The 45,154-nt window shown below is 65.8% G+C and carries 38 protein-coding genes (1 of these 38 cut by a window edge); 16 read left to right on the forward strand and 22 right to left on the reverse strand.

Features of this window, described 5'->3' with window-relative positions; genetic code table 11:
• Both AB5S05_RS04635 and AB5S05_RS04640 read left to right on the forward strand, forming a co-directional pair.
• A protein-coding gene (locus AB5S05_RS04635; RefSeq protein ID WP_369286292.1) for a peptidase U32 family protein crosses the window boundary here: on the forward strand, window positions 1-722 show its final stretch. It extends 1,285 nt beyond the left edge of the window; 722 of the gene's 2,007 nt are visible here — the last part of the coding sequence; the start codon falls outside the window, past its left edge; the stop codon is at window positions 720-722.
• Window positions 723-988: 266 nt separating this feature from the next.
• On the forward strand, window positions 989-1,486 hold the full coding sequence (locus AB5S05_RS04640; protein WP_369286293.1) for a hypothetical protein: 498 nt from the start codon (window positions 989-991) through the stop codon (window positions 1,484-1,486).
• A gap of 222 nt (window positions 1,487-1,708) precedes the next feature.
• Here AB5S05_RS04640 and AB5S05_RS04645 read toward each other — a convergent pair whose 3' ends face one another.
• From AB5S05_RS04645 to AB5S05_RS04655, 3 genes are all read right to left on the reverse strand, one after another.
• Window positions 1,709-2,605, reverse strand: coding sequence for a hypothetical protein (locus tag AB5S05_RS04645; protein WP_369286294.1), 897 nt, complete (start codon window positions 2,603-2,605; stop codon window positions 1,709-1,711).
• A gap of 573 nt (window positions 2,606-3,178) precedes the next feature.
• On the reverse strand, window positions 3,179-4,423 hold the full coding sequence (locus AB5S05_RS04650) for an AAA family ATPase (protein WP_369286295.1): 1,245 nt from the start codon (window positions 4,421-4,423) through the stop codon (window positions 3,179-3,181).
• Between the two features lie 11 nt (window positions 4,424-4,434).
• Window positions 4,435-5,049, reverse strand: coding sequence for a hypothetical protein (locus tag AB5S05_RS04655; protein WP_369286296.1), 615 nt, complete (start codon window positions 5,047-5,049; stop codon window positions 4,435-4,437).
• A 693-nt stretch (window positions 5,050-5,742) separates the two neighbouring features.
• Here AB5S05_RS04655 and AB5S05_RS04660 point away from each other — a divergent pair.
• On the forward strand, window positions 5,743-6,135 hold the full coding sequence (locus AB5S05_RS04660; protein ID WP_369286297.1) for a GFA family protein: 393 nt from the start codon (window positions 5,743-5,745) through the stop codon (window positions 6,133-6,135).
• A 129-nt stretch (window positions 6,136-6,264) separates the two neighbouring features.
• On the opposite strand, the gene AB5S05_RS04665 is transcribed toward AB5S05_RS04660, so the two are convergent.
• Both AB5S05_RS04665 and AB5S05_RS04670 read right to left on the reverse strand, forming a co-directional pair.
• Window positions 6,265-7,305 carry a sterol desaturase family protein gene (locus AB5S05_RS04665; RefSeq protein WP_369286298.1) on the reverse strand — a complete coding sequence of 347 codons (1,041 nt, stop codon included), beginning with the start codon at window positions 7,303-7,305 and terminating at the stop codon, window positions 6,265-6,267.
• 161 nt (window positions 7,306-7,466) lie between these two features.
• A complete protein-coding gene (locus AB5S05_RS04670) occupies window positions 7,467-7,868 on the reverse strand; it encodes a hypothetical protein (protein ID WP_369286299.1) in 402 nt (133 codons plus the stop codon).
• 201 nt (window positions 7,869-8,069) lie between these two features.
• Between AB5S05_RS04670 and AB5S05_RS04675 the strand changes: the two genes are divergently transcribed.
• Both AB5S05_RS04675 and AB5S05_RS04680 read left to right on the forward strand, forming a co-directional pair.
• Entirely contained in the window at window positions 8,070-8,384 is a 315-nt protein-coding gene (locus tag AB5S05_RS04675; protein ID WP_369286300.1) for a thermonuclease family protein, read from the forward strand.
• Window positions 8,385-8,446: 62 nt separating this feature from the next.
• Entirely contained in the window at window positions 8,447-9,376 is a 930-nt protein-coding gene (locus tag AB5S05_RS04680; protein ID WP_369286302.1) for a malate dehydrogenase, read from the forward strand.
• 277 nt (window positions 9,377-9,653) lie between these two features.
• Here AB5S05_RS04680 and AB5S05_RS04685 read toward each other — a convergent pair whose 3' ends face one another.
• Window positions 9,654-10,406: a DUF47 domain-containing protein gene (locus AB5S05_RS04685; protein WP_369286303.1), complete on the reverse strand. Its 753-nt coding sequence runs from the start codon at window positions 10,404-10,406 to the stop codon at window positions 9,654-9,656.
• A gap of 19 nt (window positions 10,407-10,425) precedes the next feature.
• Window positions 10,426-11,466: an inorganic phosphate transporter gene (locus AB5S05_RS04690; RefSeq protein ID WP_369286304.1), complete on the reverse strand. Its 1,041-nt coding sequence runs from the start codon at window positions 11,464-11,466 to the stop codon at window positions 10,426-10,428.
• 192 nt (window positions 11,467-11,658) lie between these two features.
• Between AB5S05_RS04690 and AB5S05_RS04695 the strand changes: the two genes are divergently transcribed.
• Window positions 11,659-13,623, forward strand: coding sequence for a UvrD-helicase domain-containing protein (locus AB5S05_RS04695; RefSeq protein WP_369286305.1), 1,965 nt, complete (start codon window positions 11,659-11,661; stop codon window positions 13,621-13,623).
• A gap of 45 nt (window positions 13,624-13,668) precedes the next feature.
• Here AB5S05_RS04695 and AB5S05_RS04700 read toward each other — a convergent pair whose 3' ends face one another.
• Window positions 13,669-14,802 carry an aminotransferase class V-fold PLP-dependent enzyme gene (locus AB5S05_RS04700; RefSeq protein WP_369286306.1) on the reverse strand — a complete coding sequence of 378 codons (1,134 nt, stop codon included), beginning with the start codon at window positions 14,800-14,802 and terminating at the stop codon, window positions 13,669-13,671.
• Window positions 14,803-14,987: 185 nt separating this feature from the next.
• Here AB5S05_RS04700 and AB5S05_RS04705 point away from each other — a divergent pair, with 185 nt between their 5' ends.
• Both AB5S05_RS04705 and AB5S05_RS04710 read left to right on the forward strand, forming a co-directional pair.
• Window positions 14,988-15,863 carry a helix-turn-helix domain-containing protein gene (locus AB5S05_RS04705; RefSeq protein ID WP_369286307.1) on the forward strand — a complete coding sequence of 292 codons (876 nt, stop codon included), beginning with the start codon at window positions 14,988-14,990 and terminating at the stop codon, window positions 15,861-15,863.
• 98 nt (window positions 15,864-15,961) lie between these two features.
• Window positions 15,962-18,601 (forward strand): DEAD/DEAH box helicase, encoded by a 2,640-nt coding sequence (locus tag AB5S05_RS04710; protein WP_369286308.1) that lies wholly within the window; start codon window positions 15,962-15,964, stop codon window positions 18,599-18,601.
• A 33-nt stretch (window positions 18,602-18,634) separates the two neighbouring features.
• Here AB5S05_RS04710 and AB5S05_RS04715 read toward each other — a convergent pair whose 3' ends face one another.
• The 4 genes from AB5S05_RS04715 to AB5S05_RS04730 all read right to left on the reverse strand — a co-directional run bounded on the left by AB5S05_RS04715 (window position 18,635) and on the right by AB5S05_RS04730 (window position 23,086).
• Window positions 18,635-19,135 carry a phosphate-starvation-inducible protein PsiE gene (locus tag AB5S05_RS04715; protein ID WP_369286309.1) on the reverse strand — a complete coding sequence of 167 codons (501 nt, stop codon included), beginning with the start codon at window positions 19,133-19,135 and terminating at the stop codon, window positions 18,635-18,637.
• A 182-nt stretch (window positions 19,136-19,317) separates the two neighbouring features.
• Entirely contained in the window at window positions 19,318-19,785 is a 468-nt protein-coding gene (locus AB5S05_RS04720; protein WP_369286310.1) for an aminoacyl-tRNA deacylase, read from the reverse strand.
• Window positions 19,786-20,000: 215 nt separating this feature from the next.
• On the reverse strand, window positions 20,001-21,581 hold the full coding sequence (locus AB5S05_RS04725) for a response regulator (RefSeq protein WP_369286311.1): 1,581 nt from the start codon (window positions 21,579-21,581) through the stop codon (window positions 20,001-20,003).
• A complete protein-coding gene (locus AB5S05_RS04730; RefSeq protein WP_369286312.1) occupies window positions 21,578-23,086 on the reverse strand; it encodes a sensor histidine kinase in 1,509 nt (502 codons plus the stop codon). Before AB5S05_RS04730 ends, AB5S05_RS04725 begins: the two co-directional genes overlap by 4 nt.
• 529 nt (window positions 23,087-23,615) lie before the next feature.
• Between AB5S05_RS04730 and AB5S05_RS04735 the strand changes: the two genes are divergently transcribed.
• Window positions 23,616-23,879, forward strand: a complete 264-nt coding sequence (locus AB5S05_RS04735; RefSeq protein ID WP_369286313.1) for a YebG family protein — start codon at window positions 23,616-23,618, stop codon at window positions 23,877-23,879.
• Window positions 23,880-23,902: 23 nt separating this feature from the next.
• Here AB5S05_RS04735 and AB5S05_RS04740 read toward each other — a convergent pair whose 3' ends face one another.
• From AB5S05_RS04740 to AB5S05_RS04750, 3 genes are all read right to left on the reverse strand, one after another.
• Window positions 23,903-24,610, reverse strand: a complete 708-nt coding sequence (locus tag AB5S05_RS04740; RefSeq protein ID WP_369286314.1) for a hypothetical protein — start codon at window positions 24,608-24,610, stop codon at window positions 23,903-23,905.
• A gap of 93 nt (window positions 24,611-24,703) precedes the next feature.
• Window positions 24,704-25,324, reverse strand: a complete 621-nt coding sequence (locus tag AB5S05_RS04745) for a DUF1326 domain-containing protein (protein ID WP_369286315.1) — start codon at window positions 25,322-25,324, stop codon at window positions 24,704-24,706.
• Window positions 25,325-25,554: 230 nt separating this feature from the next.
• Complete coding sequence (locus AB5S05_RS04750; RefSeq protein WP_369286317.1) at window positions 25,555-25,851, reverse strand: ArsR/SmtB family transcription factor; 297 nt, start codon at window positions 25,849-25,851, stop codon at window positions 25,555-25,557.
• A gap of 106 nt (window positions 25,852-25,957) precedes the next feature.
• Between AB5S05_RS04750 and soxC the strand changes: the two genes are divergently transcribed.
• Both soxC and AB5S05_RS04760 read left to right on the forward strand, forming a co-directional pair.
• On the forward strand, window positions 25,958-27,241 hold the full coding sequence (gene soxC, locus AB5S05_RS04755; RefSeq protein WP_369286318.1) for a sulfite dehydrogenase: 1,284 nt from the start codon (window positions 25,958-25,960) through the stop codon (window positions 27,239-27,241).
• Entirely contained in the window at window positions 27,234-27,791 is a 558-nt protein-coding gene (locus AB5S05_RS04760) for a c-type cytochrome (RefSeq protein WP_369286319.1), read from the forward strand. Before soxC ends, AB5S05_RS04760 begins: the two co-directional genes overlap by 8 nt.
• A 49-nt stretch (window positions 27,792-27,840) precedes the next feature.
• On the opposite strand, the gene AB5S05_RS04765 is transcribed toward AB5S05_RS04760, so the two are convergent.
• The 4 genes from AB5S05_RS04765 to AB5S05_RS04780 all read right to left on the reverse strand — a co-directional run bounded on the left by AB5S05_RS04765 (window position 27,841) and on the right by AB5S05_RS04780 (window position 32,142).
• Window positions 27,841-28,950, reverse strand: coding sequence for a dihydrolipoamide acetyltransferase family protein (locus AB5S05_RS04765; protein WP_369286320.1), 1,110 nt, complete (start codon window positions 28,948-28,950; stop codon window positions 27,841-27,843).
• Window positions 28,951-28,977: 27 nt separating this feature from the next.
• Window positions 28,978-29,964, reverse strand: coding sequence for an alpha-ketoacid dehydrogenase subunit beta (locus AB5S05_RS04770; RefSeq protein ID WP_369286321.1), 987 nt, complete (start codon window positions 29,962-29,964; stop codon window positions 28,978-28,980).
• Entirely contained in the window at window positions 29,957-31,054 is a 1,098-nt protein-coding gene (pdhA, locus tag AB5S05_RS04775; protein ID WP_369286322.1) for a pyruvate dehydrogenase (acetyl-transferring) E1 component subunit alpha, read from the reverse strand. The genes AB5S05_RS04770 and pdhA overlap by 8 nt, the downstream gene beginning before the upstream one ends.
• A gap of 68 nt (window positions 31,055-31,122) precedes the next feature.
• Window positions 31,123-32,142: a Leu/Phe/Val dehydrogenase gene (locus AB5S05_RS04780; protein ID WP_369286323.1), complete on the reverse strand. Its 1,020-nt coding sequence runs from the start codon at window positions 32,140-32,142 to the stop codon at window positions 31,123-31,125.
• A gap of 256 nt (window positions 32,143-32,398) precedes the next feature.
• On the opposite strand from AB5S05_RS04780, the gene AB5S05_RS04785 reads away from it, so the two are divergent.
• Window positions 32,399-33,202, forward strand: coding sequence for a SirB1 family protein (locus tag AB5S05_RS04785; protein ID WP_369286324.1), 804 nt, complete (start codon window positions 32,399-32,401; stop codon window positions 33,200-33,202).
• 12 nt (window positions 33,203-33,214) lie between these two features.
• Here AB5S05_RS04785 and AB5S05_RS04790 read toward each other — a convergent pair whose 3' ends face one another.
• The 3 genes from AB5S05_RS04790 to AB5S05_RS04800 form a co-directional block, all read right to left on the reverse strand.
• Window positions 33,215-35,749 carry a LuxR C-terminal-related transcriptional regulator gene (locus tag AB5S05_RS04790; RefSeq protein WP_369286325.1) on the reverse strand — a complete coding sequence of 845 codons (2,535 nt, stop codon included), beginning with the start codon at window positions 35,747-35,749 and terminating at the stop codon, window positions 33,215-33,217.
• Window positions 35,750-35,902: 153 nt separating this feature from the next.
• A complete protein-coding gene (locus AB5S05_RS04795) occupies window positions 35,903-37,273 on the reverse strand; it encodes a DUF1329 domain-containing protein (RefSeq protein WP_369286326.1) in 1,371 nt (456 codons plus the stop codon).
• Window positions 37,274-37,301: 28 nt separating this feature from the next.
• On the reverse strand, window positions 37,302-39,068 hold the full coding sequence (locus AB5S05_RS04800; RefSeq protein WP_369286327.1) for a DUF1302 domain-containing protein: 1,767 nt from the start codon (window positions 39,066-39,068) through the stop codon (window positions 37,302-37,304).
• Window positions 39,069-39,649: 581 nt separating this feature from the next.
• Between AB5S05_RS04800 and gcvH the strand changes: the two genes are divergently transcribed.
• The 4 genes from gcvH to AB5S05_RS04820 form a co-directional block, all read left to right on the forward strand.
• A complete protein-coding gene (gene gcvH / locus AB5S05_RS04805) occupies window positions 39,650-40,033 on the forward strand; it encodes a glycine cleavage system protein GcvH (protein ID WP_369286329.1) in 384 nt (127 codons plus the stop codon).
• Window positions 40,034-40,043: 10 nt separating this feature from the next.
• The gene (gcvP, locus tag AB5S05_RS04810; RefSeq protein WP_369286330.1) at window positions 40,044-42,896 is read left to right on the forward strand and encodes an aminomethyl-transferring glycine dehydrogenase; all 2,853 of its coding nucleotides are present in this window, start codon (window positions 40,044-40,046) and stop codon (window positions 42,894-42,896) included.
• 232 nt (window positions 42,897-43,128) lie between these two features.
• Window positions 43,129-44,502 carry an alanine/glycine:cation symporter family protein gene (locus AB5S05_RS04815; protein ID WP_500179782.1) on the forward strand — a complete coding sequence of 458 codons (1,374 nt, stop codon included), beginning with the start codon at window positions 43,129-43,131 and terminating at the stop codon, window positions 44,500-44,502.
• Window positions 44,503-44,560: 58 nt separating this feature from the next.
• The coding region (locus tag AB5S05_RS04820) for a PLP-dependent aminotransferase family protein (protein WP_500179784.1) at window positions 44,561-45,154 on the forward strand (594 nt) is incomplete at its 3' end.

Raw genomic sequence — 45,154 nt, forward strand, 5'->3', positions numbered from 1 at the left:
AACAGCAACTCGCGCTGAGCGTCACCAGCGCCGACGGCTGCAGCGCCTCGGTCGCCCTGCCCGGCCCCTTCGGCCCGGCAAAGGACGCCGAACAGGCACTCGGCCAGCTGCGCGACACCCTGAGCAAGCTGGGCACCACCATCTACTACGCCACGGACGTGCAAATCGACGCACCTCAGGCCCTGTTCGTGCCCAACTCGCAACTCAAGGCCCTGCGCCGCGAGGCGATCGAGGCGTTGAGCGCCGCGCGCCTCGCCGCCCACCCGCGCGGCGGACGCAAGGCGGTGAGCGTGCCGCCGCCGGTCTACCCCGAGTCGCACCTGACCTTCCTCGCCAACGTCTACAACGCCAAGGCCCGCGCCTTCTACCAGCGCTACGGCGTGCAGCTGATCGACGCGGCCTACGAGGCCCACGAGGAAGCCGGCGAGGTGCCGGTGATGATCACCAAGCACTGCCTGCGCTTCTCCTTTAACCTGTGCCCCAAGCAGGCCAAGGGCGTCACCGGCGTACGCACCAAGGTCGCCGACATGCAGCTGATCCACCAGGACGAGGTGCTGACCCTGAAGTTCGACTGCAAGCCCTGCGAGATGCACATCATCGGCAAGATGAAGGGCCACATCCTCAACCTGCCGCAACCGGGCAGCGCCGCCGCCACGGTCGGCTACATCAGCCCGGACGACCTGGTGAAGACCATCAAGCGCAAGCCGAGCGGCCAGCACTGATCGCCTGATTCTCGCGGGGACAGCGGGAAACGCACGGGCCATGCCGGTTGGCGCCGGCGGAGCTGGATCAATCGCAAGAGCGGGTGGACAGGTAAAGGTTGTCCACCCTACCTAGCTCATGCGTTCGCGGCGGGTGGATGGCCACCCCGTGGAAAGCTGCAGCGCGTTTTCCACTCCTGGTCACCCAGGCTATCTCGCCGAATATAATGTCCGTCCGCTTATCCCTGGCCATGCAGATGGCTGCACCGCACAAGGAACTCGCCTCCATGGCCTCCCCAGATAAACAGCAAAAACGCGCCCAGCGGGCCAAAGCCAAGGCCAAGCAGAACCGTTCGGGCAAGCCCAAGGCCAATGTCGTACACCCGGTGCTGGCCAATCCGCTGATCGACGAGCCGTTCGACGATGTGGAAATCGACCTGAGCACCTTCGACTTCAAAGACATCGAAGAGAACGGTTTCGACCCGGCGGACTTCGACGACCTGTTCCAGGCGATGAAGGTCGGCGAAGACATCAGCCTGCTGGCAATGTGCGTGGTGTTCCTGCAATACCCGGTGTTGGAGCTGGTGGTCGCCGAGGAAGCGGAAGACGCGGCGATCGACTTCATGATGGGCCTGCTGATCACCTACCGGGGGATCTACCACGGTGAAGACGAAGACACGGCAGTGGAATGGATCGGCGGCGACGCCTTCCAGAATGCCTACAACGAAGCCTCGATAATCCTGCAGAAGAAGAACGCGCGCGGCACCCCAGGCGCCCGCGCTTAAAAGCGGAAAAGAGACAGGCCAGGATTCAGGAAATGGCGATCCGTCCCCCCGATTGTGATTGGTCTCGAGTCCTTAATAGTCTCGAAAAATGGCGACAGCAGCTGTCACAGAGAGTCCGCTTTCGGCCGACTCTGTGGTCTGTCCCGAAGTTGGTGGACAGGCCAGCGCATCCCTCGCCTAGGAGGAGACGTAGTTTCTAGAGCGTCAATGTGTGTCCCGGGTTTAATGTGAGGTAGCGAAAATCTGAAACCAGTCTTCCGCCCAGGTCAGTTGGCCTTGCAGGAAGGTCGATTTGTCTTGGGATTTTGAAATTTGAGCAGGGTTCCATGGGTTGTTGCGCCAAGCCTTCTGACTTTCACCAGCCGGCGATTTGGGGAAGGAGTAGTACAGGGTCGTAAGTGATGAGTTCCCGTCGGCTTCGTGAAAACCCATGCCTATCGCGAAGCTAGGAACGGGGAGCCCAAGATTTGTAAGGCGGCTAGCGGCCAGTTTGTAGATAGGTTGTTGCCACGGGCTACCCACATAACTGGCCCAATAACAGGATTGCTGAGCCGTTGGGCTATCGTAACGAACCTTATGGGCATAGTCGGCGGATTGCTTGCAGGCAGGGTATTGGCCAAAGCCTCCGTGATCTCGTGCCGTTTGCAAACGAATCATTAGTAAGTTCGTCAGTGTGTCGTGATTTCGTTGCGACAGGATCAGAAAATGATCCTCTCCGCGTGCCGAGGGCTGCTTCACATAACCCAATGTCTCCCAGGGGCCGTCGGGGAGCAGAACGACTTTATTCTCCAGCTCGACATAGTTCCTGAAGGTTCGGTCGCTATAGCGGTCCACGGGTGTGGTTACGCTCGTATTCTGAGTGAAAGGCCCACCCCCTCCGACGGTGAATCTGTCGGACTCACGAGCACCTTGGAAACTGATGGGTGCCAAGCTGGTTAAGGCTTTGAGCTTGTTGATAACGCCCAAATATTCGGAGGAGTCCTGTGTGAGCGCGAAGAAGAAGCTGTCTGCGTGGCGCAAGCAGTTCTGGCACGGCGAGGGGTACTGGCTGTACAACTCGATGGGGATGGATTGCGCCACGCCTTCGATGTCCGGGCCGTAATAGCCAGAAAGAATCACTTTGCGTAAGTCGACTCCGGGGCGACTGACTATCTTCCAGCGAACTGGGTCCCGGGACATCAAAGTTATGACTAGGGGAGCGCCGGTGCGATTTAGATAAACCGTGACTGTCCTGAATGGATCTCTGTGAGCGTTATACTCTTGTATGCATGTCATTCTCCCTTGTTCGCTCGCAACCCTAAGGCATTGCTCCCATGAATTCTTGTCGGCTTTGTCTTTGAATTGCGCGCCCCCGTACACCCCTATCACGTGAAGTTCCGTGTCGGCGGGTAAAGCGCTACTGAAGAGGGACAGCGGGGTGTCGAAAGTAGGATCCAGCGGCGGGAAAAATGTGGGGGAGCCCATTTGGCTCGACGCTGTCTGAGTCGCTTGACTCGGGGCCCCCGGTTGACCTGGTTGAGCGCCCTGACTCGGTTGAACGGATTGAGGCGTGTATTGTGCTGGGCTTGTGCCTGCGCCCGGTTGACGCCAGGGGGCTGCAATCGCCAACAGGACTGTCAACAGTAGTGTGAGTACCAAGGTCCAGCGCCAAGCCGGCGAGTCGTTCCATAAGCGGCCAGAACCAGGCATCTATCACTTACCGCTGATTTTGGGCGAAGCCACTCGCGCGGAAATTCGCTGTTCATCATCGACGTAGAGAGCAATGATCGAGTGCCCGGCTTTTTTCGCCTCTATTAGTGAGTCGGCCAATTGCTCCTCGATAGCTCTGATCAGATCTCTGGATGAACCAAGCTTTCTCAATTTCTGAAAACGCGCCATCAGCTTCAAAATGATCTCGGGATCTATCCCGCCCTCGGCAATGCGAAGGCCGTAGCCATGAATCATGGCTTCAATTTCCAAAGCGGTTACCCGGGCTATATCGAGCCCTTTAAATGGCTGGAAAACGAATATTCGATCGATCCGATTGAGTACTTCAGGGGCGAAATCCGCTTCGCGGAGCGTATTGACTGCGGCTTCACGCATGGCATCAGGATCTTGCGCATGTTGTGCGGAAAGTTCCTGCAGACGCTGGGTGCCGGCATTGCTGGTCAGAATAAAGATCGCCGAGCAGGTTGATATCTGCGTACTGTCCGAGCGTTCGGTAATGAAGCCATCGTTCCAGGCAGTGAGGAACGCCTTAAGCACATCCGGGTGGGCTTTTTCGATCTCATCCAGTAATACCACGGCATGAGGCGAGTCCTGCAGGCCGGCAGTGAGCTTGCCGTAGGTATCGGAGCCAACATAACCCTTATTCATGCCCAGCAGTTGCGAGAGCGAATGGCTGCCAGCAGCGAACTGGCTCATGTCAAAGTGCAAGAGTGGGCGTTCCAGCTCCTTTGCCAGAACTTTGGCCAAGTAAGTTTTTCCGGTGCCGGGCGGTCCGGCGAACAAAAACACGCCTACAGGTTTTCCTCGTTGAGAGAGTGCCAAGCGTCGGCGTATTTGCGCGGCAATATCATCGCAAACTTCATTCTGACCAATAACTCGCTGCTTCAAGGCGTCCGCCAAGCTCTTGGCATTGATGAAGGTGGCAACGTCAAGATGCGTCATTCCATCTTCGATGGCTTGCTTGTTGGTGAGTCTGTCCAGAATATCCATAAGTGTTCTCGTCTGCAGAAAACGGGGAAGAGCATCGCAAACGTGTAACCAACCAAAGAGTAGGAGCAGCCAGCCAAACAGAGCGGCAGCGGCAATGTACCAGCCCAGGTCTCTAATCGTTGTGAGTGCGGTGGCGATAAGACCTGACTTAGGCCAGTGGTCTTCGGCGAACTGAAACAACATGATGAATACCATCAGCGCAAACAGCAGGGGCATGTAACGAGTGATGGTGCTCAACATTGCGTGTGTTCTCAGAGGCTAGAGCGAACGAGAAGCATTTCTCCGGGCTGCATCACTGGCAGGGAGATTGCGCCAGTACCACTCTTGAGACCGAGGGTGATACCACCACCACCGTCGTGTACACCGACTATCTGGACTGAACCAGTGCCGTCGACAGGGATGGAAATACGCTTAGGGGCATTCAGTAACGAAACTTCAACCTGATAACCGGCCGAGGCTACCCGCACAATATCGCCGTCCTGTGAAGCGAAGTCCCACAGATCAACCCAGACTAAGTCGACTTTTTGAGGATCGCTCTCCTGTGTGGACATGTTGTTTTCCAGGGCGCGGCGTTGTTGCGGGTCGAGTTGCATTTGGTCCAGCGCGGCTTTGGTTTCATGCCTGGCGACGGGTGCCAGCTTTATCGGCGGGGCCGCTGCGAACTGTTTGGTCAACTCGGCTTTGGCGTTTTCGGAAAGACGATCACTGACCGTCGTGCTCCAGAACGCTTTCATGAGCGAGCCGGTGGCGAAAATGATGGCCAAAGAAACTAGAGCTAACGTTGTCTTGGAGTACTTACGACGAGGATTGGGTATTTTCTTGGCGTACTGGGCCTGAGGGAGTGGCTGTGGTTCCAAGTGCTTCATGCAGGAGGCCTTCATTCCATAAAGTTGCAATGCTAGAGCCATTTCTCAGGAGGCGATGCTCAGCGTTCCTAATGTACTCGAAACTAATCTCGCCTCAAAGTGAGCGCTGCGATTTTCTGTAGTCCCTGAAGGAATTACTGTAGTTACGGTTGTGCGCAATGAGCGCTTATCTGCTGCGTTGGCTTTCGGCCACGTGCACTGATCATCCCAGCGGCTGCATAGTTCGGCGCTTGGGAATGAACCGCCCCGATTTTCCTGGGGATCTCGAAGCTTCAAAAGGAGGCAAGCTCAGGCAAGGTTTGTTCAGTCCGCTTTTGGCCGACTTCTGCCGTTCCTGACAGACCGCCGCCGGCCCTTGGCAGTCGTATGGCTTGCTATCGTCGCAACCACCAATGTTGGCCGCGATGAATTCAAGCCGGCGCAACACTTGGGAAAACCTGCTCTACGCCAGCCATCGACGCGACGCCCAAGCGGTGCACAATGGCTCCGCGGCGGTCCAGTGGCTGACGTCTCGCGGACACCCGCGTGATGGATCTCGGCTCCTGCCTACAGGCTTTCGGTTCGCGCCGTCGAGGGTTTTCTTTCTCGACACCGCAGGGCCTGGCGCGGAAAAGTCCGGCGCATCGTTCACCGGAGCCTGACGGGAGAGTTTGGTAAACATTCCGAACATTTGAATGCTAGAGGAGATGCAGCATGGACCGATTCACCGGCGGATGCCTGTGCGGCAGCGTCCGCATTGTGGCGTCGGGACGCCCCTACCGGGTCGGCCTTTGTCATTGCCTCGACTGCCGCAAACATCATGGGGCGCTGTTTCACGCTTCTGCGATATTCCCTGAGGAGGCGGTGACGATTGATGGCGAAACCGGCGACTACGCCGGACGGTTTTTCTGCCCGCGCTGCGGCTCGTCCGTCTTCTCACGCACCGCAGACGAGATCGAAGTGAACCTGGGGTCCCTGGATGCCCCGAACCAACTGAGGCCAACCTACGAGAGCTGGATCGTCCGCCGCGAGTCCTGGTTGCCGCCGTTTCCGCTGGCCAGACGATACGAGCACGATCGTGACGCCTCGAGTCGCTTTGAGGAGTAGCGGGGCGAGGCTGCGAAGGCACCGTGACGGTGCAATTTGAGCGAGATATCGAACCAGATGCTCGGGGACGAGGCCGGCGGGCGCGCCGCCTGGCGCTGGGCCAGGGACTGATGGGCCAGGCCGCACCGGTCAGCCGGGGGGCTGGGAGGTTTCAGAGGCGACAGGCAGTTCGCGCCGCGGACGGCGCGCCGGCAACAGCTTGCGAGCGGTGTCGACGAAAGGCGTGACGATCAGGCTGTAGATGCTCAGGTAGCGCTCGTGGTCCCGCGTGCCGAAGCTGATGGCTTCGGGCGTCGAGCGGGTGACATAGAGCGTGCCGAACAGCCAGTCCCAGAGTGACAGGTTGGTGGCGAAGTTCTTGTTGAAGTGCCGGGGCGCATCGCTGTGGTGGATCTGATGCTGAGCCGGGCTGTTCAGTACGTGCTCGATCACCGGGCCGAACGACAGCCACACATGGCTGTGGCGCAGGTTTGCCGCCAGCGCATTGCAGATGAACACCAGGTAGGTCACGCCGAACAGGGTATAGCGGTCGATCTTGCCGCCACAGGCGTACCAGAAGACACCTATGTAGGCGCCTAGACAGAGGGTGGTGGCCAATTTGCCGACGATCTTCTCCACGAAGTGCACACGGCTGGCCGTCGCCGGCACCAGCACCGGGGCCGAGTGGTGGACCTTGTGGAACGCCCACAGCCAGCGGGAATGAAAGGCCCTGTGGGTCCAGTAATGGGCGAAATCACTGACCAGAAACACCCCCAGCCCGTACAGCAGGGAGAGCGAAAGGGTCTCGCCCACTTGCGGGCGTGCGCCCCATAGCTTGGTGAAAAAGGCGATGTAATCGGCCGAGCGCAGCACATAGGGATCGACCAGACCGACGATAGGCAGCACCAGTGCGACCTTGAGGATGCCGCGCACGAAGTAGTAACGGTAATCGAGCAGCGCCGAACGATGGAACATCACCCGGCTGCCGCCGATGAATTGCCAGAACGAGGACGCATCAGTCAGTCCGCGGTGCTTCCTGAAGCGGAACAGACCATAGGCGACTGCGCAGGAAATGCAGAGAAACAGCAGGCCGAAGCGGCCATTCAGGTCGAAAATGCCGGAAAACTGTGCAATGAGCGGCTCGACCAGCCATCCGCTCAGCTGGTCCTGAAGATACGAGAAAACACCCACGCTGCAGGCCTGCCTCGGTCAAGGGGCGGGCATTGTAAACGTGAATCTCTATCAGTTGTATCAGCAAATCTAGCCCAGCCGCTCGACGGTAGCGCCCAGCCCACCCAGTGGCTCGAATCACCCTGGGAGGTCAGGACTGCCGCCGCGTCCGCCGGACTGTCTCAGATATCCCGGAGCAGGTCATGCGCATCCAGCAGCCGGTAGGCGATCTCCGGATGCTTCTCCAGGCCACGGCGGATCGCCGCCGGAATCGCCTGGCGGGTCTTGCGGCACAGGCCGGGCAGTTCATCGATGTGGATGGCGATGCCGCGCATGCTGCGCACTTCGTTGTGCCCCGGGGCGATGTCCAGGCGGATCCCCAGTTGCTCGTGCATCCGCCGCTGCAGGCGCTCGAGGTCGGCCAGGCTCTCGATGCTTTCCAGCCGCTCGAGCAGGCGCTTCTCCTCGCTGCGGGTCAGTAGCAGGATGCGCGGATCGCCGCCGGGGCCGTCCAGCAGCTGCTCGCGCCCGCAATTGCAGGCACCAGGCGGACAGGGTTGGCGGATCGGGGCTGAAGGCGTCATAGCTGCGATCATAGCCAGCCGCGGCGGCCCTTGCCCATAGGCCAAGGGCGATAGGGTCGCGTCCGCGTTGATGCGCTCGAGCGCTACGGCCCGTTTCAGCCGGCTTGGCGCCGCCACTAGCTGGCGTCATGGGCGCTGAGCGGCCGGCCGATCGCCTAGCTGCTGGGCTTCGACGACGCCAACTGGTTCTCCCGCGCCTCCATGCCTGGACCGGCGCCACGCCCGAGCAGATTCGCGCGGCGACGTTGCATCGATCGATACGACAGGTACGGGCGCACTGTCGGGCATGCCTATGTAGACGGCGTACCTGCCGACCGAGAAACGGTCGTCCGGGGTAGCGCTTGGGCGTATCGCCAATACAACAGCGATCAGTACCTGATTGACGTGGAGCAGCCGACCAAGGCCAACCGGCTCGGCCTATGGGGGTTAGCAGAGGCCGAAGTAATGCCGCCACGGGAATGGCGAAAGGCAGGTAATACAACTACCGGTCACCTGCGGATGGCCTTTCTGCATTAGCGGGCAATACTTTTCTGTATACGCGGGCGTGTTGCTGGTAGCGCGCCGCAGGGAGGTGTGAGGTGAAAAAGCTATCAATTGTGGGTGCCGGTATGGTGGGTGAGGCGGCGGCTCAGATCATCGCCCGGGAAGAGCTCTGTCGTGAGTTGATGTTGATCGATGTGCAGGGTGAACTGGCCCAGGGCAAGGCGCTGGATGTCTGGCAGGCGGCCGTTGAGTCGGGTTCTGATACTAGGGTTTTAGGCGGGTGCAATGCCGAATTGCTGCAGGATTCTGACCTGGTGGTGATTACGGCGGGGGTGCCGCGCAAGCCTGGTCAGTCGCGCCAGGATGTATTGAGCACCAATCTGCCAATTCTCGATGGCATCATGCGGGATATCAATCGTCATGCTCCGGCGGCGACGGTGTTGGTGGTGTCGAACCCGGTCGACGTGCTGACCTATCGGGCTTGGAGTCTCAGTGGCCGGGGACGCGACAGGGTGTTCGGCCAGGCGGGGGTGCTGGATACGGCGCGCATGAAGTGTTTCATTGCCGAGGAGACTGGGTTATCTGCTCGGGATATCACGGCGCTGGTGCTGGGAGGGCATGGCGATAGCATGGTGCCGCTGATGCGATACTGTACGGTCGGTTCGGTGCCGCTGTCTCACTTCCTGTCCAGTGAGCAGATAGAGCGAATTGTGCAGCGCACACGTCAGGGTGGCGGCGAGATTCTGGGTTTGAAGAAGCTGGGCAGCGCCTGCGATGCGCCAGGCGTGGCCATTGCAAAGATGGTGGACGCTATCGCCAATGGGCGAAACCGCATTTTGCCGGCGGTCGCGATTCTCGAAGGCGAGTACGGGCGCACAGGCATTGCCATGGGTGTGCCCTGTGTGCTGGCGGAGGAGGGGCTTGTGCGGGTGATCGAGTTGCCTCTGGATGCGCAGGAACAGGCGATGTTCGACCACTCAGCAGATCAGGTGGTGCGTGATATTGCTGAAATGAATGCGATGTGAGCGAGGGTATCCGGGGTCTTTTGGGCCGCAAGGGGCAGTGGCGCTCGGGGTTATGGTGTGACCTGGTGCCAGGCAGTGGCGCCATGATCTTTCATGGGTCTGATCACAAATAAAAAAGGAAACCCAAAGGGGGCACCCATGAGCAGGGCGACCGAACCCTGGAAAACCCGGACAAAGCTGAGAGCAGGCACGACGTCACGGACCGCCCCGCCGCCCCAGTGACAACACCGTACCTCCCTGAACGATATCGGTCGATATCAAGGACCGCCCCTGGCGATCAGGCGATCTTGGCCACGATGTCATGCAGCACCTCTCCGGCGCGGGCCACGCGGTCGGCCGCGTTGGACATGTGCCGATAGACCTCGCGCCGCTTGAGGATCTCGACCACGAAGCCCACCGCCGAGCCCACAGCCGCCACTTCGCTGCGGGTCAGCTCCTGCATCAGCACCTCCAGCGAATCCGCGGTCTGGCGCTGCTCCGCGGTCAGGGTGGCCACGTAGTGCTGCGCGTCGAACAGCTCAGAGAGCGCCGCGCGGTAGGTGTGCTCGGCGACGCGCTCCATCTTGCGCGCCGCTTCCGCATCGGCCTCTGCCAGCAGGGGCTTCTTCGCCAACCGGGCGTAACCACTCTGCAACGACAACACGCCTTCATGCAGCAGCTCGGCCATGGCCCGCGTGTGCTCGTCCGGGCTCAGGCTCAGGCCACGCATTTCGCGCACCGTGGTCCTAGCGTAGTTGATGATCTCGTCGATGGCGGCAATGGAGCGATAGATGTCCTCGCGATCGAACGGGGTGATGAAGGTCTGGTGCAGCAGATTCATGTTGGCGACCCGCAGCCCGTCGCCCTGGCGCTCCAGTTCGATCACCCGGTCGGCGTGTACATCTTCGCCCGTGCGCATGTAGGCCAGCAACTGCGCCATACCCTCGACCACCAGGTCGCACTGCTGGTTGAGCAGCCCGTGGAAGTCCGGCGTGGGCGGCGCCAGGCCCTGCCACCAGCGGCGCCATAGGGGAACAGGTGGCTCTTTCATGAATGATGCGCTCCAGTGCTCAGTGCAGGTGGGTGAAGGTGAGCAGCAACCAGGTCAGTAGGGCACCCAGCAGCGCGGCACCCGGCAGGGTGACCACCCAGGTCAAGGCGATCTCCCTGGCTTTCATCCAGTGTACGGCGCGGGGGCGCTCGGAGGCCCCCAGCCCCATGATCGATGAGCTCACCACGTGGGTGGTCGACACCGGCCCGCCGACCAGCGAGGCGCCGAAGATCACCGCGGACGACGCCAGTTGCGCATCCAGCCCATGCAGGGGACGCAGCTTGTAGATGCCGTAACCCACGGTGCCGACGATGCGCCAGCCGCCCAGCAGGGTGCCCAGGGTGATGCTGGTGGCGCTGGCCAGGATGACCCACAGCGGCACGCTGAAGGTCGGCAAGAGACCGCCAAGCACCAACACCAGGGTAATGATCCCCATGCCTTTCTGTGCATCGTTAGTGCCGTGAGAGAACGCCAGCAATGCAGCCGTCCACCACTGTCCATGCCGCAGCTTGCGGTTGATCGAGGGATGCGCCGCCCGCAACAACCCTTTCATCAGCCGATGCAGGACGAAGCCGATGGAGAAACCGGCCAGGGGGGACAGCAGCAGGGACAGCAACACCTTGGTCACGCCGGTGAGTTCACCGTCCACCAGCTGCGTCAGCCCCCACACCACGTCGTCCGGTCCGCTGCTGACCAGCACGGCGCCGACCAGCCCGCCGACCAACGCATGGGATGAGGACGAAGGCATGGCCAGCCGCCAGGTCAGCAGATTCCAGGCCACCGCGGCGACGATGCCGCACAGCACCAATGCCATGCCGAGTTGCTCGGGCACGCTCTCCAGGCTGACGAAACCGCCAATGGTATCGGCCACCGCGGTACCGGCCAGCAGCGGGCCGAGGAAGGTGAACACGCCCACCAGCAGCAACGCCTGCACCGGCGTCATGGCCTGCGAGGCGACCAGAGTGGCAATCATGTTGGAGGCGTCGTGAAAACCGTTGGTGAGGTCGAACACCAGCACCATGGCGACCGTCACGATGAGCAACACCCAGGTGATCTGCATGCCTGTTTCCCGCGGCCGTGGCGGCAAAACATGGCATATCCCCGGCGGCGCTGTCCATCGATCCGAGCGAGACGCCCAGCGGCCGGCTGACTGCCCGCCCCGACGCCACAGGCACTTCGCCAGCAACTCCCCTCCCCTTTAAAAACCACTTATCATTCAACGATATATCCAACCCCTGAGGTCAATGGTCGAATGCCGAGTGCCGTCGAGCGCTACAAACGCCTGTTCTCCGAAGCGTTGCAACGGTACTTCCCACGGACCAGCGCCTACCTGCGCGCCGAGCGCGAGGCCGCCGCGCGGCTGAGCCAGCCCAGACCGCGCGCACAGAAAACCACGCGCAAGACCGCCAAGTCCGGCAAGGGCGCCAGCAAGAAACCGGCAAAGGCACGCGCCAAGCCGCGCCCCAAGACCGACCCTGGGATCTACGGCCCGGCCCTGCTGGCGGTCGACGCCCAGCAGGTCGCCGCCATGCGCGAGCGCGTCACCCAGGCGGTAGCGGCCGGGGTGGTCGGTGCGCCGTCGGAGGAGCAGTGGGCGATGATCCTCGGCCGCCAGCCGCTGACCCGGATCTTCGCCGGCGCCGGTTCGGGCAAGTCCACCACCCTGGTGCTGCGGGTGGTGTTCATGCTCTGCCACCTGGGCATCGAGCCGGGGCGGTTGACCGTGATTTCCTTCACCAACGCCTCCTGCGCCGAGCTGCGCGAGCAGCTGAGTCGGGTACTGGGCTTCTGGCAGTTCCCCTTCGACCCGGCCCAGGCGAGCCAGTGCGTGCGCACCTTCCATTCGGCCATGGGCGTGCTGGCCAAGGCGCTGCTGGGCAACCCGGGCTGGTTCGAACAACTGGACGACAAGGCCGCCGGCGAGCCGGACAACCCGCTGACCGGCGGGCGCCTACGCCCCGCCCAGCAGCGCCTGCTCAAGCAGGTCTACCAGCGCTGCTACGCCGAGGATCCGGCCTTCCGCCGCCTGGTGCACAGCCTGCTCGGCCTGCCCGCCCCGGCTGGCGAGGAGGCCGGCGGCCAGCGCGTGCGCCTGGCCCAGGCACCACTGGACGGCTTCAAGCTGGCCGGCGAGTTCGCCGCCCTGCCGCTGTTCGAGGCCTTCCACGCCCAGGCCGGTTTCATGCAAAGCATCGGCCTGCGCCCGGCTCGCCTGGATGTCCAGGCGCTGAACGGCTCGAGCCGCGAGCGGCAGTTCGTCGAGGCCTTGCAGCTGTTCAGCGCGAGGTTCGAGGCGCAGCTGCAGCAACAGGGCCTGATGACCTACAACGGCGCCTTTCAGGTCCTCGGTGACCGGCTGGCGAATGCCGAGGCGAGCATTCCGGCCGCCGCCCTCGCGCCCTTCCAGCACCTGCTGATCGACGAGTTCCAGGACATCTCGCCGCAGATCGTCCAGTGGCTGCAGGCCCTGCACCGCCGTCTGGCGCAGCAGGGCGAGGCGGTCAGCCTGATGGCGATCGGCGACGACTGGCAGTCGATCTACGGCTGGCGCGGCAGCTCGCCGGAGCTGTTCATCGACTTCGACCGGCATTTCCCGGGCAAGGGCCGCAGCCGCAAGAGCGCCCTGCTGATGCTCACCGCCAACTACCGCTCGATCGAGCCGGTGATTCGCGACGGCGAGGCGGTGCTGGCCGGCGTCGCGGTCAAGCAGGCCAAGACCAGCCAGGCGATCAAGGCCATGCAGCCGGGCGATCACGGGGTCAAGCTGGTGCCGCGCTTCGACATCAGGACGCGCCTGCCGGTGCTGCTCGAGGAGATCGCCGCCCAGTGCCAGCACGTCGCCAGCCGCGGCCGCGCCGATCGCAACGCGGTGCTGCTGCTCAGCCGGCGCAACGAACCGTTGCGACAGATCCAGGCCCAGCTGGACAAGCGGCTGCCGGTCAAGGCCTACAGCATCCACCGGGCCAAGGGCCTGCAGGCGGAGGTGGCGATCATCGTCGACGACTGCCTGCCGCCGGAAAAACACCCGCTGCGCAACGCGCTCTATGCCCAGTCGGGGTTCTTCCGCAACAGCTACGACCAGGCCATGCAGGACGAAGCCCTGCGCCTGGCCTACGTGGCCATCACCCGCGGTGTCAGCCGGGTGCTCTGGTACACCCGCAAGCCCCAGGGCGCGACCCAGCTGCTGCTGGACCGCACCGGCCAGCGCGGCGGCTAGTGCGGCGGCTAGTGCGGCGAACCGGCGGGCTGAGCGACGGCGGGCTCAGCCCTGGGCGATTTTGTCCAGTGCCTGGGCCAGGGTGTCGACGCTGCGCTCGATGTGGGTCAGCTTGTCGAGGCCGAACAGACCGATGCGGAAGGTCTGGAAGTCCGCCGGCTCGTCGCACTGCAGCGGCACCCCGGCGGCGATCTGCAGGCCCTGGGCGGCGAACTTGGCGCCGCTCTTGATCTGCGCGTCGTCGGTGTAGCAGACCACCACCCCGGGCGCCTGGAAGCCTGCCGCGGCGACGCTCTTGAAGCCCCTGCCGGTCAGCAGCGCGCGCACCCGCTGGCCCAGTTCCAGCTGGCTGGCGCGCACCTTGGCGAAGCCCAGGCCCTCGGTCTCCTGCATCACGTCGCGAAAGCGCGCCAAGGCATCGCACGGCATGGTGGCGTGGTAGGCGTGGCCGCCCTGCTCGTAGGCCTGCATGATCTGCAGCCACTTCTTCAGGTCGCAGGCGAAGCTGGTGCTCTGGGTCGCCTCGACCCGCGCCTGGCCACGCTCGCTGAGCATCACCAGGGCGCAGCAGGGCGAACCGCTCCAGCCCTTCTGCGGCGCGCTGATCAGCACGTCGACGCCACAGGCCTGCATGTCGACCCAGAGCGCGCCGGAGGCGATGCAGTCGAGCACGAACAGGCCGCCGACCTCGTGCACCGCGTCGGCGACCGCGCGCAGGTAGTCGTCCGGCAGGAGCATGCCCGAGGAGGTCTCGACGTGCGGGGCGAACACCAGCTGCGGCTGCTCGGCCCTGATGGTCGCGACCACCTCGTCGATCGGCGGCGGGGCGAAGGCTGCTTGGGGGCCGGCCTCGACCGGCCGCGCCTTGAGCACCTGGGCCTCGGCCGGGATGGCGCCCATTTCGAGGATCTGCGTCCAGCGGTAACTGAACCAGCCGTTGCGGATCACCAGGCACTTCTGCCCGGTGGCCAGCTGGCGCGCCACCGCCTCCATGCCGAAGGTGCCGCTGCCCGGCACTATCGCCACGGCGTGGGCGTTGTAGACATGCTTGAGGGTACGCGAGATGTCGTTCATTACCTGCTGGAACGACTGCGACATGTGGTTGAGCGAGCGGTCGGTGTAGACGACCGAGTATTCGATCAGGCCATCGGGATCGATATCCGGGTAGCGCTCTGACATGGGTGACTCCTGTGGCTGGATTCCCTGATGCTCGACCCTGCCGCAAGCCAGAAAAATTGGCAAGCCTGTCAGGAACGCAGGGACCGCGCCACCAGCCGACAGTTGCGTGAACTTGCGCTTTTCTCGCCGGCGGGGCTGGCAGATGCCCGGGGCCGGGGTAGCATGACCGGGCAGAGGGAATGTCCATGTCGCAACTCGATCACTGCCAAGTCTTCCAGGCCATGGGCCAGTCGCCCAATGCCCGCCTGCTGCACAGCGCCGAGCTGGGCGATGGCCTGGCGGCGGCGATCTGGCGCAACAGCCACGATACCCGCGACTACCAGGCCCCGGGGCATCACACCCTGTCCTGCTACCTGGCCGGCGGCACCGGCACCTTTCGCCCCGAGCGCCCCGAGAGCAAGGGCGCGCCGGACAAGCTGTGTATCCTGCCGGCCGGCCACCAGTCGAGCTGGGTGATCAACGGCGGGATCCAGCTGGTGCACCTGTACGTCAGCCAGGAGCAGTTCGCCCTGGGTGCCGTGCGCCTGCTCGACCGCGACCCGCGTGAGCTGGCGCTGCGCGAGGGCACCTTTCTCGACGATCCGCAGCAGGCCCTGCGCTTTCGCCAGCTGACCCGGCTGAACTGGCAGGAGCCGGGCGAGCGCCTGCTGACCAGCAGCCTGGCCCACGACCTGCTCGACCATGCCCTGCTATCCCAGGTCGGCCGCCGCGACGGCCTGCGCCTGAGCGGTGGCCTGGCACCGGCCCTGCGCCGACGGCTGCGCGAGTACATCGACGGCCACCTCGACCAGCCCCTGAGCCTGGGCCAGCTGGCCGCCTACTGCGCCTTGTCCGAGTACCACTTCGCGCGGATGTTCCAGCTGAGCTTCGGCCTGCCGCCGCACCGCTACCTGCTCAACCGGCGCCTGGCGCGGGCCCAGCAGCTGCTGCGCCAGACCCGCCTGCCCTTCGGCGAGATCGCCCTGAGCTGCGGCTTCGCCAGCGCCAGCCATTTCAGCAACCGCTTCCGCCAGGCCTTCGCCGCCACCCCGGGGCAATACCGCGCGGCCCTCGGCAGCTAAGCCCCCAACTGCTCCGCTGGCTGTGTCAAAATCATCGGCTGTTCTCCGTTCGGCCCGGCCATGATTGCACTTGATCCGTTCCCCGTGAGGCTCGCCCGATGAGCCTGGACATCCTCCACCTGCACCAGCAGGACTGGCGGGGGGGCTTCGGCGCGGGCGACTTCAGCCGCGGCCTCGGCTATGCCGAGCAGAAGCGCAGCAAGCTGCTCAGCCTCAAGGACCACACCCTGCTGGCCAGCTGTCGCGGCAGTGGCGCGCAGACCTATCAGCAGCGCATCACCCTGCACCCCTATGGCCAGAGCTGGAGCGTCAGCGGCCATTGCAGCTGCCCGGTGGGCTACAACTGCAAGCATGTGGCCGCCGCACTCTTGACCCTGGAGCAGCAGCAACAGGCCGGCATCGACCTCAGCCCGCTGATCGTGCCGAGCCCGCAAGCCGAAGAGCAGCTGATCGAGGGGGTAAAGCCGCAGCCGGTGCTGACCCTGGGCAGCCACGTGCGGGTGCATTTCGATGCGCGCAAGGGGCGCATGCAGGAGCAGACCCAGCACCGCGCCGCCCTGGCCTTCGACTACCAGGGCCATCTGGCCTACGGCAAGCCGAGCAAGGACCTGCTGGTGCGCCAGGGACCGCGCCTGACCCTGCGCATCCCACGCGACGCCGAGGCCGAAGCCGCCCTGCGCCGGCGCCTGGACGACACCGGCCTGCAGGTCGCGCTACGCCAGAGCGAGGCACTGGCCGAACACCCCGGCGAACACTTCGAGCTGCCGGGCGAGGCGGCCTGGCTGGCCTTCGTCCAGCAGCAGCTGCCATTGCTGCGCGCGCAGGGCTGGCAGATCCGCCTGCAGCCGGAGTTCCAGTACAACCTGGCCGAGGTCGACGACTGGTACGCCGAGATCGAGGACGCCCCCGAGCACGACTGGTTCGACCTGGAACTGGGCATCGAGGTCGAGGGCCAGCGCCTCAGCCTGCTGCCGATCCTGCTCCAGGCGATTCGCCAGAAGCCCTGGCTGCTCGCCGGCGAGGCCCTGGCCCAGCGTGCCGACGAGGAGATGCTGCTGGTCAACCTGCCGCACAGCCAGCGCCGCATCGCCCTGCCCTTCGCCCGCCTCAAGCCGCTGCTGGCCACCCTCGGCGAGCTGTTCTTCCGCGACCCCGACGAAATCGGCCAGCGCGTGCGTCTGGGCCGCGCCGATGCCGCCCGCCTGGCCGACCTGGAGCAGGGCCCAGCGCTGAACTGGCAGGGCGGCGAGCAGCTGCGCGGCTTCGCCCAGCGCCTGCAGGCCCTGCCCGAGCGCCAGGTAAAGGCCCCGCGCGGTCTGCAGGCCAAGCTGCGTCCCTACCAATTGCAGGGCCTGGCCTGGATGCAGACCCTCGGTGAGCTGGAGGTCGGTGGCGTGCTGGCCGACGACATGGGGCTGGGCAAGACCCTGCAAACCCTGGCGCATATCCTCGGCGAGAAGCAGGCCGACCGCCTCGACCACCCGGCGCTGATCGTCATGCCCACCAGCCTGATCCCCAACTGGCAGGACGAGGCCGCGCGCTTCACCCCGCAGCTCAGGGTGCTGGCCCTGCACGGGGCCAAACGGCGCGGCCAGTTCGCCCTGATCGACCAGCACGACATCATCCTCACCACCTATGCCCTGCTGCCGCGCGACCTCAAGGTACTGGCGGCGCGGCCCTATCGGCTGCTGATCCTCGACGAGGCGCAGAACATCAAGAACCCGCGCAGCAAGGCGGCGCTGGCCGCCGGGCAGCTGCGTGCACGGCAGCGCCTGTGCCTGACCGGCACGCCGCTGGAAAACCACCTGGGCGAGCTCTGGTCGCTGTTCAACTTCCTCATGCCCGGCTGGCTCGGCGACGCCAAGGCCTTCACCCGCGACTACCGCACGCCGATCGAGAAGCAGGCCAACGAACAGCGCCTGGCGCACCTGCGCGGACGGATCAAGCCGTTCGTGCTGCGGCGCAACAAGGAACAGGTGGCCCGCGAGCTGCCGGCCAAGACCGAGATCACCCACTGGGTCGAGCTGAGCGACGCCCAGCGCGACCGCTACGAGACCCTGCGCCTGGCGATGGACAAGAAGGTCCGCGCCGAGATTGCCCGCCAGGGCCTGGCGCGCAGCCAGATCGTCATCCTCGAGGCCCTGCTGCGCCTGCGCCAGGCCTGCTGCGACCTGCGCCTGCTCGGCGACGAGGGCAACGGCGCGGCGCTGCAGGCCAGCGATTCGGGCAAGCTCAGCGCCTTGCTGGAGATGCTCGAGGAACTGGTTGAGGAAGGCCGGAGGGTGCTGCTGTTCTCCCAGTTCACCTCGATGCTGGCGCTGATCGAGGGCGAACTGCAGGCGCGCCGGATCGGCTACGCCAAGCTCACCGGCAGCACCCAGGACCGCCGCACCCCGGTGCAGCAGTTCCAGGCCGGGCAGTTCCCGGTGTTCCTGATCAGCCTCAAGGCCGGCGGCGCCGGGCTCAACCTCACCGCCGCCGACACCGTGATCCACTTCGATCCCTGGTGGAACCCGGCCGCCGAGGCCCAGGCCAGCGACCGCGCCTACCGCATCGGCCAGGACAAGCCGGTGTTCGTCTACAAGCTGATCGCCCGCGGCAGCGTCGAGGAGAAAATCCAGCAGCTGCAGCAGGCCAAGGCCAACCTGGCGCGCGGCGTGCTGGAAGGCGGCAGCCAGGCGCAGTGGCAGATGAGCGAGGACGACCTGCAGGCGCTGTTCGCGCCTCTTAGCGACTGACCGCCTGGCGTGGGTGCCGAACGACCGCGCGACTCAATCGGTGCCCTGCACGTCGCCCTTGGCCAGCTCCTCTCCGGGGCCGCGGCGCATCCGCGGCCCGTCGGTCTGCACCGACGGGAAGCGCGAGGAGGCATAGCGCACCACCAGGATCGACAGGGCCAGCAGCAGGATGGCCCCGGAAATCAGCACCACGCCCATGTCCGGGCGATGATGGTGCGACACATCGGAGATCAGCAGGCGGGTCAGGGCGGTGATCGCCACATAGATCAGGAAACGGATCGGCATGTGGTTGGTCTTGAAGTAGATCCCCACCATCGCGCCCAGCTCGAGGTAGATGAACAGCAGCAGGATGTCGTCGACCGTGGTGTGGCCCTTGTCGACCATGTCGCTGAACGCCATCACCGCCGCCCAGGCGGTGGCCCCGCCAATGGCGAACAGGGCCAGGTAGTGGAAGCTCTCGACCAGCAGATTGCCGAGCGACTCGGCCAGGCCATGCAGGTTCTCGCGCAGGGTCTCGGCCCAATTCAGTTTCACGATGCAACTCCTCGAAGGTGGGCACCGGCAATGATCGCGCCCGCGGATGACGGTTGGATTATGCAGAAAGGGGGGCACGGCGGCGGGTAAAAACAGCGCCGTGCGGCAATAAGACACGCCCCTGCCGCGCAGGGACGCCAAGGGATGCCGGCGCCGCGCAGCGCGGCGCCAGCCGAGTCAGGCTATTCGCTGATCGGCCCGCACTGGGCGGTCGGCATCAGCTTGGTGAACTGCTTGGCGCTCATGTGCACCAGGCCTTCGTGATCGCCCGACTCGAAATACAGATCCTTCACCCCGGTCAGGGCCTCGTCGATCAAAGTGTCCATGGCGAAGGCGCTGCCCACCGGCGGGATCGCCCCGGTCGCGCAATCGCTGAAGCGCGGCACGAACTCGTTCTCCCGCGCCAGGCGCCAGTGGCGCTTGGTCAGCTTGCGCACCTTGTTCAGGTCGACCTGACGGGTCGCCGGCACTACCGCCATCAACCAGTGGCCCTGGAAGTCGTCGAGGATCACCGACTTGGCCATCAGGTGCGGCGGTACCCCGGCACGCCGGGCGGCTTCGCGCGAAGTCATCGAGGGGTCGTGCTGGAGCATGTCGTAGTGGCAATGCTTCTGTTGCAGATAGTCGTGTAAACGGGTGGCCATGGTCATGATGCACCTCCTGCCGTTGGCCTGAGCATTGGTGCTGGCCCCACCCTCCAGATGAAGCCGCGCTGGCCGGCAGAACATCCGGCCATTGTCGCAACGACCCTGTCGCCTGCCTACGGGGACTCTGCCCCGCGCCTCCCACGCAGTGCGCTGGTTGCCAGCGCCTGCTCTACAAGTCTAGTGCATGGCTGCCTCGATGCGGCGCCAGTGCCTGCACCTCAGGCAAGCCCCTGAGCCGCCGGATACTCCTCGTCGATGACCTCGCGGAAGGCCGAGACCACCTTGGGATCGAACTGCGTGCCGCTGCGTTCCTGGATATAGGCCAGGGAGTCGGCCAGGGACCAGGGCTCCTTGTAGGGACGCCGGTGGGTCAGCGCGTCGAACACGTCGACCACCGCGACGATGCGCGCCGCGAGGGGGATCTGCTCGCCCTTGAGGGCCTGAGGATAACCACCACCATCGAAATGCTCATGATGGCCACCGGCGATCTCGGCGCCGATCGACAGGTAACTCTGACCCTCCACCATGCGCGCCGAACGCTTCAAGATGGCCGCACCGATACTGGCATGCTGGCGCATCACCTCGCGTTGCTCCTGGTCGTGCTGCCCCGGCTTGAACAGCACCTGGTCGGGCGTGGCGACCTTGCCCACGTCATGCAGGATGCTGGCCATGCCGACCAGTTCGAGGAAGCGCGGCGTCAGCTCCTGCGGATAGTCGCCGCGCTCGGCCATGCGCTGGGCGGTACGCTCGGTCCAGTGCTCCACGCGCAGCACGTGCTCGCCGGTGTCGCTGTCGCGGAACTCGGCGAGGTCGGCCAGGGCCACCACCGTGGCCTCCTGGGCACGGCCCATCTGCAGGTGATGATGGAGGTTGTCGAAGGCCGAGGCGATACGGCTGCAGAACACCTCCAACAGATCCTTGTCGACCTCGGTCAAGGGCCAGGGCGGGGTGAAATACAGCAGAAACTCGTGGCGGGTATGAGTAGGGATGTAGAGCACCTCGTTGGGATAGGCATAGACACTGTGGCGGGTCTGGATCGCCTGCAACAGCAACGGATAGATCGGGTGCTTGTCGTCGAGTTCGTCCTGCTGCTCCAGCGCGGCGAAATTGCCGGTGGCGCCGAGTACCTGCAGCGCCACCGAATTACTGCCGGCGCCATGGCGCACGCAGAGGATGCCGTGGGTGCCGACATCGAGAATCGCGCCGATCTGTGCCAGCACGCCCGAGGCGAACTCACGCAGCGAGTGCATCTGATAGAGGTTGGCCGAGCCCTCGAGGATCTTGCTCAAGCCCTGGCGGCTGCGCTCGATGGCGACCAGGCTCTCGTAGGCGCGCAGGGAGGCGATGACCGTGGTGTAGAGCTTCTGCAGGGTCAACTCGGTCTTGGCCTTGTAGTCGTTGATGTCGTAGGCGAGGATCACTTCCTGCTCCGGCGCCTGACCGGGATGACCGGTGCGCAGGACGATGCGCACCAGCGCATTGCCCAGTTCCTCGCGCACCCGGCGTACCAGGCGCAGGCCGGCATCATCGGTCTCCATCACCACATCGAGCAGCACCAGGGCGATGTCAGGCTTGTCGCGCAGCATCTCGAAGCCTTCCTGCGCGGAATAGGCGCTCAGCAGCTCCACGCCACGGCCCTTGTATTCGACACCACGCAGGGCCAGGCGGGTGACCTGGTGGACATCCGGCTCATCGTCGACGACCAGCAGCCGCCAGGGCTGCTCGGGGGCCGCGAGCGGCTGATCGACACTGTCATCGATCAGCCAGTCGTCCTCCTCAAGGGGATGCTCGTTGCTCATGTTGCCTCCTCCGCTGGGCGCGGCGCGATCAAGGGGATACGCAGGTTGAAGCGCGTGCCCTGCCCCGGTGCACTCGCCACCCGGATCTGGCCGCCCAGACGCTGGGTCACGATGTTATAGACCACATGCAAACCCAAACCGCTCCCGCCGGAACCACGTTTGGTGGTGAAAAAGGGTTCGAAGATGCGTGGCAGATGCTCGTCGGCGATGCCCTGTCCGTCGTCTTCGAATCGCAGGCTGACCCAGCCCTCCTCGGCCCTGGCGACGATCTCGATGCGGCCACTTTGGCCCTCGGGAAACGCGTGGGTCACCGCGTTGACCAACAGATTGGTCACCACCTGGGCCAGCGCCCCCGGGTAGCTGTCCAGCTGGATATCCGTGGCACAGTCCACGCTTACCTCGATCGGCAGGCGCTTGTAGGTCGGCCGCAGGCTCTCGACCACCTCGTCCAGATAACGCGCCAGGTTGAACTCGCGGCGCGCCTCGCTGGTCTGGTCGACCGCCACCTGCTTGAAGCTTTGCACCAGATGGGCCGCCCGGTTGGCATTGGCCAGAATCAGCTCCGCGCTTTCCGCGGCCGTCTGCAGATAGCCTTCGACTTGCGACTTCTTCAGGTTGCCGGCCTGCAGTTGGGCGGCGCAGCGGCGGGTCTCCTCGGCCAGCACGCTGGCCCCGGTCACGGCGATCCCCACCGGTGTGTTGATCTCGTGCGCCACCCCCGCTACCAAGCCGCCGAGGGCCGCCATCTTCTCCGACTGGACCAGGGTGGCCTGGGTCTGCTGCAGGTCTTCGTAGGCCTGGCGAATCTCGCTCTCGGCTCGCCGCCTGGCCTCCAGGTCGTCGGCCAGACGCCGGGCGATGCGCTTGAAGCCACGCACCACTTCGCCGAACTCGTCGCGCCGCTCGCTCGGCAACCTCAGCGCGGCTGGCGGCCCCCGATGCTGCGCCGCCAGATTCAGCGCATCGCGCAGTGCGGTGAGCGGCTTGAGCACCAGCAGGCGCAGGCTCAGCGACAGCGCGGTGACCAGCAACACGTCCAGCGCGAATATCTCCGCCAGACGCCGCCAGATCTGTTCATCCAGGGTGCTTTCCATTTCCTGTCGCGACAGCGTCATCTGCACCCGCCCCAGCAGCCGACCGTCTTCGCGAGCACGGTTGTGTAGCGCGAACTCGACCCGCTCTTCGTGGCCACCGGGCTGCGTATCCGGCTGCGTCACACCGACAGCCGCCATCCGCTCATCCAGGTCCGAATAGACCACGATCCCCTGCACCGGTGGCTGCAACTCGGCGGCCAGGTTCTCCTCCAGCGTGGCGATATCGAAGTTCCACAGCGGGTTGACCAGGTTGATCTGCAGACGCTGCTGCACCGCGTCGCGGGTACGCTGGTACTGTTCAAGCAACTGTCCGCGCATGCTCCAGTAACTCAGCGCCCCGGAGCAGCCGAGCAATGCGGTCACCAGCAGGACGAACAAGGCATTGAGACGGAAACCGATGCTGTGTTTCATCGCAAACCACCGCCGTTCGCAGGCGAAGTCGACTCGCTCAGGGAGCAGAAGTACGAGATGGTGGAGGCACAAGCGCTATTGATAACCATAGCGCACGGGGAACGAGGCGCCGCACGGCGGCTAGGGCCGGCCCTGGCGTCGCCCTATTGGCCCCCGCGCCAACGCCCTGACTGAAAGCCTATTGGGTACCAATCCTCGAGGAACCGGTGGCCGTGCTCTGCCAGCACGCGGTGTTCTTCATCGGCCAGAGGGCGCGCTGGCAGGCGGTCCGGCACCGGCTGATCGGCGTCGAGGAGGCCAGGTCTCCTGCGCCGGCGCAGCGAGTGCAATGTCGGGGAACGCCTGGCGATCCTCGCCGAACCGACACAGACTCACCACGACTACCTCTGTAGCGGCGAAGGCGAGACGACGCGGGCCGAGCGGCCGATGCGGCCTATCCAGGCACGGCCAAGTGCTTTACACTGCGCAACAACTGTATAAATAAACAGTTTTCTTGCAACCCATCAGCGTGAAGGCGTAGAGGTGATGAATGGCCGTCGAAGTGGTGTACCGCAGCAGTCGAGATCTGGAGCGTTTGTTTATGGATAAGGCCGAAGCCGACCGTCACGACAAGATGCTGGAACTGGCCGAGCTGCTCACCGATGTGCTGCAGAAGGCCGTGCCCTCGCTGAACGAGAGCCAGGGCGAGGAACTCGGTATCTTCATGGCGAAGAACCGCGACATCTTCGCCAAGGCCTTCAAGAACCAGCCCGACGCCCTCAACGAACTGGGCAAGGACGATACCGGGGAATGAGTCGCCGGCTGGCCGCGCGGACCTCATCCCTGAAAGGTTCGCTCCGGCACGGCAATCCAGGTGGCCTGGGCGAGTGCGATCAGCTGGCCCGAGACGGAGAACAGCGCGGAGCCGGCCAGGTGCTTCCTGCCCTCGATACCCAGCGGCCAGGCCATCACCAGGCAAGGCTCCGCGGGCCGCACACTGCCGTCGATGCGCACCGTGAGCTGGCCCAGCACCAGCGCCATGCCGGCCTCGATCGGCAGAAAGGCGAAGGCGCCCGGACAGTCCAGCGCGGCCCAGAGGAACTCCGTCGGTACCTGGCCATCGCTGGCCAGGGAAGGATCGACCAGCCAAGGCGCGGCCACCTGCGACCGCCCCGGCAGACGGCCAGGAAATATCCGCAGGCCGTCACCCTCATGACGCAAGGGTCCGCAGACAAAACACCGCGGAAAGCTGTGGTGACGAAACCCCAGATAGTGCTGCGCCGCCTGCCGGGCCTCGTCCAGGCTCGGCGCCGCTGGCACGGCCAGGTTCAGCTGCGCGGCGCGCCCCTCGGCGACCAAGACGGCGCCGCTCATCAGGCGCAGCGTGCCGTGCTCGCCGACCTCCAGGCTCAGCTCACGATCCAGCAGCCGCACCGCGGCACAGCCGTCGATATGCCGGGCGATGCGCCCGCACACATAGCCGCCGTTGCCCGACAGCGGCGGCCCGCAGAACCGCGTCGGGATACTCAGGGTTTCCAGTTGCATATCAGGCTCCCCAGCCCTGTCGGCTGTATCCGCGGCCTGCGCCAGCCCTTGGGCGTGGCCACGCGCTGACCGCCGCCACCATCCGCGCAAGGGTCAACCGATGCAGCCCTCTTCGCTGAACTTGACCCGCGCCACCGCACCGTACTTGTTCGCGTAGTTGGCCAGCAGCTCATCGTCGCGCCACCACCAGCGCTTGGCGTTGGTCATCAGGCCGCGCTTGTATTCGATGCCGTGGGACAGTTCGACCCAGGGCCGGATGACGCTGCCGTCCGGGTAGCTGAGCAGCTCGCTGTCGGCCTCGGCGAAGCCCTCGATGCGCACCCGCCCCTGGCCGTCGTTGAACTCGAACTCGATGGGCGCCACCTTAGTCGGTAACCAGTGGCTGACCAGCTGCGCACCGAACAGGTCGAAGATGCCGCCCCCGGCCTTGCCGGTGCCGATCGCCTCCAGCGCCGCACGCTGTTGCGGGTTGGCGCGGCTGTCGAGATAGGCGCAGGCATGCCCATCGCCGTCCTCTATCAGGCCGGGAAAGCTGTAGAAGAGTGCAAAGCGCAGGCCGTCCAGCGCCACCCGCTCGAACCGCCCACTGAGGATGCTCCAGGCACCCCAGCCCATGCAGCGGCCCTCGGTCGGCCGCGCATTGAAGTTGCACGGACAGCCCCAGTCGCAGTTGCAGGCGGTGAAGTAGTCCGCTTCGAAATTCCACTGAGTCATCTTGCCTCCTCTGCCCCGCCAGGCGCGGGACATGCGGCAAGAACAGCCATCCTCCTGAGTTGCCGCACCTGCCCGAGCCGAAGCGCCGACGGTCGCCCTGCGCGCTGCAAACGGCTCCGCAGAAACCCCATTGTCCAGTATAGGTAGGCGCGATTCAGTCGACTCGGAACCCAGCGTGCGGCCGATGGCCGGCCCTCAGAGCTCCTCGGGGCCCTGCCGCCACTGGCGGGTCAGCCCGCCGGGCTGTCCTGGCAACATTCGGCCATGACGAACCGCAGAGCCAGCTGCAACCTGGCGAAATCGATGCGGTTGAACACCTCGCGCCCGTCCCGCTCCTGGCGCAACACCCCGGCCTGAACCATGGTGCCGAGGTGGTGGGCGAGGGTCGAGCGCGGTATGCCGATACGCTCCTGCAGCTGGCCGAAGTTGAGCCCCTGCGGACCGCTGCGGACCAGGGTGCGGAAGACCTGCAGGCGTACCGGGTTACCCAGTGCCTCCAGGCAGGATGCGACGTCGTTGAGTTCCATGGGCGGCAGGATAGACACCCAGCCCGGCACACGCAACCATATAACTAGTTTTCTAGTTTTATGGTCATTTTCACGGAAGACAGCCCTCACCACCGGAGATCCCACAATGAACACCTCTGCCCTGCGCTTTGCCGCTGGCAACGGTCTGCTCGATCGTCGCAGCTTCCTCAAGAGTGGCTACGGTCTGAGCATCGCCACTGCCATTGGCCTGTCGCCCGCCGGCAGGCTACTGGCCGATAGCGAGCCGCCCATGCCGACCTGGATGACCAGTCTCGGCGCCGCCGACAGCGCTTACGGCAGCCCCTCACCGCACGAAAGCCAGGTGCTGCGGCAACTGCAGCCAAACACCCCACAGACCGCCGGCTTCAGCATCTGGCACTCACCGCTACAGCACCAGCGCGGCATCATCACTCCCAGCGGGCTGCATTTCGCGGTCCACCACAACGGCGTTCCGGCGATCGAGCCAGAGCGGCATCGGTTGTTGATCCATGGCCTGGTCGAGCGCCCCCTGCAGTTCGACCTGCAGCGGCTGATGCGCTACCCCATGGTGTCACGCATCCAGTTCCTCGAGTGCGCGGGCAATACCGCTGCCAACGCCCTCTCGCCAAGCGCGCTCGACGGCGACTGCCAAGCGCTGTTCGGCCAGATCTCCTGCTCGGAGTGGACCGGCGTGCCCTTGTCCCATCTGCTGCGTGAGGCCGGGGTGAAGGCGTCGGCGCGCTGGGTCATCTGCGAAGGGGCCGACGGCGGTTCCCACAGCCGCAGCCTGCCGCTGGCCAAGCTGATGGACGACGCCATCGTCGCCTTCTACCAGAATGGCGAGCGTCTGCGTCCCTCCCAGGGCTACCCGGTGCGCCTGTTCGTGCCCGGCTGGGAGGGCAATGTCAGCATCAAGTGGCTGCATCGGTTGGAAGTCAGCGACCAACCGGCCTTCAGCAAGGACGAATCGGGCCTCTACACGCGGATCCTCAGCAACGACGACATCCTCGCCTTCGGCTTTGCGATGGACGTCAAGTCGGTGATCACCCACCCCTCCGGTCGCCAGCGCCTGCCCGAACTCAAGGGCTTCTATGAAATATCCGGCCTGGCCTGGTCGGGAACGGGACGGATCGCCAAGGTCGAGGTCTCCGCCGACAATGGCCGCAGCTGGACCCAGGCGCAGCTGCACGGCCCGGTGCTGGACAAGGCGCTGACCCGCTTCAGCATTCCCTGGCAGTGGACCGGTGCGGCCACCACCCTGCTCAGTCGCGCCAGCGACGAGCAGGGCCATGTCCAACCGACCCGCAGCGAATGGCGCAGCCGCTATGCGGCCCATTCGTTCAACCACTACAACGCCATCCAGGCCTGGCGGGTCGGGCGCGACGGGACAGTGGAGAACAGCTATGCGTAGCCTCTGGTACTGCGTCCTGCTGCTCGCACTCGCCCGCACCACGGCTGCGCAAGCGCCGATCGACTTCGGCCAAGCCTTGCCGGCGCAGACCATCCAGCGCTATGCCATGACGGTGTACCCCGATGGCCGCAACCTGCCACCCGGCAGCGGCAGCGTGGACGACGGACGTGCGCTCTATGCCAGCAGTTGCGCGGCCTGCCACGGCGCCGAGGGGCGCGAGGGGCCGGCGGCACGCCTGGTCGGCAGCGACGGTTTCTTCAGTCTCGACGATCCGCTGCGCATCCTGCGTATTCGTGACCAGCCGCTGCTGGTGCTATCGGTCGGCGGACTGTGGCCGTACGCGACCACGATCTTCGATTACACGCGCAGGGCCATGCCGCACCATTCGCCCAAGAGTCTGAGCAACGACCAGGTCTACGCCCTGACCGCCTATATCCTCTACATCAATGGTCTGCTGGAGGAGCACAGGGTGCTCGACCGCGAAAGCCTGCCGAAGGTCGAGATGCCCGGTCGCGCCCGCCTGCGCTGGGCCGAGCAACCGCAACGATAGGCGTGGTGGCGGGGCCAGGCGCGCCAGCTGTTCCACTCGATCGCCGGGCTCAGCCCTCTGGCTGCTCCAGCGCCTGCACCAGCGCCTTGAGAAAGCGCGCCGCCTCACCCCCGGTGACCGCGCGGTGGTCGAAGGTCAGTGACAGGGGCAGGATCGGGTGCACCTCGACCTTGCCGTCGACCGCCACCGGCTCGTCGCGGATGCCGCCGGCGCCGATGATCGCCACCTGCGGCGGCACCACCACCGGGTTGGCGTAGCGGCCGAACAGGGTGCCGAAATTGGACAGGGTCAGGGTCGCGCCCATCATCTCCTGGGGCGGAATCGAGCGGGCCTTGACGTCCTCGCGCAGGCGGCTGATGCCGGCCTTCAGGTCCTCGGCCGTGCGCGCACCGACATCGCGCAGCACCGGCACGAACAGGCCCTCGGCGGTGTCCACGGCGATGCCCAGGTCGAGTTGCTCATGCTGCCTGATCGACAGACTTTTGCCATCGAACCAGCTGTTGAGCACCGGTTCGACCTCACAGGCGGCGGCGATGGCCTGGGCCAGGCGCACCAGTGGATCGCGGGCCTGGGTCCAGCGGTGCAGGTCGGCGTCGCCGGCGATGAACACCGGCACCACCTCGGCGTGCGCCCGCGCCATGTTGATCGCCATGCTGCGGCGCACGCCGCGCAGCTTGTCGCCGCCGAACTTGTCGCGGGCGCTCTGGGTGGCGGCCTCGACATCGGCGCGGGTGATCAGGCCATCGGCTCCTGAGCCGCTCAGGCCGCTCAGGTCGACGCCCAGCCGGCGCGCCAGCTGGCGCACCGCCGGGGTCGCGCGTGGCGCCAGGTGCTCGCGGGTCGAGGGCGCCGCGCCGACGAAGAAACTGTCGGCCTGCTCCTCGCCGCCCCCTTCCAGGCGGCCGACCACAGTGCCGCTGTCGGCCTCGCCTTCATAGCCGAGCAGGGGCTCGCCGACGTGCAGGATGTCGCCCTCGCTGCCGAAGGTCTTGGCCACCACCCCGTCGTAGGGGGCCGGGATGTCGACGATGGCCTTGGCGGTTTCCACCGAGACCAGCAGCTGGTCGGCCTTGACCTGATCGCCGGCCTTGACGTGCCATTCGACGATCTCGGCTTCCTGCAGGCCCTCGCCGAGGTCGGGCAGTTTGAAATATTTCATCGTTCCTTCTCCTCCAGCCGCGCCGAATCAGGCGTAGTCCAGCACCGTCTCGCAGGCGGCGAGGATGTCCTCGACGCCGGGCATGTACAGCTGTTCCAGGCGGTACAGCGGCGGCGGGATGTCCGGCGCGGTGACCCGCTGGATCGGCGCCTGCAGGTCGAGCAGGGCACGCTCGTAGAGGCTGGCGGCGATCTCCGCGCCCACCGCGCAACTCTTCGGCGCCTCGTGCACGATCACGCAGCGCCCGGTCTTGCGCACCGAGGCCTCCAGGGTGTCGAGGTCCAGCGGCTTGACGCAGGCGACGTCGATCACCTCGGCGGACACTCCGCGCTCCTGCAGCTTCACGGCTGCCTGCAGGGTCTCGTGAACGCTGGCGCCCCAGCTGACCAGAGTCAGGTCACTGCCTTCGCGCAGGGTGAAGCAGCTGTCCAGCGGCAGGCGCTTGCCGTCGTCGGCCAGGGCCTGCGGGTTCATCCGGTAGAGCCGCGTGGGTTCGAGGAAGATCACCGGATCGGGGTCGTCGATGGCGGCCAGCAACAGGCCGTAGGCCCGTGCCGGCGACGAGGGGATGACCACCCGCAGCCCGGGGATATGGGCGAACAGCGCCTCGGTGCTCTCGCTGTGGTGCTCCGGCGCGCGGATGCCGGCGCCCATCGGCGTGCGCAGCACCATCGGGCAGCTCAGGCGGCCGCGGGTGCGGTTGCGCATCCGGCTGGCATGGGACACCAGCTGATCCAGCGCCGGGTAGATGAAGCCCATGAACTGGATTTCCATCACCGGCTTGAGTCCCTGGGCGGCCATGCCCACGGCCAGGCCGGCGATCATGGTCTCAGCCAGTGGCGTGTCGATCACCCGCTTGAAACCGAAGGCCTCGCGCAGGCCGGCGGTGGCGCGGAACACCCCGCCGTTGACGCTGACGTCCTCGCCGAGCACCACCACGTTGGCGTCCTCGTCCATCGCCCGGTGCAGGGCCAGGTTGACCGCCTCGAGCAGGCTGAGCTTGTCGTTACTCATGGTCACCGCCCTCCTCGCGCCGCGCGGCACGCTCGAAGAACTGCTCACGTTGTTCGGCCAGCGCCGCCGGCCATTGCGCATAGACGTAATCGAAGACGCTTTCCAGTGGCTGGTTGCCCGCCGCCTCGAAGGCCTCGACCGCCTGCTGCACCTGGGCCTGGCACTCGCCGATCAGGGCCTGCTCACGCGCCTCGTTCCATACCCCCTGGGCGGCGAGAAAGGTCTGCAGGCGCTTGATCGGCTCCTCCTGCCAGGCCTGCTTGACCTCGGAGGCCGAGCGGTAGCGGGTGGCGTCATCGGCGGTGGTATGGTCGCCCAGGCGGTAGCTCAGGCACTCCAGCAACACCGGGCCCTTGCCGTGGCGGGCGCGTTCCAGGGCCAGCTGCAGGCGTTCGTAGACGGCGAGGATGTCGTTGCCGTCGACCTGCTCGCCATGGAAGCCGGCGCCGATCGCCTTCTGCGCCAGGGTCGGGGCACCGCACTGGATGCGCCGTGGCACCGAGATCGCCCACTGGTTGTTGTTGACCACGAAGACCACCGGCAACTGCCAGGCGCCGGCGACGTTGAGCGCCTCGAGGAAGTCGCCCTTGCTGGTGGCGCCGTCGCCGCAGGTGGTGACGGCGACGCGATGCTCGCCGCGGATCTTCATCGCCGTGGCCACCCCGCAGGCGTGCAGGGCCTGGGTGGCGATCGGCACGCACAGCGGAAAGTCCTCGGCCACGCCCGGGTCCACATAGGCGCTGCCGCGCTCGTCGCCGCCCCAGTAGAGCAGGATCTCCTCCATCTTCACCCCGCGCATGACCTGGGCGGCGGTGTCACGGTAGTAGGGCACCAGCACGTCTTCCGCTTTCATCAGGGCGCCGATGGCCACGCTGATGGCTTCCTGGCCCACCGTCGGCGCGTAGGTGCCGATGCGCCCGGTGCGCTGCAGGGCCACCGCCTTCTGGTCGAACAGACGGGCCAGGACCATCTGCTTGTAGAGCCGGCAGAGCAGGTCGAAATCGTCGGCCCAGGGCGGCAGCTCGGCGAGCAAGCGGCCATCGGCGGCCAGGTAGCGGGTAAAGGGCAGATCGGGGTGCAATGGGTTCATGGGCAATTCCTCGGCACCTTATGGGTGCATGGGCCGGCGCCGACGCTTATGGCGCCGGCTTAGGGCATTCAGCCATAGAGCACGGCCTCGGCCTGGGCATCGGCGATCCGCGCCGGAGAGCGCTTGTCGGCCTCGGCCTGGGCATAGATATGGGCCAGGCGCTGGCTGATCTTGGTCATGTGCGTGGTGATCTCCACCTGGCTGGCGCCCTTGTGGCGCAGGGCGACATAGATCAGCCCGCCGGCGTTGATCACGTAGTCCGGCGCATAGAGAATCCCCCGGGCCTGCAGGCTGTCGGCCACGGCGTCGCTGGCCAGCTGGTTGTTGGCCGCCCCGGCCACCGCCGAGCAGCGCAACTGGCCGACGCTCTCGGCGGTGAGGATGCCGCCCAGGCCACAGGGCGCGAGGATGTCGCAGCGACTGGCGAGCAGCGCGTCGCTGGCCACCGGCTGGGCGCCCAGTTGCTCCACCGCCAGGCGCACGCGACCGGCATCCAGGTCGCTGACCAGCAATTCGGCGCCGGCCGCCTGCAGCTGTTCAGCCAGGGCGTAGCCGACGTGGCCGAGGCCCTGAATGGCCACCCGCAAGCCCTCCAGGTCGTCGCTGCCCAGGCGCGCCAGGGCGGTGGCGCGGATGCCGGCGAAAACCCCCATGGCGGTGTGCGGCGAGGGGTCGCCCTCGCTGGTGGTGCTGGTGACGTGCTGGGTGTGCTGGGCGATGCAGTCCATGTCGGCGCTGGAGGTGCCGCTGTCCACGGCGGTGATATAGCGCCCCTTGAGGCTCTCGATAAAGCGGCCGAAGGCCTCGAACAGGGCGCCGCGATTATCCAGGTGCGGCGGGCGGATGATCACCGACTTGCCGCCGCCCAGGGGCAGGCCCGCCAGGGCGGCCTTGTAGCTCATGCTGTGGGCCAGTTGCGCGGCATCGCGGATCGCACTGCGCTCGTCGGGATAGGCCAGGTAGCGGCAACCGCCGAGTGCCGGGCCCAGACGGGTGCTGTGAATGGCGATGACGGCCTTGAGGCCGGTGCCCGGGTCCAGGGCCAGATGCAGCGCCTCGAGCCGGGCGTCTTCCATTATGGAGAACATGCTAGGGCTCCCTCGCATGACGTTATGGCCAGTATAGGCGGCGTCCCGCTGGCCGACAGATGCGCCTCCCGGATAAGCACTGGACGTGGCGCGGGCCTGGGTCTACAAACCATCAGTGGCCCCTGCGGCTGGCCGAGCGACTGGGGTTCGGCCCGCCCGAACCGGGCAACGTTCAGGGTCGGTGGTAGCGCGCAGCGGCGATGCCGACAGGATTCTGGCGAACGAGCGACACCGGCCAGCTGCATCGGAGATGACCATGGACCCGTTCCAGTGCTGTCTTGCCTGCCTCGAGCGGGAACCACCCGCGCTGTTCGAGGCGGCCTTGTGGATCGCCGTCGAACATGACCCGGCGCTGCAACCGGCCGTCTTGCTGCGCGAGCTCGGCGACCTGCAGCAACAGGTCGCCGTGGCCCTGCCCAACCTGCCATCTGCGGAATTGGCGCAACCGCTGCTGCGTCGCCTCAGTGAACTGGACTTCCGCGCGGTCGACTGCAGCCCGCCACCGCCCCAGGCCGCGCTGTTGCACCAGGTGCTGCAGCACAGGCGCGGGCAGCCGCTGTCGCTGGCGCTGATCGCCCTGGAGCTGGCCCGGCGCCTGGACATTCCCCTGCAAGGGGTGAACTTTCCCGGGTATTTCCTCCTGCGCGTGCCGGGCGCCGATCACCTGCTCGACCCCTGCGGCGGTCGGCGCCTGTACCCGCGCGACTGCCGCGAGTTGCTCGCGCGCTACCCGGGTTCCGCCAGCGAGCTGTCCGCCAGCCACCTGCTGAGCTGCGATGCGCGCAGCATGCTGCAGCGGCTGTCGCGCAACCTGCGCGAACTGCACAACCTGGCCGAGGACTACCTGGCCGCGCTGAAGGATGCCGACCGGGTGCTGCAGCTGGGCGCGCCCATGGTGGCCGACCACCTGGCCCGTGCCGAGCTGTACCAGCGCCTGGAGTGCCCGAGTGGCGAGCGCTACGACCTGCAGCGGGCGCTGCTGCTGTGCGACGACCCGGCCCAGCGCATGCTGCTGAGCGAGCGCCTGCGCCAGCTGACCGACACCCCGGCGCTGCATTGAACGGCTGAGTGGCTAGAGCAGCCCCAGCGCCTTGGCCCGCGCCACCGCCTGGGTACGCCGGGCAACGCCGAGCTTGCCGTTGATCCGCCGCGCGTGGGTCTTGACCGTGTGCAGCGAGATAAACAGCTGCTCGGCCACTTCCTGGTTGGAGCAGCCCTGGGCGATCAGCCGCAATACCGCCACCTCGCGTCCACTCAAGGGGGTGTCTCCGCCGCTCGCCGGCGCTCCCTGCGGCGGCAAGCCGGCCTCGGCCTCGAACCACAGGCACTGATAATTAAGGCTACGCCGCAGCGCCTGCCCCGCCTCGCGCGAGCGGCTGGCCTGGGCCTCGTCGCCGCAGGCCGCGCAGGCTTCGGCATGGCTCAGCCAGAGTTCGCAGGCCAAAGCCTGGCGCCCGCGAACCAGCGCATCCTCCAGCAGCTGCGCCAGCCCCTGGCGCACGTCCACGCCCTGCGCCTGGTCCAGGCGCAGCAACAGATGCTGCAGGCGCGGCAGCAGTTCCGGGAAATTCGGCGGCGGCAGTTCGGACTGGGCCCGCCGCAGGTAGTTCAGCACCCGGGTCAGCGCCTCGCGCGCCCGTTCCTGGTGCCCCTGGCGCAGCCATAGGTGACTGCTGGCGAGCAGCAGCACGCCGCGATAGAGGGTATCGGCCACCCACTGGCGCTGCATCAGCCGCTCGGCCTCGGCCAGCCGGGCGAAGGCGTCCGCAAGGTCGCCGCGACCCGCGGCCAGCTCGGCCAGGCCCAGATAACCGTGGAACGCCCCCGGATCACCGAAGTGCAGGGCCTGTTCGAGGCCGTCCTGCAAGTGCCGCTCGGCATCCGCCAGCGCCCCCTGGCGCAGGGCCAGACGCCCCAGGCGCAGCAATATCCGGCCCCACACCGGGGTTTGCCGCAGCAATTGCAGGTCCAGTTGCTCGACCACCCGTTGCAACAGTTTTTCGGCGCGGGCGAACTCGCCACGGGCCTCCAGCAACAAGGCATGATCCAGCTCCAGCAGGGCCTCGAATACCGCACTGCCATGCAGGCGCGCCTGCTTCAGGGCCTCGTAGCCGAGCCGCTGGGCCTCCTCCAGGCGCCCCTCACCGATGGCCATCTGGGTCAGCACCGAGCGGCACAACAGGGCCTGACTCCAGGCGCGCTCCGGCAGCACGGCCAATGCCTCGAGCAAGTGGCCACGCGCCTGCTCGGGACAGGCGCGACCGTAGGCGGCGATGCCCTGGATGGCTTGCCACTGGGCAAACAACTCGCGCAGTCGCTCGCCATCGGCACGCGGCTGGAAGCGCTGCAGCTGGTCGGCGCAGGCCAGCGCCTCATCCAGCCGGCCCACCAGCAGCAAGGCCCAGGCATTCAGCAGAATCAGCCGCGGCGTGCTGCTCAGCAGGCCGTCCGGCAACTCGTTGCGCCAGCACAGTATCTGCGCCAGCTCCTGGCCCTGGAGCAACTGTTCCTCGGTATAACGTTCGAGAAAACTGGCGGCGACGTCCGGCTGGCCGCCCTTGAGTGCATGCTCCACCGCCGGCCGTATCTCGCCGCGCGCGGCGAACCACTGACTGGCGTGCAGGTGCAGGCTGCTGCAGGGCTCGCTGCGGGCGCGCCGGCGCATCAGCAGGGCAAAGGGCGGGAACACTTCATACCAGTCGGCAGCTCCCTCCACCTCGACGATAAACAGGCCGCGGGCGCGCAATGCCTCCAGCCAGGCCGCGCCCTCGCCCACGCCCAGCAGGTGCTCGCACAGCTCGGCGCTGAACCGCGGTATCTGCGCCAGCTGGCCGAGCGCCTGCTCGAGATCGGCCGGCAGGCCTTGGAGCACCTCATGCTCGAGGTAGTCGCGCAGCAGCGCACTGTGTTCCTCGCACAACGGCAGGCCGCTGCGCTCACCCTGCGCCGCCAGCAGGCGCAAGCGCAAGGCCGCGGGCCAGCCAGCGGTCTGCACATACAATGGCTCGGCCCAGGCACCGTGCTCATCGCCCTCCAGCGCCAGCCAGCTGGCGACCTCCTCCTGGCTGAAGGCCAGATCGGCTGCATTGAGTTCGAACAGCTCCCCCTCCAGCATCAGCCGCGGCAGGTTGCAGGCCGGCCGCCGCCGGCTGCCCAGCCACCAGCTGATCGAGTCTGACGCCACGCCGACAAGGCGATCGAGGCAGGCGTCCAGGTCCCCTTGCGGTTCGCGCGAATAGTCGTTGAGCATGATCCACAGGGCCCGCCGCTCCTGCTCGAGCGCGTGCTGCAAGGCGGCTTCGTCAAGCTCGGGCGGATAGCCGAGGGCAAGCGCCAACTGGCGACAGAGTGCCTCGGGCGAGCTCACTTGGCCGCTGCAGTTGAGCCAGACCGGGGTGTATTCGGGGGGACAGGCACGGGCACAGTCGGCCAGCAACACCGACTTGCCGAAGCCGGCCGGGGCGATCAGCAGGCGCAGGCGGCACTCGCGCGCCAGCAGTCGGCGCTGCAGTTGCTCGCGCGGCAGGTGCCCTGGGGGCTGGCGCGGCAGCAGGGTCTTGCCGCAGAACGGCAGGCCCACGACGCCGGAGGGGGCATAAGCAGTCATAACGGCGGACATTGTTCTTATGCTGAAGACTGTGCGAGACAGGCTAGTCCGCCCTGCCGGCCAGGCACAAGTGCATCAGCGCCCCTGATAATGGCCGATAAAAAAGGCGGCCCGCAGGCCGCCAGTCATGGAGTCACGATGTAACGGGGTCGCTCAACGCACCCCGGAGCTGCGCAGGGCGGCCGGGGTGTAGTCGGCGGCACTGGCCTTGAAGCCGAAGTCGTAGGCCGATTTTTCCTCGTTCTTCATGCCCAGAGCCAGGTAGCGACCGGCGACGATGTCGTACAGGGCTTCCAGGGTGTAGCCGGTGATCTTGTGGTTGTAGTAGTTCTGCGCATGGCCCTCGGCGACGCGCCACAGCTGGCCGCGACCGTCGTAATGGTCGACCAGCGCCAACTGCCAGCTGTCCTCGTCGAAATACATGTGACGCTTGGCATAGATATGCCGCTCACCCGACTTCAGCGTGGCTTCCACTTCCCACACCCGGTGCAGCTCGTAGCGGGTCAGGTCCTGGTTGATGTGGCCGGCCTTGATCACGTCATCGTAGGACAGCGCCGGCGAGTCGAGCTTGTAGCTGTTGTAGGGGATGTACATCTCCTTCTTACCCACCAGCTTCCAGTCGTAGCGGTCCGGTGCGCCGGAGAACAGGTCGAAGTTGTCGGCGGTGCGCATGCCGTCCGAGGCGGTACCCGGGCCGTCGTAGGCGACCTGGGGGGCACGCCGCACACGGCGCTGACCGGCGTTGTAGATCCACGCCAGGCGCGGCTCCTTGACCTGGTCGATGGTCTCGTGGACCAGCAGCACGTTGCCGGCCAGGCGCGAGGGCGCGGTCACCCGCTGTTTGAAATACAGCAGGATGTTGCTCGCCTTGGCCGGGTCGAGATCGGGCATGTCCGCGGGGAAGGCCACCTCGTCCTCGAACTTGACCAGGCTGTAGGAGCCATTGGTCTGCGGCGTGGCCTGGGTGATCCAGCGGCGCACGTTGCCGCCGCGGTAGCGGGTGATGTGGTTCCACACCACCTCGACCCCGGACTTCGGAATCGGGAAGGCGTAGTAGCGGCTGCCTGCGAAGTTCTGCAGGCCGTTGCCGCCATCCACCGGGGTGGTGTTCAGCGCGCTCTGCTTCGCCGCGGCATAGATCTCATCGGGCAGCGCCGCGCTGCGGTGGGTCGGGTACACCGGAATCTTGTAGCTGTCGGCATAGCGTTTGAGCATCGCCAGCTGGCCGGCCGACAGCTTGTCCTGGTATTGCGCGGCGTTGGCTGCGGTGATGGTGAACAGCGGCTGCTCGCTGGCGAACGGGTCGGCGAGGAAGCCCTTGCTATCGACCGCTCCGGCGTTGGTCGGCAGTCCGCCGGTCCAGGCCGGGATGCTGCCATCGGCATTGCCGGCCATTTCCGCGCCGAGCGGGGTCAGGCTGGTGCCCAGTTGCGCCGCCTCTTGCTCGGAGACGGCGGCCATCACACTGGTCGCCAGCAGGGTCAGCGCCAGCGCACCGGTTTGCAGGATTCTTGTAGTTTTCATCGAATACGGATCCTTTGCGCGTCGTTGATCAGAAGTTCACGCCGAAACTCAGGGCTACGAAGTCTCGGTCGGTGATGGTGTTGTAGTCGCCGCCGAAGAAGTCGGTGTAGCTGAGACTGGCGGTGTAGGTGTTCTGGTACTCGGCGTTCAGGCCAAGGCTGACGGCCTTGCTGCCTTCGTTGAAGTTCGGCCCGTAGCCGTCGACGTCATGCGACCAGGCGATGCTCGGGGTCAGGTTGACGCCGGCGAACACGTTGCTGTAGTCGGCACTGGCGCGCAGGCGGTAACCCCAGGAGTTGCTGGTGTAGAAGCCATCGCCCTGGCACTCGTCCGGGTTGGCCGAGTTGAACGCCTCGCAGACGCCGGGCACGCTGAACTCGCCGGCACCGAAAATCGGGTCACGGCCGAAGCGCAACTCGCTCGGGTCATCCTTGATGCCGCCGATGTGGTTGTAGCCGACCTCGCCCACCAGGGTCAGGCGGCTGGCGCCGAGTACCCGGTCGATGAACTGAATCGCGGTGATCTGCGCCTGGGTAAAGGGCTTGCGCTCGTAACCGTGGATATCGGCGCTGGCAACGTTGTTGGCCTGGCCGCTTTCGAATACCGGATTGAACGGCAGGCCCAGGGCGGCGAAGGACAGGTCGGTGGAGTTGATCTGCATCGGCATGTTCGGCCGGTAGCTGATTTCACCCGACAGGGCGGTGCCGCCGACGTTGGTCTGGAAGCTCAGGCCATAGAGGCGGATGTCCTCAGGGTACTCGATGAAGTAGCGCGCGTTCGGCGCACCGGGAATAAAGGTGGCGAAGTTCGGCGTGGTGGTGCGGATGGTGCTGAACACCGGGTTACGGCTGTGGTAGTTCATCGCGTAGAGGCCGAACTCGGTGTCGTTCAGTTGCTCGGCGAACCAGCGCAGGGCCAGGCCGTACTGACCGCTGTCGCGCGCATCGCGATCGCCGGCACGGGGAATGTAGGCATTGTCGACGAACGAGTTGGTCGACTCGCCCGGCGGCAGGTCCGGGCCGAACACTACCAGGCGGTCCTCGCAGCCATCGCCAACCACATCGGTGGTGGAGAAGAAGGTGCCGCAGTTGTCGATGACGGTCTGGTCCCACTCCAGCTGGTAGAACGCCTCCATGCTGACGCTGTCGGTCAGGCTCTGCGACAGGTAGAGCATGTTGACCGGGATCAGGCCTTCCTTGATCTCCGCGCCGGGGCGGCGGAAGGCGGCGACGTCGACCGGGTTGATCGAGTTGATCGAGTTCTGGATGAAGGTGCTCTCACCCCAGCTGACCACCTGCTTGCCGACCCGCACGCTGCCCGGCAGATCGCCGATGCTGTAGTTGTGGTAGACGAAGGCGTCGAGGATCTCCGCGCCACTGGCCTGCGCCGCATTCTTGCGGTTGTGGTCGTCGATGTCATAGAACTGGCGGTGTTCGTCCTTGGTCTCGAAGTCGTACCAGTACTTGCCGCGCACGAACACGCCGGTATCGCCGTATTTCAGTTCGAGGTCGTGGATGCCCTTGAAGATCTTCGAGAAGGTCTCGCCCTTCTTGAAGTTCAGGCGGCCGTCATCCGAGGTGCGCGAGGACGCTCTGCCGCCGCTGGCCACCGAGACGAAATCCTTGTCCGCGTCGCGCACTCCCCAGCTGGCGCCGACCGACAGCGAGGAGTCGAACTGCCCCTCGACCTCCCCCACATTGAAAGTAATCGCCTGGACCGGCGCGACACAGCCCAGGGCGACGGCAACGGCCAGTGCGCAGGGCTGGAAGACGGCATGCCTTGTTGTTGTTCTCATGCGGCTCTCCTGGAAAGCGTGTTTGCGTGTTGAGACTTCACGCTACCCAGTCGCCCACTGGCGGATAAGCGCCCGAAAGAGGTATTCGCCGTGTCGCCCGAAAGAGTGAACAGCCCTCTGCGCCAGCGCTTTGCCGCCCGCGATGGGTGGCCTAGATGGTCCATTATTGGGTGGATGAATACCCCGGCGGGCAGCGCACGGGAGCGGCTTGCTGCAGGCGTTGATGGCCCCTGACCCGCGCCGCGCGGGCCTGTCGCCCGCCCGGACAACCGCTCCGCCCAGGCGTCGTAGCGAAATCACTACAGCGTACTGATTTCGCTACACATGCGACGTCGACCTGTCATCCCGCGACATCCAGCGCCCCAGGTGGTCGTTGTACGGCCACCTGTATCGATTTCGATACGGAAAGTCACGAGCAAGCAACCGCCAAAAACACTTAAGTAATTGATTTTAAAAGCAAAAAACAACAATGGCATCGCACTTGCTACCTGTTCTCCGCAAGAGCGCTCGCTGCCCGGCACGAGCCCCTTGATCATCGCCTAAACAAGAACCGGGCGAGTCTGACTACTTGAGGAGTCCACATGAGCGAGTTGCGTTTTACTGTCGATCACGAATGGCTGCGTCAGGACGCCGATGGCCTGGTTACCGTTGGCATCACCGCCTACGCTCAAGAAGCACTGGGTGATGTGGTGTTCGTGCAGCTGCCGGACGCACAGTCCTACACCGCGGGCGCCGAAGTGGCCGTGCTGGAGTCGGTGAAGGCCGCCAGCAACATCGCCATGCCCCTGGACGGCGAAGTCGTCGAAGTGAACGCCGAGCTGGAAGGCAGCCCGGAGCTGGTCAACGAAGATCCGCTGGGCAAGGGCTGGTTCTTCCGCTTCCGCCCGAGCAACGCCGACGCCATCGCCGAACTGCTCGACCAAGCCGGCTACGACCGCCTGCTCAAAGCCAATGACGACGCCTGAGGGTCGCTCCATGACTGAACTCACCACGCACAACGAGTTTATCGCCCGCCACATCGGCCCGCGCGATGCCGACGTAGCCGCCATGCTCGAGGTGCTCGGCTACCCATCGCTGGACGCGCTGATGGCCAGCGTGATCCCGGAAAGCATCAAGGGCAGCGCCGTGCTGGAAATGACCGCAGGCCTGAGCGAAGCCGATGCCCTGGCCAAGATCAAGGCCATCGCCGCCAAGAACCAGCAGTTCACCAGCTACATCGGTCAGGGCTACCATGGCACCCACACGCCGGCGCCTATCCTGCGCAACCTGCTGGAAAACCCAGCCTGGTACACCGCCTACACCCCCTACCAGCCGGAAATCTCCCAGGGCCGCCTGGAAGCGCTGCTGAACTTCCAGACCCTGATCAGCGACCTGTCCGGCCTGCCGATCGCCAACGCCTCGCTGCTCGACGAAGCCACCGCCGCGGCCGAGGCCATGACCTTCTGCAAGCGCCTGTCGAAGAACAAGGCCAGCAACGCCTTCTTCGCCTCCCAGCATTGCCACCCGCAGACCCTCGACGTGCTGCGCACCCGTGCCGAGCCCCTGGGCATCGAGGTGGTGATCGGCGACGAGCGCGAGATCGGCGACGCCAGCGCCTACTTCGGCGCCCTGCTGCAATACCCGGCGAGCAACGGCGACCTCTTCGACTACCGCGAGCTGGTCGAGCGTTTCCACGCCGCCAATGCCCTGGTCGCCGTGGCCGCCGACCTGCTGGCCCTGTGCCTGCTCACGCCGCCGGGCGAGTTCGGCGCCGACGTGGCCCTGGGCAGTGCCCAGCGCTTCGGCGTGCCACTGGGCTTCGGTGGCCCGCATGCCGCCTACTTCGCCACCCGCGAAGCCTTCAAACGCGACATGCCGGGCCGCCTGGTCGGTGTCTCGGTCGACCGCTTCGGCAAGCCGGCCCTGCGCCTGGCCATGCAGACCCGCGAGCAGCACATCCGCCGCGAGAAGGCCACCAGCAACATCTGCACCGCCCAGGTGCTGCTGGCCAACATCGCCAGCATGTACGCCGTCTACCATGGCCCCAAGGGCCTGACCCAGATTGCCCAGCGCGTGCACCAGCTGACCGCGATCCTGGCCCAGGGCCTGGCCAAGCTCGGCCATAGCGTCGAGCAGCAGCACTTCTTCGACACCCTGACCCTGGCCACCGGGGCCAAGACCGCCGCGTTGCACGCCAAGGCGCGCGCCGCCGGGATCAACCTGCGCGAAATCGATGCCGAGCGCCTGGGCCTGTCGCTCGACGAAACCACCACCCCGGCCGGCGTCGCCGCGCTCTGGGCGGTGTTCGCCGACGGCCAGGACCTGCCGGACTTCGACGAGCTGGCCGCCAGCGTCGCCGCGCGCCTACCCGAGACTCTGCTGCGCCAGTCGGCCATCCTTGCGCACCCGGTGTTCAACCGCTACCACAGCGAAACCGAGCTGATGCGCTACCTGCGCAAGCTGGCCGACAAGGACCTGGCCCTGGACCGCAGCATGATCCCGCTGGGCTCGTGCACCATGAAGCTCAACGCCACCAGCGAGATGATCCCGGTGACCTGGGCCGAGTTCGGCAACCTGCACCCCTTCGCCCCGAGCGAACAGAGCCAGGGCTACCAGCAGCTGACCGACGAGCTGGAGGCCATGCTCTGCGCCGCCACCGGCTACGACGGCGTCTCCCTGCAGCCCAACGCCGGTTCCCAAGGCGAGTACGCAGGGCTGTTGGCGATCCGCGCCTATCACCGCAGCCGCGGCGACGACCAGCGCGACATCTGCCTGATCCCGCAGTCGGCCCACGGCACCAACCCGGCGACCGCCAGCATGGCCGGCATGCGCGTGGTGGTGACCGCCTGTGACGCCCGCGGCAACGTCGACATCGCCGACCTCAAGGCCAAGGCCGAGGAACACAAGGAGCGCCTGGCCGCGCTGATGATCACCTACCCCTCGACCCACGGCGTGTTCGAAGAAGGCATCCGCGAGATCTGCCAGATCGTCCACGACAACGGCGGCCAGGTGTACATCGACGGCGCCAACATGAACGCCATGGTCGGCCTCTGCGCCCCGGGCCAGTTCGGCGGCGACGTGTCGCACCTGAACCTGCACAAGACCTTCTGCATCCCCCACGGCGGCGGCGGCCCGGGCGTCGGCCCGATTGGCGTCAAGGCGCACCTGATCCCGTTCCTGCCCGGCCACGCCAACATGGCGCGCAAGGAAGGCGCGGTCAGCGCCGCGCCGTTCGGCAGCGCCAGCATCCTGCCGATCACCTGGATGTACATCAGCATGATGGGTGGCGAAGGCCTCAAGCGCGCCTCGCAGATGGCGATCCTCAACGCCAACTACATCGCCCGTCGCCTGGAAGAGCACTACCCGGTGCTCTACAGCGGCGAAGGCGGCCTGGTGGCGCACGAGTGCATCCTCGACATCCGCCCGATCAAGGACAGCTCCGGGATCAGCGTCGACGATGTGGCCAAGCGCCTGATCGACTTCGGCTTCCACGCCCCGACCATGTCCTTCCCGGTCGCCGGCACCCTGATGATCGAGCCGACCGAGAGCGAATCCAAGGAAGAACTGGATCGCTTCTGCGACGCCATGATCGCCATCCGCGAAGAGATCCGCGCGGTCGAACGTGGTGACCTGGATGCCAACGACAACCCGCTGAAGAACGCCCCGCACACCGCCCTGGAACTGGTCGGCGAGTGGAGCCACGGCTATGGCCGCGAGCAGGCCGTGTATCCGGTCGCCTCGCTGGTCGACGGCAAGTACTGGCCGCCGGTCGGCCGGGTCGACAACGTGTTCGGCGACCGCAACCTGGTCTGCGCCTGCCCGTCCATCGAGGCCTACCAGGAGGCCTAAGCCGTCACGCCCTCTCCCGCCTGGGAGAGGGCCACGCGTTCCCGGCCCCTCGCTGCGCGCCCTGTGCTGACGCCCATGACGCACGCCGTACGGGCCGGGAACTCCCCTTTTCATCGATGCCCTCCGGGCGGCAGCCAGCCGCACGGCCAGTTCCTTCGCGCCCAGCGCGCGCACCAGCCCTTAACCGACACGGGGCAACCCGTGCACTTACAACAAGAACGAGGTGCTCACTGTGGAATTCATCAACAACCTGACCAATCAACTCAACGGCCTGGTCTGGGGTCCACCCATGCTGGTGGCGATCCTCGGCACCGGACTGTTCCTCATGCTGCGCCTGAAATTCATGCCGCTGGCCAAGATAGGCGCCGGCTTTGCCCTGCTGTGGCAGGGGCGCAAGAAGGACGACGAGGCCAGCGGCGAGATCAGCCCGTTCCAGGCGCTGATGACCTGCCTGGCCGCCACCGTGGGCACCGGCAATATCGCCGGGGTGGCCACCGCGATCTTCCTCGGCGGCCCCGGCGCGCTGTTCTGGATGTGGTGCACCGCCCTGGTCGGCATGGCCACCAAGTACTGCGAGGTGGTGCTGGCGGTGCATTACCGCGAGACCGATGAGCGCAAGGAGCACGTCGGCGGGCCGATGTACGCGATCAAGAACGGACTTGGCCAGAAGTGGCTGTGGCTCGGCACCGCCTTCGCCATCTTCGGCGGCCTGGCCGGCTTCGGCATCGGCAACATGGTCCAGGTCAACAGCATGGCCCACGCCCTGAGCGATACCTTCGGCGTGCCGTCCTGGCTCACCGGCGTGGTCGCCATGGTCTTCGTCGGCCTGGTGATCCTCGGCGGCATCAAGCGCATCGGCGCGGTCGCCGCGACCCTGGTGCCGACCATGTGCGTGACCTATGTGGTCGCCGCCATAGTAGTGCTGATCGTCAATAGCGAGGCCATCCCGGCCGCCTTCGGCCTGATCTTCACCCACGCCTTCACCCCGACTGCCGCCACCGGTGGCTTCGCCGGCGCCGCGGTGATGGCGGCGATCCGTTTCGGCGTGGCCCGCGGCATCTTCTCCAACGAGGCGGGGCTGGGCACCGCCGGCATCGCCCAGGCAGCCGGCACCACCCACAGTTCGGTACGTTCGGGGCTGATCGGCATGCTCGGCACCTTCATCGACACCCTGATCATCTGCACCCTGACCGGCCTGGCGATCATCGCCTCGGGCGCCTGGACCAGTGGCGCCAGCGGCGCCGGCCTGTCGGCCGCGGCCTTCGAGTCGGCGATGCCCGGTTTCGGCGGCGCGATCCTCAGCATCGCCCTGGTGGTCTTCGCCTTCACCACCATCCTCGGCTGGAGCTACTACGGCGAGAAGTGCTGGGAATACCTGGTCGGCACCAAATCGATCCTGCCGTTCCGCATCCTCTGGGTGCTGGCCGTGCCCTTCGGTGCGGTGGCCCAGCTGGACTTCGCCTGGCTGGTCGCCGACACCCTCAACGGCCTGATGGCGCTGCCCAACCTGCTGTCGCTGCTGCTGCTGAGCCCCATGGTGGTCAAGCTGACCAAGGAATACTTCGCCCGCGATGGCCGCGCCGCCGGCGCAAACGTACAACGCTGAACCCCCAACGCTCTCGGCACGCCCGCCCGGCGGGCGCGCCCAAAAAAGGATCGACCCGATGTTCCACAAAAGCCTGACCCTGAACAGCTACGACCCGGCCCTGGCCGATGCCATGGCCGCCGAAGAGCGCCGCCAGCAAGAACATATCGAGCTGATCGCCTCGGAGAACTACACAAGCCCGGCCGTGATGCAGGCCCAGGGCAGCGGCCTGACCAACAAGTACGCCGAAGGCTACCCGGGCAAGCGCTACTACGGCGGCTGCGAGCACGTCGATGTGGTCGAGCAGCTGGCCATCGACCGCGCCAAGCAGCTGTTCGGCGCGGACTACGCCAACGTCCAGCCGCACTCCGGCTCCTCGGCCAACAGCGCCGTGTACCTGGCCCTGATCAACGCCGGCGACACCATCCTCGGCATGAGCCTGGCCCACGGCGGCCACCTGACCCACGGTGCCAAGGTGTCCTCCTCCGGCAAGCTGTACAACGCCGTGCAGTACGGCATCGGCGCCGACGGCCTGATCGACTACGCCGAGGTCGAGCGCCTGGCCGTCGAGCACAAGCCGAAGATGATCGTCGCCGGCTTCAGCGCCTACTCCAAGACCCTGGACTTCCCGCGCTTCCGCGCCATCGCCGACAAGGTCGGGGCCCTGCTGTTC

Origin of the sequence: Pseudomonas zhanjiangensis (assembly GCF_041027545.1) — a bacterium.
GTDB lineage: Bacteria > Pseudomonadota > Gammaproteobacteria > Pseudomonadales > Pseudomonadaceae > Aquipseudomonas > Aquipseudomonas zhanjiangensis.

Bases quoted from the DNA above. Each gene is read 5' to 3' on its own strand.
- AB5S05_RS04700 (WP_369286306.1), bottom strand. From the start codon at position 14,802: ATGTCAGAGCGCTACCCGGATATCGATCCCGATGGCCTGATCGAATAC.
- AB5S05_RS04745 (WP_369286315.1), bottom strand. From the start codon at position 25,324: ATGACTCAGTGGAATTTCGAAGCGGACTACTTCACCGCCTGCAACTGC.
- pdhA (WP_369286322.1), bottom strand. From the start codon at position 31,054: ATGAACCCATTGCACCCCGATCTGCCCTTTACCCGCTACCTGGCCGCC.
- AB5S05_RS04730 (WP_369286312.1), bottom strand. From the start codon at position 23,086: ATGAAACACAGCATCGGTTTCCGTCTCAATGCCTTGTTCGTCCTGCTG.
- gcvH (WP_369286329.1), top strand. From the start codon at position 39,650: ATGAGCGAGTTGCGTTTTACTGTCGATCACGAATGGCTGCGTCAGGAC.
- AB5S05_RS04690 (WP_369286304.1), bottom strand. From the start codon at position 11,466: ATGCAGATCACCTGGGTGTTGCTCATCGTGACGGTCGCCATGGTGCTG.
- AB5S05_RS04750 (WP_369286317.1), bottom strand. From the start codon at position 25,851: ATGGAACTCAACGACGTCGCATCCTGCCTGGAGGCACTGGGTAACCCG.
- AB5S05_RS04670 (WP_369286299.1), bottom strand. From the start codon at position 7,868: ATGACGCCTTCAGCCCCGATCCGCCAACCCTGTCCGCCTGGTGCCTGC.
- AB5S05_RS04650 (WP_369286295.1), bottom strand. From the start codon at position 4,423: ATGTTGAGCACCATCACTCGTTACATGCCCCTGCTGTTTGCGCTGATG.
- AB5S05_RS04710 (WP_369286308.1), top strand. From the start codon at position 15,962: ATGAGCCTGGACATCCTCCACCTGCACCAGCAGGACTGGCGGGGGGGC.
- AB5S05_RS04760 (WP_369286319.1), top strand. From the start codon at position 27,234: ATGCGTAGCCTCTGGTACTGCGTCCTGCTGCTCGCACTCGCCCGCACC.
- AB5S05_RS04720 (WP_369286310.1), bottom strand. From the start codon at position 19,785: ATGACCATGGCCACCCGTTTACACGACTATCTGCAACAGAAGCATTGC.
- AB5S05_RS04785 (WP_369286324.1), top strand. From the start codon at position 32,399: ATGGACCCGTTCCAGTGCTGTCTTGCCTGCCTCGAGCGGGAACCACCC.
- soxC (WP_369286318.1), top strand. From the start codon at position 25,958: ATGAACACCTCTGCCCTGCGCTTTGCCGCTGGCAACGGTCTGCTCGAT.
- AB5S05_RS04675 (WP_369286300.1), top strand. From the start codon at position 8,070: ATGCCTGGACCGGCGCCACGCCCGAGCAGATTCGCGCGGCGACGTTGC.
- AB5S05_RS04765 (WP_369286320.1), bottom strand. From the start codon at position 28,950: ATGAAATATTTCAAACTGCCCGACCTCGGCGAGGGCCTGCAGGAAGCC.
- AB5S05_RS04705 (WP_369286307.1), top strand. From the start codon at position 14,988: ATGTCGCAACTCGATCACTGCCAAGTCTTCCAGGCCATGGGCCAGTCG.
- gcvP (WP_369286330.1), top strand. From the start codon at position 40,044: ATGACTGAACTCACCACGCACAACGAGTTTATCGCCCGCCACATCGGC.
- AB5S05_RS04780 (WP_369286323.1), bottom strand. From the start codon at position 32,142: ATGTTCTCCATAATGGAAGACGCCCGGCTCGAGGCGCTGCATCTGGCC.
- AB5S05_RS04735 (WP_369286313.1), top strand. From the start codon at position 23,616: ATGGCCGTCGAAGTGGTGTACCGCAGCAGTCGAGATCTGGAGCGTTTG.
- AB5S05_RS04660 (WP_369286297.1), top strand. From the start codon at position 5,743: ATGGACCGATTCACCGGCGGATGCCTGTGCGGCAGCGTCCGCATTGTG.
- AB5S05_RS04790 (WP_369286325.1), bottom strand. From the start codon at position 35,749: ATGACTGCTTATGCCCCCTCCGGCGTCGTGGGCCTGCCGTTCTGCGGC.
- AB5S05_RS04655 (WP_369286296.1), bottom strand. From the start codon at position 5,049: ATGAAGCACTTGGAACCACAGCCACTCCCTCAGGCCCAGTACGCCAAG.
- AB5S05_RS04695 (WP_369286305.1), top strand. From the start codon at position 11,659: ATGCCGAGTGCCGTCGAGCGCTACAAACGCCTGTTCTCCGAAGCGTTG.
- AB5S05_RS04795 (WP_369286326.1), bottom strand. From the start codon at position 37,273: ATGAAAACTACAAGAATCCTGCAAACCGGTGCGCTGGCGCTGACCCTG.
- AB5S05_RS04685 (WP_369286303.1), bottom strand. From the start codon at position 10,406: ATGAAAGAGCCACCTGTTCCCCTATGGCGCCGCTGGTGGCAGGGCCTG.
- AB5S05_RS04770 (WP_369286321.1), bottom strand. From the start codon at position 29,964: ATGAGTAACGACAAGCTCAGCCTGCTCGAGGCGGTCAACCTGGCCCTG.
- AB5S05_RS04740 (WP_369286314.1), bottom strand. From the start codon at position 24,610: ATGCAACTGGAAACCCTGAGTATCCCGACGCGGTTCTGCGGGCCGCCG.
- AB5S05_RS04725 (WP_369286311.1), bottom strand. From the start codon at position 21,581: ATGAGCAACGAGCATCCCCTTGAGGAGGACGACTGGCTGATCGATGAC.
- AB5S05_RS04800 (WP_369286327.1), bottom strand. From the start codon at position 39,068: ATGAGAACAACAACAAGGCATGCCGTCTTCCAGCCCTGCGCACTGGCC.
- AB5S05_RS04640 (WP_369286293.1), top strand. From the start codon at position 989: ATGGCCTCCCCAGATAAACAGCAAAAACGCGCCCAGCGGGCCAAAGCC.